At 43.8% G+C, this 48,462-nt stretch carries 42 protein-coding genes (1 of these 42 cut by a window edge); 17 read left to right on the top strand and 25 right to left on the bottom strand.

The annotated features are described in order from the left end of the window. From AB5Z01_RS05070 to guaA, 3 genes are all read right to left on the bottom strand, one after another. The coding region (locus AB5Z01_RS05070) for an IspD/TarI family cytidylyltransferase (protein WP_368365362.1) at nt 1–696 on the bottom strand (696 nt) is incomplete at its 3' end. Nucleotides 697–807: 111 nt separating this feature from the next. Further along, nucleotides 808–1,986 carry a CDP-glycerol glycerophosphotransferase family protein gene (locus AB5Z01_RS05065; protein ID WP_195387973.1) on the bottom strand — a complete coding sequence of 393 codons (1,179 nt, stop codon included), beginning with the start codon at nt 1,984–1,986 and terminating at the stop codon, nt 808–810. Between the two features lie 282 nt (nt 1,987–2,268). Then, nucleotides 2,269–3,804, bottom strand: coding sequence for a glutamine-hydrolyzing GMP synthase (gene guaA, locus AB5Z01_RS05060; RefSeq protein ID WP_117905269.1), 1,536 nt, complete (start codon nt 3,802–3,804; stop codon nt 2,269–2,271). Between the two features lie 237 nt (nt 3,805–4,041). On the opposite strand from guaA, the gene AB5Z01_RS05055 reads away from it, so the two are divergent. Continuing rightward, the gene (locus tag AB5Z01_RS05055) at nt 4,042–6,105 is read left to right on the top strand and encodes an LTA synthase family protein (protein ID WP_368365361.1); all 2,064 of its coding nucleotides are present in this window, start codon (nt 4,042–4,044) and stop codon (nt 6,103–6,105) included. A gap of 194 nt (nt 6,106–6,299) precedes the next feature. Here the strand turns inward: AB5Z01_RS05055 and AB5Z01_RS05050 are convergent, their stop codons facing one another. The 3 genes from AB5Z01_RS05050 to murC all read right to left on the bottom strand — a co-directional run bounded on the left by AB5Z01_RS05050 (nt 6,300) and on the right by murC (nt 9,186). Continuing rightward, nucleotides 6,300–7,007, bottom strand: a complete 708-nt coding sequence (locus AB5Z01_RS05050; protein WP_332009301.1) for a zinc-ribbon domain-containing protein — start codon at nt 7,005–7,007, stop codon at nt 6,300–6,302. A 136-nt stretch (nt 7,008–7,143) separates the two neighbouring features. Then, nucleotides 7,144–7,731, bottom strand: coding sequence for a transcriptional repressor LexA (gene lexA / locus AB5Z01_RS05045; RefSeq protein WP_022287046.1), 588 nt, complete (start codon nt 7,729–7,731; stop codon nt 7,144–7,146). A 45-nt stretch (nt 7,732–7,776) separates the two neighbouring features. Beyond that, nucleotides 7,777–9,186, bottom strand: coding sequence for a UDP-N-acetylmuramate--L-alanine ligase (murC, locus tag AB5Z01_RS05040; protein ID WP_368365360.1), 1,410 nt, complete (start codon nt 9,184–9,186; stop codon nt 7,777–7,779). Nucleotides 9,187–9,344: 158 nt separating this feature from the next. On the opposite strand from murC, the gene spoVG reads away from it, so the two are divergent. Continuing rightward, nucleotides 9,345–9,632, top strand: coding sequence for a septation regulator SpoVG (spoVG, locus tag AB5Z01_RS05035; RefSeq protein ID WP_117857066.1), 288 nt, complete (start codon nt 9,345–9,347; stop codon nt 9,630–9,632). Between the two features lie 146 nt (nt 9,633–9,778). Here the strand turns inward: spoVG and AB5Z01_RS05030 are convergent, their stop codons facing one another. After that, the gene (locus AB5Z01_RS05030) at nt 9,779–10,849 is read right to left on the bottom strand and encodes a GDSL-type esterase/lipase family protein (RefSeq protein WP_287214291.1); all 1,071 of its coding nucleotides are present in this window, start codon (nt 10,847–10,849) and stop codon (nt 9,779–9,781) included. Nucleotides 10,850–10,999: 150 nt separating this feature from the next. On the opposite strand from AB5Z01_RS05030, the gene yabP reads away from it, so the two are divergent. From yabP to AB5Z01_RS05000, 6 genes are all read left to right on the top strand, one after another. Further along, nucleotides 11,000–11,272 (top strand): sporulation protein YabP, encoded by a 273-nt coding sequence (gene yabP / locus AB5Z01_RS05025; RefSeq protein WP_022287142.1) that lies wholly within the window; start codon nt 11,000–11,002, stop codon nt 11,270–11,272. A 222-nt stretch (nt 11,273–11,494) separates the two neighbouring features. Beyond that, nucleotides 11,495–11,944: a spore cortex biosynthesis protein YabQ gene (gene yabQ, locus AB5Z01_RS05020; protein WP_287214289.1), complete on the top strand. Its 450-nt coding sequence runs from the start codon at nt 11,495–11,497 to the stop codon at nt 11,942–11,944. Between the two features lie 113 nt (nt 11,945–12,057). Further along, nucleotides 12,058–12,417: a septum formation initiator family protein gene (locus AB5Z01_RS05015; RefSeq protein ID WP_022287144.1), complete on the top strand. Its 360-nt coding sequence runs from the start codon at nt 12,058–12,060 to the stop codon at nt 12,415–12,417. A gap of 66 nt (nt 12,418–12,483) precedes the next feature. Continuing rightward, nucleotides 12,484–13,038, top strand: coding sequence for a S1 RNA-binding domain-containing protein (locus tag AB5Z01_RS05010; protein ID WP_022287145.1), 555 nt, complete (start codon nt 12,484–12,486; stop codon nt 13,036–13,038). 32 nt (nt 13,039–13,070) lie between these two features. Next, nucleotides 13,071–13,334 carry a DUF4321 domain-containing protein gene (locus tag AB5Z01_RS05005; RefSeq protein ID WP_022287146.1) on the top strand — a complete coding sequence of 88 codons (264 nt, stop codon included), beginning with the start codon at nt 13,071–13,073 and terminating at the stop codon, nt 13,332–13,334. 17 nt (nt 13,335–13,351) lie between these two features. Next, nucleotides 13,352–14,023 carry a hypothetical protein gene (locus AB5Z01_RS05000; RefSeq protein ID WP_287214287.1) on the top strand — a complete coding sequence of 224 codons (672 nt, stop codon included), beginning with the start codon at nt 13,352–13,354 and terminating at the stop codon, nt 14,021–14,023. Nucleotides 14,024–14,189: 166 nt separating this feature from the next. On the opposite strand, the gene AB5Z01_RS04995 is transcribed toward AB5Z01_RS05000, so the two are convergent. The 6 genes from AB5Z01_RS04995 to AB5Z01_RS04970 form a co-directional block, all read right to left on the bottom strand. Next, nucleotides 14,190–15,956, bottom strand: coding sequence for a dynamin family protein (locus AB5Z01_RS04995; protein ID WP_242989576.1), 1,767 nt, complete (start codon nt 15,954–15,956; stop codon nt 14,190–14,192). Beyond that, nucleotides 15,949–16,938, bottom strand: a complete 990-nt coding sequence (locus AB5Z01_RS04990) for a M48 family metalloprotease (protein ID WP_022287149.1) — start codon at nt 16,936–16,938, stop codon at nt 15,949–15,951. The genes AB5Z01_RS04995 and AB5Z01_RS04990 overlap by 8 nt, the downstream gene beginning before the upstream one ends. A 44-nt stretch (nt 16,939–16,982) precedes the next feature. Next, on the bottom strand, nt 16,983–19,034 hold the full coding sequence (locus AB5Z01_RS04985; RefSeq protein WP_368365359.1) for a dynamin family protein: 2,052 nt from the start codon (nt 19,032–19,034) through the stop codon (nt 16,983–16,985). A gap of 386 nt (nt 19,035–19,420) precedes the next feature. After that, nucleotides 19,421–20,110, bottom strand: a complete 690-nt coding sequence (gene araD, locus AB5Z01_RS04980; RefSeq protein WP_022287150.1) for an L-ribulose-5-phosphate 4-epimerase — start codon at nt 20,108–20,110, stop codon at nt 19,421–19,423. A gap of 151 nt (nt 20,111–20,261) precedes the next feature. After that, nucleotides 20,262–21,836, bottom strand: a complete 1,575-nt coding sequence (locus AB5Z01_RS04975) for a xylulokinase (protein WP_195220591.1) — start codon at nt 21,834–21,836, stop codon at nt 20,262–20,264. Nucleotides 21,837–21,857: 21 nt separating this feature from the next. After that, a complete protein-coding gene (locus AB5Z01_RS04970; protein WP_368365358.1) occupies nt 21,858–23,327 on the bottom strand; it encodes an alpha-N-arabinofuranosidase in 1,470 nt (489 codons plus the stop codon). 122 nt (nt 23,328–23,449) lie between these two features. Here AB5Z01_RS04970 and AB5Z01_RS04965 point away from each other — a divergent pair, with 122 nt between their 5' ends. Continuing rightward, nucleotides 23,450–24,235, top strand: coding sequence for a helix-turn-helix domain-containing protein (locus AB5Z01_RS04965; RefSeq protein ID WP_368365357.1), 786 nt, complete (start codon nt 23,450–23,452; stop codon nt 24,233–24,235). 103 nt (nt 24,236–24,338) lie between these two features. Here the strand turns inward: AB5Z01_RS04965 and AB5Z01_RS04960 are convergent, their stop codons facing one another. From AB5Z01_RS04960 to dusB, 9 genes are all read right to left on the bottom strand, one after another. Beyond that, nucleotides 24,339–25,334, bottom strand: a complete 996-nt coding sequence (locus AB5Z01_RS04960) for a YegS/Rv2252/BmrU family lipid kinase (RefSeq protein ID WP_332009291.1) — start codon at nt 25,332–25,334, stop codon at nt 24,339–24,341. Nucleotides 25,335–25,646: 312 nt separating this feature from the next. Continuing rightward, on the bottom strand, nt 25,647–28,202 hold the full coding sequence (gene polA / locus AB5Z01_RS04955; protein WP_038672745.1) for a DNA polymerase I: 2,556 nt from the start codon (nt 28,200–28,202) through the stop codon (nt 25,647–25,649). Continuing rightward, entirely contained in the window at nt 28,199–28,759 is a 561-nt protein-coding gene (locus tag AB5Z01_RS04950) for a transposase (protein ID WP_287214279.1), read from the bottom strand. Before AB5Z01_RS04950 ends, polA begins: the two co-directional genes overlap by 4 nt. A gap of 4 nt (nt 28,760–28,763) precedes the next feature. Next, nucleotides 28,764–29,780 carry a tRNA (adenosine(37)-N6)-threonylcarbamoyltransferase complex transferase subunit TsaD gene (gene tsaD / locus AB5Z01_RS04945; RefSeq protein WP_368365356.1) on the bottom strand — a complete coding sequence of 339 codons (1,017 nt, stop codon included), beginning with the start codon at nt 29,778–29,780 and terminating at the stop codon, nt 28,764–28,766. 155 nt (nt 29,781–29,935) lie between these two features. Continuing rightward, nucleotides 29,936–30,649: a tRNA1(Val) (adenine(37)-N6)-methyltransferase gene (locus AB5Z01_RS04940; protein ID WP_256319751.1), complete on the bottom strand. Its 714-nt coding sequence runs from the start codon at nt 30,647–30,649 to the stop codon at nt 29,936–29,938. Continuing rightward, nucleotides 30,639–31,100: a ribosomal protein S18-alanine N-acetyltransferase gene (rimI, locus tag AB5Z01_RS04935; RefSeq protein ID WP_368365355.1), complete on the bottom strand. Its 462-nt coding sequence runs from the start codon at nt 31,098–31,100 to the stop codon at nt 30,639–30,641. Before rimI ends, AB5Z01_RS04940 begins: the two co-directional genes overlap by 11 nt. Before the next feature lies 1 nt (nt 31,101). Next, nucleotides 31,102–31,725: a class I SAM-dependent methyltransferase gene (locus AB5Z01_RS04930; protein ID WP_332009188.1), complete on the bottom strand. Its 624-nt coding sequence runs from the start codon at nt 31,723–31,725 to the stop codon at nt 31,102–31,104. A 110-nt stretch (nt 31,726–31,835) separates the two neighbouring features. Further along, nucleotides 31,836–32,660, bottom strand: a complete 825-nt coding sequence (gene rsmI, locus AB5Z01_RS04925; protein WP_117905286.1) for a 16S rRNA (cytidine(1402)-2'-O)-methyltransferase — start codon at nt 32,658–32,660, stop codon at nt 31,836–31,838. 3 nt (nt 32,661–32,663) lie between these two features. Then, on the bottom strand, nt 32,664–33,644 hold the full coding sequence (dusB, locus tag AB5Z01_RS04920; protein WP_332009185.1) for a tRNA dihydrouridine synthase DusB: 981 nt from the start codon (nt 33,642–33,644) through the stop codon (nt 32,664–32,666). Between the two features lie 202 nt (nt 33,645–33,846). Between dusB and AB5Z01_RS04915 the strand changes: the two genes are divergently transcribed. From AB5Z01_RS04915 to AB5Z01_RS04880, 8 genes are all read left to right on the top strand, one after another. After that, a complete protein-coding gene (locus AB5Z01_RS04915) occupies nt 33,847–35,232 on the top strand; it encodes a glycine--tRNA ligase (RefSeq protein ID WP_038672759.1) in 1,386 nt (461 codons plus the stop codon). A 107-nt stretch (nt 35,233–35,339) separates the two neighbouring features. Next, on the top strand, nt 35,340–36,164 hold the full coding sequence (locus AB5Z01_RS04910) for a TatD family hydrolase (protein ID WP_337643810.1): 825 nt from the start codon (nt 35,340–35,342) through the stop codon (nt 36,162–36,164). 9 nt (nt 36,165–36,173) lie between these two features. Further along, entirely contained in the window at nt 36,174–37,133 is a 960-nt protein-coding gene (locus tag AB5Z01_RS04905) for a glycosyltransferase family 2 protein (RefSeq protein ID WP_038672763.1), read from the top strand. 6 nt (nt 37,134–37,139) lie between these two features. Then, nucleotides 37,140–37,697: an SseB family protein gene (locus AB5Z01_RS04900; protein ID WP_278459795.1), complete on the top strand. Its 558-nt coding sequence runs from the start codon at nt 37,140–37,142 to the stop codon at nt 37,695–37,697. 262 nt (nt 37,698–37,959) lie between these two features. After that, a complete protein-coding gene (locus AB5Z01_RS04895; protein WP_046439567.1) occupies nt 37,960–38,682 on the top strand; it encodes a hypothetical protein in 723 nt (240 codons plus the stop codon). 77 nt (nt 38,683–38,759) lie between these two features. After that, complete coding sequence (locus tag AB5Z01_RS04890) at nt 38,760–39,686, top strand: DMT family transporter (RefSeq protein WP_195550994.1); 927 nt, start codon at nt 38,760–38,762, stop codon at nt 39,684–39,686. Between the two features lie 247 nt (nt 39,687–39,933). Next, nucleotides 39,934–42,375, top strand: coding sequence for a YfhO family protein (locus tag AB5Z01_RS04885; RefSeq protein WP_195220582.1), 2,442 nt, complete (start codon nt 39,934–39,936; stop codon nt 42,373–42,375). Nucleotides 42,376–42,396: 21 nt separating this feature from the next. After that, on the top strand, nt 42,397–42,936 hold the full coding sequence (locus AB5Z01_RS04880; protein ID WP_038672772.1) for an NUDIX domain-containing protein: 540 nt from the start codon (nt 42,397–42,399) through the stop codon (nt 42,934–42,936). Nucleotides 42,937–43,097: 161 nt separating this feature from the next. Here the strand turns inward: AB5Z01_RS04880 and nifJ are convergent, their stop codons facing one another. The 3 genes from nifJ to AB5Z01_RS04865 all read right to left on the bottom strand — a co-directional run. After that, nucleotides 43,098–46,667 carry a pyruvate:ferredoxin (flavodoxin) oxidoreductase gene (gene nifJ / locus AB5Z01_RS04875; protein ID WP_287214267.1) on the bottom strand — a complete coding sequence of 1,190 codons (3,570 nt, stop codon included), beginning with the start codon at nt 46,665–46,667 and terminating at the stop codon, nt 43,098–43,100. A gap of 340 nt (nt 46,668–47,007) precedes the next feature. Further along, the gene (locus AB5Z01_RS04870; protein ID WP_278945967.1) at nt 47,008–47,922 is read right to left on the bottom strand and encodes a ParB/RepB/Spo0J family partition protein; all 915 of its coding nucleotides are present in this window, start codon (nt 47,920–47,922) and stop codon (nt 47,008–47,010) included. A gap of 57 nt (nt 47,923–47,979) precedes the next feature. Continuing rightward, a protein-coding gene (locus AB5Z01_RS04865) for a ParA family protein (RefSeq protein WP_287214265.1) crosses the window boundary here: on the bottom strand, nt 47,980–48,462 show its 3' portion. The gene runs 309 nt beyond the window's last position; only the last 483 of its 792 coding nucleotides appear in the window; its start codon lies beyond the right edge, outside the window — the gene reads right to left on this strand; it ends in the stop codon at nt 47,980–47,982.

Genomic DNA, 48,462 nt, shown 5'->3' with positions numbered 1-48,462 from the left:
GCCAAGCAGCGTTCTGACAATAAGCAGGTCGCTGTCTGTTGTTATCTTGAAATTAATAGCGTCGCCCTCTATAAGGTGGATAGGCTGGTTATTCATTGTGCATATCTGCGAAGTGCCTGTGATGACTTTTTTCTGCTCCTCAGTGAGGTTATCCTGCATTTGGATAAAGTGGGCAAGGCGGAAGCTGTCAGGAGCTTGTCCGCTGTAAAGCTCGCTTCTGGCAGGGATATCTTCAACATACTCTCCTCCCTTTGAATGGAGGATAGTATCTGCACATGGAAGTCCGCAGACGCAAGCACCGTATTCTGCGGCACAATCTATGGAATCGTTGAGTATCTTCTCTGTAACAAAAGGTCTTACGGCATCGTGGATAACGATAACATCGTCATCATGAAGTCCGTTATCATTTGTGATAGCGGTGGTGACATTATTTATAGTATCCATTCTTTCCTTGCCACCGAGGATCACCCTTACCTTTTCGCTTTCAGGAATATTCTTTTTCACCTGCTCGTTCATATAGTCCTCATAGTCCTTATGGACGGCGATATAGATATAATCGAATCTCTTTACCTTGAGCATATTTTCAAGGGTATAGATTATGATCGGCTTACCTCCGATCTCGATAAACTGCTTTGGTATTTTTGAGCTTTTAACTCTTGTACCTGATCCCCCTGCGAGCATTGCACCGTAAATCATAAACAAACTCCTTACTGATATTTATATAATAATAATGTATCTGACAAATAAATCATTGTGATACGCCGATAAAGTTTCGGCAGTCAACGGGCGAACGCTGTTCACCCCTACTTAGTATTCGCTGTTTTGTGACATAATATAATCGGCTATCCTTTCGGTAGAACGGCCATCGCAAGCGCCCATAAATCTTTCTCTGAAATCAGAAATGACAGTAGGGTCGGCTTTTCCCTGCTTTATGGCGTTTATAAGCTCCTCATTGGTCTTAACTATTGGTCCCGGGAGAAAGCTATAGTCATAGGGATAATAAAAGCCTCTATAGTCATAGAACTGGTCAAGGTCAAAAGCGTAGAATATCATAGGTCTTTCAAAGAGCGAATATTCAAAAATAAGCGAAGAATAATCGGTTATGCACATATCGGCAGTAAAAAGAAGATCCTCGATAGGCATATGTTCTGTTATGTCAAAGGCGAAGTCCTGACAATCCTCGGGGATATCCCACTCTTTTTTAACAAAGCCGTGTCTTTTTACAAGAAGCACCCACTCGCTGCCGAAATTCTCTTTAAGGGCTTTTATATCCAGCTTTTCGGGGATATAAGCCTTATCAGCGTCCCCACGATAGGTCGGGGCATAGAGCAGGACTTTTTTATACTGTGCGTTCGGGCAATTTTTATAAAGATTTTCAAAGGCTTTCACACGATTTTCCTCTTTAAAGAAAAAGTCGGTACGAGATACGCCTATTGCCTGCACGCTATTATTATCAAGGTCAAAGCCGAAAGCTTCCTTGAAAGCCCATATGCACTCTTTACTGCTGACGGTACAAAGTGTATAGCTTGTATGGGCAGGGAACTTTCTCAATTCTTCCAGCGACTCGCCGAAAGAGAGGTCGGTGATACTTTCTCCCCACTTTTTGAAAGCTCCGCAGGAATGCCATGTTTGAATGACCTTTGTGCCTTTTCTGAACTTAAAAGCGCCGAACAGATTACAGGTATCGTTAAGCAAAACGCAACCCACGTTTCCCATTAGCCAAGTAAGCTTCAGATATCTCAGCAGATAGCCCATTCCGCCCTTATTATTATGGACGTAATAGACCTGCGGATCAAGTCCTCTGGTCTTTATCTCCTCATAGATATAACGGAAGCTATCCGTCAGCGTACCGCTTCTTATCTCGGCAAAGATGACCTTGTTTTTTCTCAAAGGTCTAAGGCTTGACACTTTATAGCAAAGGGGATATACTCCTTTGAACATTATGATCTTGGCAGTGTTTCTGACCGCCTGTTTTAAACCGCTCATTTCTCACCCTACATTATATCATATTATGCGCCGTTTGTCTACACTTTAACAAATAACAGGACACTTTTGCGGCACATCTCACAAAAAAGCTTATTTTCTTAGCTTTATTATGCTCATTTTAACGTATGCACAACGCTAAAAAAGTTCTCTTGTGTAGTATTATAGTGCAGAACGGCAGAAGTGTCAAGGGGGTATTTGTAATTATGTAAAATATTTTGAATAATGAAAGTGAGTGTGAAAAAGGCTGTGAACGAGTTGCGTTCACAGCCTTGGGGTATCGTATTATTCCCACTCCACCGTTCCCGGTGGCTTTGAGGTTATATCGTAAACTACTCTGTTTACATGGTCTACTTCGTTTGTTATCCTGTTGGATATTCTTGCAAGAACATCGTATGGTATCTTTGCCCAATCGGCTGTCATGAAGTCGTCTGTTGTTACGGCTCTGATAGCTATAAGGTGGTCATAAGTTCTGTGGTCGCCCATTACGCCTACTGTCTGGACGTTCGGGAGAACTGCAAAGAACTGGCTCAGGCTGCTTTCAATTCCGCTTTTCTTGATCTCGTCACGGAAAACGGCGTCTGCTTCCTGCAACACTTTTATCTTATCCTCTGTTATCTCACCGATTATTCTTACGCCAAGTCCTGGACCTGGGAACGGCTGACGCCATACAAGCTCCTTTGGTATGCCGAGCTTTTCGCCGACTTTTCTTACCTCGTCTTTGAAAAGGTCGCCCAATGGCTCTATAACGCCGTCAAAGTTGATGTCCTCAGGCATTTTCACCTGATTGTGGTGAGTTTTTATTGTGGCAGCGTCGCCCTTTCCGCTTTCGATTCGGTCAGGGTAGATAGTACCCTGTGCGAAAAATCCGCCGTCTGCCTCTTCTCTGATCTTATCCCAGAACACTTTATAGAACTCTGTTCCGATAGTCTTTCTCTTTTCCTCTGGATCTGTTATGCCCTTGAGTTTTTCAAGGAACTGCTTCTGACAGTTTACTCTTACAAATCTCATATCGAAAAGTCTTGTGAAAGTTTCCTCAACAAAGTCGCCCTCGTCTTTTCTCATAAGGCCCTGATCTACGAACACGCAGGTGAGCTGCTTGCCCACTGCACGGCTGATAAGTCCTGCGGCAACTGATGAGTCAACTCCGCCTGAAAGTCCCAAAACTACTTTCTTATCGCCTATCTGCTCTTTAAGCTTTGCAACTGTGTTCTCGATAAAGTTATCCATTACCCAATCGCCTTTACAGCCGCAGACCTCGTAAAGGAAGTTTTTCAAAATGACGTTACCATACTCACTGTGAGTTACCTCAGGGTGGAACTGAACGGCATATATCTTCTTCTCTGCATTCTCCATTGACGCACATGGGCAATCATCTGAATGGGAAGTGATAACAAAGCCCTCAGGTGCTTCGCTGACATAGTCGGTATGGCTCATCCATACGATATTCTTATCAGGAACGTCCTTGAAAAGCTTGCTCTCTGCGGAGGCTGTTATCTCTATCTTGCCGTACTCGCTCTTTTTACAGCTTTCTACCTTTCCGCCGCTCATCCATGAAATAAGCTGACAGCCGTAGCAGATGCCGAGAACTGGTATGCCAAGGTCAAGTATAGCCTTGTCATAATGCGGGGAAGTCATATCATAAACGGAGTTTGGTCCGCCTGTGAAGATTATGCCCTTATAGCCTGCTGCTTTTATTTCTTCAAGTGGAGTTTCAAAGCTTTTTATCTCTGCATAAACGTGGTGATCTCTCACACGTCTTGCGATAAGCTGATTGTACTGTCCGCCGAAGTCAAGCACCAGTATCTTCTCATGTGACATATATTTACCTCTTTTCCTTATGTTTTTTTGAAATACATAAATATTATAACACGTTGCCGTCCCTTTTTCAAGAGCAATTTACACACTCTTTGAAGCATGGGGTAAATTAATTGTGAACACCTGACATCAAGCAGGAAAATATTCGTTGATTTTAGCTGTTGTAATTTGCTAATAGCTATGTTATAATAAATAGGTATTGTAAAATGCGTGTAAATCAACAGAAAAGAGTATATTGTAATGAAAGAACAACAAAACATTCAAACACAGCAGGCAAAGGATAAAAAAGGCTTGCTGAAAAAAATAGGAACATGGTTTGCGTCGCCTGACGGAATGCAAACATTACGATTTATAAGTGCCATAGTGGCAGTTATAATGGTAGGAGTCATCTGTGCTTTGTTGGGCATATACATGGACAAAGACAACTTCCTGCCGAAAGAACGAAATTATGCGCTTATAGGGGCTTGCGCTGTTGAGCTGGCACTGGTATTTATTATTGCGGAATTTTTCTCAATGCAAAAGAAGCTGAAAAAGAGCGAAACAAAAGGCTGCATCGACCCTTTCACGGCGGCTTTTATGCTTGGACTAAATTCTTATTTTCTTCCGGACTTTGTAATGGGGTCATATTTTCCAAAGAGCAATGTGCTTTACATTCTCCTTGGAATATTGCTCTGCTGGCTTTTATATCTTATAGGTGCGGTGATATTCCCGAAGCCACACGCCTGGTTTTGCGGAGTGAACGTCATATTTGCCATATATGCTTTGGCACAGTATTATGTCACCGAGTTCAGGGGAAATCCTGTTCAGTTTGCCGACCTTGCCAACATAAAGTCAGTCAGTGAGATAAACGGAATGTACTCACTGTTTTTAGACGGCAACGTGATGTTTGTGCTTTGTGATCTTATTCTTATTTTCGCTGTAACGGTGACGACAAAAGTAAGGAAGATAAAAATACGCAGCAGGATAATATCGGGTGTAGCTGTTATCACAGGGTGTTTCGTATTCGTATATGGTGGCAGGTTTGCCTATGACCTTGGTATAAAGAACAGATACATCAGGCTGAACTTTTCAGGTGCGGAAAATGCAGACACATACAGGTGCGTAGGCTATGACCTTATGTTCTGCTTCGACGGAATGTTTGATCGTGTGACGAAGCCTGATGGCTACTCCACTCAAAAGGCAGAGGATATCATAACTCAGTATGAGGCACAAAAGGCTGACAAAAAGCCTGCTATCATTGCTATCATGAACGAATCCTTTGCAGACTTTGAGCATATCGCTCAGTTCAAGACTAACAAAGACTATCTGCCCAACTATCACAAATTGCAGGAGGAAAGCATAAGCGGATATGTTTCCGTTTCGGCATATGGCGGTTATTCCTGCAACTCTGAGTATGAATTTCTCACCGGCAACACTCTTGGCTTTTTGCCGTCGGGAAGTGCGGTATTCACCCAATATCTCAACGACAAACAAAACGGTCTTGTAAGCTGGCTAAACGAGCTTGGCTACACAACGCAGGCTATCTCGCCTTGCTCCGAGGGACTATGGGATATAGGCAACGCCTATGAACAGCTTCAATTCAAAGACAGGATATACAATTGTCAGGACAGAATGAGCGATATCCAATATTTCAACGGAAATATCACAGATGAAACCATTTTCAGATATATTGAAGAGCAATATGAAAGACACGCAGGCTCGCCTTATTTTGTATGGACAGCGACCATGCAGAACCATGCGCCGTATGATGACCTCAGTTCTGTTCCGTCTGAGATAACCTTTGAGGACTACAACGACCCTGCGGCACAGGAATATCTAAATCTTATCTATCAGTCTGACAAGGCGCTTGGAGAGCTTATAGATTATTTCAGGAACAAGGACGAAGAGGTCATAATCGTAATGTTCGGTGACCATTATCCGCATATCATAAACTTCACGGAATATCTCTATGGCAAGGACGTGGCTTTACTTTCGACGGAGGATTACTCAAGACTTCGACAGACTCCTTTCCTTATTTGGAGCAACAAGGGAGTTGAAGCGGAGAAGATAGACGATATAAGCCTTAACTATCTTTCAAACGAGGTCATGGAAGCGGCTGGACTCCCAAAGTCGAGATATCAGCAGGAGCTTGACAAGATACGCTGTGACATTCCGATAATAAGCTCTTACGGCTACAAAATGGCTGACGGAGAATGGTATTCTATAAATGATGTGGCTGACAAATACAAGGACACGCTGAACGAATATGAAACTGTGCAGTATTACAGAATGTTTGATAAAAAGCGTGACAATAGTATAAATTAGGCTGTAAAAAAACACAAACAACAAAAAAAGTGGGACGTCGCATTTCTGCAATGCAGAAATTGCGCCGATCCCCTACAAAGCAATAAACGGACGAAGCTTTTTTACTTCGTCCGTTTCGTTTTATAATGCGTGTCAAAATGCGGGCGAACACTGTTCGCCACTACAAATAACTACATAATTATGCGCTTATTTTTTTATCCTGTGACCTTTTTCTCGAACATGAACATTCCCATGACATCGTTCATTATGCTGTCAGAAGCGACCTTCTTGCTGTTCTTTGTCATTTGCCTTACGACAGTCTGACCGTCATTCTTGCCGAATATCATAACATAATCGTCGCCACTTTCGGAAGTTCCCTCATAGGACACCTGATTTTTAAAGATGTTATATTTCCACTTGCCGTCTTTGAAATATGCGTCAACGGCTTCACCGTAATTTTCGCTTGCCAATTTCATTTCGGTATCGAAATCGTATGTGGAATGTCTTACGCTGAATATTCTCACAAAGGCGATCACAAAATATATCACCAGTATTACCACTATGATCTTAAACAGAGTCTTTAGTATCTTTTTGCCCTTACCATAATTCTCTTTGCCGCTGCTTGAATGTTCAGTTGGAGTGCGCCTATAGTCTGCCGCACTCATTTCTCTGTTTCGGTCTGTCTCTCTTACACGCTTTACCCTGCGAGCTTCCTGCTCTCGTCGCATTCTTTCCTCTGCTTCGGCTCTTTTCGGGTGTTCGTAAACACGCTTCGGTATGCCCTGTATCCTTGAACGGTCTATAAACTCCTGCTCGCCACGTCTTTGGGCCGATGGGGCGATAGGTACCATTTTTCCGCAGTTGGTGCATATCTTAGCTCCGTCCTCCAGCTTAGAACCGCAGAATGTACAATGTCTGCTCATTATTACCAATCCTTTACACACTTAGAACTGTTTTGTTTGTCGAAGTTTTTTCTATCTCTATGTTGGACTATCCGCCCGTTTTCTTTAATGACACGGGCGAACGCTGTTCGCCCCTACAAATCTTCTTTATCTATATTTACAGATATCTTACAACGCCCACAACCTTGCCAAGTATGCTTACTTCGTCTACTATGATAGGGTCCATGGTGTCATTTTCAGGCTGCAGTCTGTAATGGCCGTCCTCTTTATAGAAAGTCTTTATGGTAGCTGACTCGTTGTCAACAAGTGCGCAGACTATATCGCCGTTTTCTGCATATGGGGTCTGCTCTATAACTACCATATCTCCGTCAAGGATAGCGGCGTTTATCATGGACTCTCCCCTTACCTTTAGGGCAAAAAGCGGATTGCTGTAATGCCTTGCAGGCTGGAAGCTTATATAGTCTGTTATCTCCTCAATGGCAGTGATAGGGATACCTGCGGTGACAGTTCCCACAAGGGGGATCTTCATGCCGTTGCCGCCTGTGAGCCTTATGGCTCTGTTCTGGTTATTTCCCTTTTCAAGAAGACCTTTTGCGGTGAGATTATTTATATATCTATGGGCTGTTGAGGTAGACTTAAAGCCAAATTCCGCACAAATCTCCCTAACTGTCGGCGGATATCCCTCTTCTATGCGATCCTTTATGAACTCGAATACCATTTTCTCGTTCTCGGTTACTTTTCTCATAGCTCCGTCCTTTCTGTTATATCAATAAATCTTTATCTTCTAAACCTAAAGCTCTTTTGCAAGCCTTTTTGCAAGCTTATAGACATCTCCGCAGCCAAGAGTTATAACAAGGTCGCCCTCCTTGCAGTTTTTCTTTATATAGTCGATACACTGTGAGAAGTTATATTCCTTCTGCTGTGCAGTCTGCTTGTCAACAAGCTCGTGGTCGGTCTTGAACCAAACTGCATTCGGTATCTTCTCTGCAAGCTGTTCAGCATAAACACCGTCGGTATTTTTCTCACGGCTTCCCATGATATCCGTTACAACGGCAATATCTGCAATAGAAAGCGCTTTCACAAAATCGTTCATGAGTATCTTTGTTCTTGAATAGGTGAAAGGCTGGAAAACTGCCCACACTCTGTTGAAATCAAGACCCTTTGCGGCTTTCAGTGTACACTCGATCTCCTTTGGGTGGTGAGCGTAATCGTCAACGATAGTAACGCCCTTGACCTCGGCTATCTTCTCGAAACGTCTTATTGCGCCAAAGAAAGTATCAAGTCCCTTTTCGATACCCTCCCATGAAACGCCTGAATATCTTGCGGAGGCGATAGCTGCAAGGGCGTTCATGACGTTATGGTCGCCAGGAACATGGATAGTAAGCTCTCTGACAAACTCGCCCTTATAATAAAGTTCAAAGCGTGTCTGCAAGCCTTTTTTGGACTTTATAACGGCAGAATAATCGTTTTTCTTATCCCAGCCGAAGGATATCATTTCCTTGTCGACACCCTCAACGGCTTTCAGAGTATTTGCGTCGTCGCCATTATAGATAACGGCTTTTGAAGCCATGGTTGCGAACTTATGGAAAGACTTTATGATATTTTCAATATTCTTGAAATACTCAAGGTGGTCTGCGTCAACGTTAAGGATAATTGAAACGTCAGGGAAAAGTCTGAGAAAATGATCCTCGAACTCACAGGATTCACAGACCATAGTCTGTGATGAGCCTGCCTTGCCTGAGCCGCCTATGCTTGGGAGCTTTCCGCCTATAACGCAGGAAAGGTCAGTACCCTCCTGAACGAATATCTGTGTGAGCATGGAAGAAGTTGTGGTCTTTCCGTGAGTGCCTGAAACGCAAAGAGCGTTCGTATACCAGCTTGTGACAAGTCCAAGTATCTCGGCTCTTTCACAGCATATGGCACCGCTTGCTTTTGCGGCGATAAGCTCAGGGTTATCTGCCATTATTGCGGCGGTATAGATTATAAGGTCTGCACCCTTGATATTCTCGGCTTTCTGACCGAGGAAAACTTCGATGCCAAGCTTTCTTACGGCTTCAAGAGTTTCGGTTTCGTTATTGTCTGAGCCTGTGATGAAATATCCCTTTGAATGGAATATCTGCACCAGAGGGTACATACCAGAGCCGCCTATACCGATAAAATGAACGTGCTTTATATTTTTCAAGATCTCATTTGTTATCATCTTTATAATACTCCTTAGAATAATAGATAATTCAGAATGTATGTTTATTTTATTATATAACATTTCTAAAAAAAAATAAACCCCTTTTTGATTATTTTTCAAAAAAAGAGGCAAAAATATTACTACAGGCATTACATCACAAGAAAGGACGCATGAAAATGACTATAACAGAGGTAAAATTCAGAAGATTTATAAACGAGGGCAAGCTCAGAGCCGTTGTGAGCCTGACCTTTGACGGCAGTTTTGCGGTACATGATATCAAGATAGTGCAAGGGGAGGAGCGACTTTTTGTGGCTATGCCCAGCCGCCGTGATGACAACGGAGTTTTCCGTGATATCGTTCACCCCATCGACAGCGAGCTTCGCAATGAGATAGAGGGAGAGATACTTTCTGCTTACCGCATGGAGCTTGACAGGCAGGCGGCAGAACAGCAGGATTTAAGCTGACTATAGCAGGATAATAAGTGCAATAATGACGCACAGAAACGATAAGTTTGCGTAAAAAACGGGCGAACAGTGTTCGCCCCTACAGATGCTTTTAAAGCCTGTGTAGGGGGAGTGCTGTTCGCCCTATTATTTCTATCTTTTAGCTTTTAGCCCCAAATTTTATCGCCCATGTTTGAGAGATAAGCTGTAAGCTCCTCCGCCATTTCATACTGCTCAGGAAGTCTTGGGTGACCAGGTGTCGCCTTGCCTGTTCTTGTGAACATGAAATGTGTTATCTTCTCGTCATTAAGCTCGTTTGCTATCTCGTCAACGGCTTTATCCCACTCCTCACCGTGGCAGAGAACTGTCAGCAGAAGCACAAATGTTGCGTTTGGATACTTGCTTCTAAGGTCAAGGATAATGCTCTTGTAGGCATTTTTCCACTTTGCTCTGTAGTCAGGGTCGGCGATATCGAAATCCTCGTGACCCTCGTTATGAGGGTCGTTCTGACCCACTGCAAAAAGCACAACGTCAGGGGTATAATTCTCAAAATCCCAAGGCGTTACGCCCTTTGCGCCCTCTGGGAAATAGCAAAGCTTATTGTATACAGACTCCATGCCGATATAATTCGGGGCATGATAATAGCCGGTGTTGTCGAAAATTGCGATACCGCCCTGTGCGATATTATGGATCTGTGCGCCAAGGTTTCTTGCTGTTATCATTGCATAGCTATGCCATGCGTTATCGTATACTCCCTGATGATCCTCAGGGTCACAGCTTGCAACAAAGTCAACTGCCTCGCACACTGCGCCTGCAGAAACAGAGTCGCCATAGCATTCTATTTTTCTTGCAGGGAGAGGAGGATTTTCAAGAACTTCTCCGTCGCTGTCTATCTCAAAGCCAACGAACTCAAAGTAATGGGAAGCGTCCTGCCTTTTAAAAAGGGTGACGGTATGAGTGCCTTTTTCAAGGTCACAAGCGATATCAAGGGTGATATCCTCGTCATTTTTATCGAAAGTCACCTTGCCCTCTTTGCCGTCGATAACAAAGCCAAGCTCCTGAATGTTGAAATACTTATGGTTTTTTATCACGGCGGATACGCTTGTGCCTGTGAAAGTCATTTTTACATTTGAGCCTGCGTAATAAAACTCAGGGCGTGTTTTGTCGGAAAAGTCTATTCTGCCCATATAAGTAAGAAAGCTGTTATCTGCTGTTATAAGCTTTTTATTCTCTGCCATTTTTTCATATCCTTTCGATACTATGTTTTTTTGCATATGTTTATTTTAGCTTTTCAAGGCGTTTTTGTCAAGGATATAAAACGTTTTCAGAGAAATATTTTTACACGGAGCGAATATACATAGATAAGAAAAATATCAGGGGGTGCTTTTATGAATGATACTCAGGGCAGGCACAATGCCATTCTTGAAAACAGACAGCGTTTACAGCTTTCGGGCGTGACGGACGTTGACAGCTTTGACGAGGATGAGATAAGGCTTTTCACACAGCTTGGAGAGCTGACGATAAAAGGCAAAGACCTGCACATAAACGAAATAAGCGTTGAGTCGGGAGATGTTTCCGTGGAGGGAGATATCTGGGCTTTGGTTTATGGAGAAAAGGACAGAAAGAAAAAGCTCTCGGCGATAGGAAAGATATTCAGATAACATATGTAAGGGCGACCTTAGGTCACCCGTTGGCTGACCGCTAATTGTGGTCGGTATATCCGCATTTTTGTTGGATAGCTATTAACCGAAAAAACTGCGAACAGGCGGGCGAACGCTGTTCGCCCCTACAAGTGGGGGGGTGTGTATTCGGGCGGCTTTTAAGCCAAAAGTATATGCAATGTCATTGCATGGTGCAAAAGGTTGGAGAAAGGGGAAAGATAAATGGAAAAGATGCAGTTAAGCATAGAGCTTGAAAGGGAGCTTTTTTTGCTGTCTGTGGTTCTGGGCTGCGGGCTGGGGCTTTTATATGATATTTTCAGGGTATTCAGGGTGGCTTTGCCACATGGGAAGATACTCACCTTTTTTGAGGATATCATTTACACATTTCTTTACGGCTTTGCACTTTTCACATTTTGCACCGGGCTGACGGGGGCTATAAGAGGGTTTGTTTTAGTCGGTATGCTAACAGGCTCTGTAATAGAACATCTTACTGTAGGAAACGCTGTTATATCCGTGCTGAGGAGCCTTTTTTCGATCATCAGAAAACTATTTGCTAAAACGTTTTCGCCTGTGGTTAAATTTATTACCAAAAGAGCAGACGGTTTCAGGGACTGTTTTGTGAAAAAGTGCAAAATTTCCTCTCTGCAAAAAAAAACTTCTAAAAGCACTTGAAAACTCTCTTTTAATTAGTGTATAATAGAAAAGAGTATAGGTAACGCCTCATGACAGTTATTGGGGTATTGCTTATGGAAAGGTCGGTTTTGTAATCAAAAAAGGAGTACGCAATGCTAGGTTTTAAAAATAAAACGTCCGAAACGGCTGACGCTGAAAAGGACGCTGCTAAAAAAAATCCAAAGCCGAAAAGATCAAGATTTGTTAAGCTTCTGACTATTTTTGCTGTTGCCGCTCTTGTTGTTTATTCAGGGGTGATTATCATCTCACAGCAGGCGCAGATAGCACAGCTCAGAAAAGAGTCAGACGCTATAAATAAAAAGATAACCGCCGCCAAGCAGCTCAATGATGAATACACAAGGCTGCTCAGTTCTGACGACGAGGCGGAGTATATGGAGAAGATAGCTATTGAAAAGCTGGGCTATGCTTATCCTAATGAGCGCAGATTTTATATTGTAAACAACAGCGACTAAGGCAAACACGGTCTTTTGACCGTTCATATAGCAGAATTTTTATTGCAGAGAGGACACAAAGATCAAATGCAGCTTGAAGTAGGAAAAATTTATGAAGGAAAAGTAACAGGTATCACAAAATTCGGAGCATTTGTGGAGCTTGACAAGGATACGACAGGAATGGTCCACATCTCGGAGGTTGCGAACACATTCGTAAACGAGATAAAGGATCATCTTACCGAGGGTCAGACCGTCAAGGTAAAGGTGCTTAATTTAGGCGACGACGGAAAGATTTCGCTTTCCATCAAGAAGGCTCAGCCTGCGCCACAGAGAAAGCCAAGAGAGAACGGTCACCAAGGTGGCAGAGAGGGCAGACCTAACGGTGGTCAGAGAAATTTCAACCGTCAGGGAGGCAATTCTCAGGGCAGACCTAGAAACGACTATAACAGGGATCACAACAGAGACAGAGCACCACAGGATTTTGCTAAAAATCCGCCTCCGGTATACAATGCTGACAGCAATTCAGGAAACGCTGATTTTGAGGATATGCTCAGCAAGTTCAAGGCGTCAAGCGAGGAGAGATTTTCTGATCTGAAAAAAGTCATTGACAACAAGAGAAAATCTCCGTCAAGAAGAAAATAGATACCGATACATAAAACAGAGGATATTCAGTCATGAAAAATTTCAAAAAGACTTTTGCGTTTATATTTTTCATGCTGGCAGGAATAATACTTGGTGCGTTCATAGCTTACGTCTGTGAGGGCAAGGATTATGTGGGCTGGCTTGCATGGGGAAAAAATGTAGGCATTGAAAGCTTTGCTATAGACCTGTATGTGATAAAATTCAATATAGGTCTTATGGTCCATGCAACTATCTCGCAGATATTCACTATTGCTGCGGCGCTTATAGTGTTCTCAAAGACCTGCAAGGGGCTTTAAGGAGAGTAAATTTTAAAATGAGATTTCTAAAAACAGCAGCAGTAGCTTTGACAGTGGCTGTCTGCCTTTTATGCACTTCCTGCGGTACGCCTGAGCTAAAGCATGACACATTGGTATATCAGGCAAGGGAGGACTATGCGACGCTTGACTCCGCAAAAGTCGTTATAACCAACGAGGACACTGGTGATATCGAGCAGGAGTTCACTTTCAAGTATGACGAAAAGGATGTGCTGACCTATTCTTACTACGGCAAGAACGGTGGAAAGGAATACGCTCAGTATAACAACGGAATCGAGAGCTACACCTATGATAACGGAGAATACTCACATTTGGTAAAGGGCGACAAGGGCTTTTCAAAGTACACAAGAAAAGCAAAGCACCCACAAGCTGACGAGGGTATGCTGATGTTTGCACCGAAAGCTGTTGAGTCTGTTTCTGACATTATCGGTGATGACGGCTCTGTTACTGTGACGTATGTTTATGACGTTTCAAAACTTGGAAAGGACGCTGAGGAGATAGGCACAAAGGGCTTTTCCACAACCTATTTTTTCGATAAAGACGGTGAACTTGAATACTTCACTGAAAACACTGTCACAAAGGACGCTCAGTACAACTATCGTGTTGACATAACAGAAAGAAACTCTGTTGACAAGATAGAAAACAATGTTGAGCATTACAAAGACAAGTAATTTACTGCATACAAAATGTATTGGCGACCTGAGGTCGCCTGTTGATCTGATACTTTTTAGATATTCTTAACAGGCTGCAAAAACAGCCTGTTTTATTTTTGTCAAGAAGCATATTTACGCCATTATCAAAAAAACGCCCCAACTTAATGGGACGTTTTTATTTTTGTTATAATTTGCTCTCTGCCAGTATTCTCTGTGGCTCGGCAAGCATTTGCTTTGCTTCCACAAGGGTCTGCCTTATCTCGTCATTATCATAAACCATCATGAGCTGCTGAGCCTGATTGAGGGCTTCTCTGCCCATTTCCACCTGATACTGATAAAGGCTGTCGAGCCTTGCGGCTGCCTTTGTTTCAAGGTCCTGATAAACTGTCTTTATATCCTTGACGATATTATTTCTGATATCGTCATAGTTTTCAAGAGCTATATCAATTATATCGGTCTGCTTTTTCTTTTTAAGGATAAGGCTGAAAACTGACATTGTGGCAGGCGGGAAAGTTTCGCTTGTGCCGAAAAGCTGAACGCCCATAACAGAACGTGTTACGTTCTTGTTCAGGGAGGTCATTATCATTTCAACTGACGGAGCCTTTGCCGCCTTTGAAAGATCGTCTATGCCAAGGGCGGAGGCAAGTTCTCTGCCTGTACCTTCCACTATCTCGGCTATCCTATCTCTATGGCTCTCGATACAATTCCGATATGCTTCGCCCACCTTTTCCATAAGGAACGAATAGAAATGCTTTTCTATATCCTCAGAGCTGTAAAGGTCGTTTCCGTCTGCGTCTTTTCCACGGCAATCCAAAATGCTTGCTCTCAGCTTTGAGAAGAACTCATACATCCAAGCTTCGGCTTCCTGCTGCATTTCGATAATAGAAAGATGCAAAGCAGGCTTTTTCTCCTCCAGAGCCTTTGAAAGCTTTTCACACTGCTCGTCAAACTCTTTTGCTCTGTCGGCAAGCTTCTGCTTGTCAAGCTCTGCCATATCGCTTATAAGTCTAAGCTTTGCGGCTGTTTCGTCGCACATCTGCGAAAGCATTGTAAGAACACGCTTTGAACGTATAACGTCCTTCTGCATGATTATATCACGCTGCAAAGACAGTTCAAACTGGAAGAACTGCGTTTCATAAAACTCTCTTGTACCCTTGTCCAGCGGTCTTTCTCTGCCAAGCTTTCGGCTAAGCTCGTCTGCACCGCTTATGCCGTATACGATAGCGTTAGGCACTATCCTCTCGGATATGTTTCTCACACGCTTTAGTATTTTATCAGCGTCCTTCTGAGAGTTCATTGCGTCTATCATATTCACGAGGATATAGAGCATACCAAATCGCTGAGGCTGGACATGGCTTGCAAGAAACAACTGCTCGCTTTCAGAAAAAGGCAGCAGGCATGATGCCGCATACATGATAGCGTCGGCATTGACAATATAATCCATTACCTGCTTGTCAAGACTCTCCAAGTCAGAAAGGCCCGGGGTATCCACTATCCTTATCTCTTTGAGTATAGGGGCATTGTCCTTTATCTGAACATAGCTTATTTTTGCAGGGAAAAGCTTCATTCTCTGCTCAAGCTTTTCTCTTGTGATATCCTCCAGCGACAGCGGCACTCTCATGCCGTTTTCAAGGATAGCTTCCACATACTGTGTATGACCGAAAGATATCTCGTTTATAGTATAAGTTTCAGGTGTAACGTTTATAGGTGCAAGCTCCTTGCCCAGCAGGGCGTTTATAATGGTGCTTTTTCCCCTTTTGAACTCGCCAAGTATGACCAGTGTGAAAGGCTCTTCGCTTTTTTTCTCGATAAGAGCTTCCCAATCGTTCATTTCGCTGACAAAATCCTTGCCGAGCATTTTCGCTATCTTTTCATTTTCAACAAAGGCTTTAAGAGCGGTTTTTACCTGTGCAATATTCTGCTCCGCTGTATTGATATTAGCACTATCCACCTATCACGCCTCCGTTTCCGATTATAATACTGCTGCGCACATCACATATCTGACCTGAAACAAGGTGTCTGTCAGAATCCTCTGCATCGCCACGCCATTCATAAAGAACTGAGCAATACAGAAACTCAGTAGCTGCGACAACAAGCTTTTCAAGCTCGCTCATAGTATTATCTGTTTTCAGATTTCTTGAAGAAACTGCATGGACGCTCTCAGCCTTTTTGATAAGTCCGTCGGTATCCATATTCTTCTGCTGTCTGCCATAAAAGTCGATATAGCCCTTGTTATAAAGCCCTGTTATGACGCTTATGAACATTCCCGGCTTATCGAGGCAGATAATGCCTGCTCTATTTGCAGTTATATCAGCATACTTCACCCACTGAACAAGCGCTGTATAAAGCTGATTGTTCACAGTCTGCTTATATGACCTTTCAACTGGTCTGTAAGTATACTTATTGTAATTGAGATATGTAAATGCCATATTATAGGCACAATGATTGTTCTGTATTCTTCCACACTCGCAGCCTATAAGGAACATAAGCTCCTCCTTGCTGCACATTTCCACTACCTGCTTTGAAAGCACGATACAAGGCTCGATGATATCGCTTGCCACAGAGTAGACCTGTGCTTTATCCATATCCCCTCTGACGAAGACGATAGGCACAACAAGCTCTAACCGCTCGGCACACTTCTTCACAATGTCATAGATATCAGGATATTTCAGCGGGCCAACCTGCTCGCACTTAAGAAACAGGTGCTTTGCTTCGGCAGAAACGTCCTGCGAGCCTGCCGCCTTGACGAGCTTTCCCCAGCCCCCAAGTCCCATTATCTTCTGCCTTACGGCAAAGTCGGACTCAAAAGCATAGTCAAGCACGCCGTCAACTATATGGTTCTGATAGCTTCTTGTATAAGCGTTCAAATATGTGCGGAAGCTTGTGTCAATCTGTAGCAGCGGATTTTCCCTTTCCGTTGTATTTGTACTCATGACCTGTCCTCCCTTGATCCTAAAATAATATTTTTATATGACCGTCAGCTTTCCATAGCTTCGGTAAGCACACGTCTTACCTGATATGCTTCCTGAACTATAGCGCTTGCGCTCTCGGCAATATCATGGAGACGTTCCATTTCCTTCTGAGAAATGTTGCTCTTTTCTGTTTTAAGATCATTAAGATTATCAAGTGTTTCCTGAGTATCACGGAGGATTATCTCTGTTTCGCTCTCGATCTTGCCCTTCAGACCCTCAAACGCTGAGAATACCTGACGGCGGACAGTTTCAGTGAAGTCATTATTGAGCTTCATTTCGTGGAACTGCTTTCTCACCTGAGTTTTAAAGTTTGACTTATACTTATCTATTCTTTCCTTAACAAGTATCTTATCAACGGCAAAGTTTGAAGTAAAAGTACCTGCAATACCTGCAAGAGCCATAAGGCAGAGGGTCACTGGCAGGGTAGCGGTGATGCCAAAGAAGCCTGCAAAGAATATAGCAGTATAATAAGTAGCATAAAATCCTGCAAAGCCTGTTGCTCCGCCCAAAAGTGCGCCCTTTACGCCGGACTCTCTGAAGCCCAGGAACAATCCTCCGACGCCGTAATAGCCGATAGCAACGCCGATTATCTTATCCATTACGCCGCCGTTCTTTGAAACTCTGTCGGAGATAGTGAACATCTGCTGTATCTTTGTAACGGACTCGAAGAACTCGTCCTCAAATTCCTGAAGTCTTTCAGCCTCGCAGGAAACAGCGAAGTTGATGCTGTTCTGTATCTGCTCGCAGATTATCTGCGCTCTTGCCTCTATGCTCTCCTTTATTTTCTCGGTGAGCTTTGCGGTAACGAGCTTGAGCTGGTCTTTCTTGAAATCGTCAGAGGACATCTGGAAGTTGTCTATAACCTCCATAGCTGTCTGCTCGATGTTTGTCCAATAGCTGTCCAGAACTGGCTGCAGGTCATTGAACACCTGATTTGCGGCATCGTTGATCTTGACAAATTCCTGTCTTTTCTTATTTCTTATCTCGCCTATCTCTTTGATAGCCTCGTCATACTTTTCCATGAACTCATCGTTAGCCATCATGAGTGCGTTTTCCTGCATAACAACGCTTCTGAGTATCTCAGTACCCGAATTTGTTATCTTATTTGCAAGTATCTGCAATGCGATAACGCCACGCTCTTTTGTGAGCATGGTTTCAAGAGCCTTTTCAAACTCAGGGAAGTTACTCTTTTCAAGGGCTTCCTTATCCCCAGTTTCCTTGGCATTAAGAGCCTGCTTTGCATAAACGCCGATAACTCTCGGAGTTCCTATCTTTCTTTTATAGACCGCAAACTCACGGGAATCTTCGCCCATGACCTTTTTAGCCTTTTCCATAACGTATTTTCCGATACGTCCTCTTACAGTTTCGACTATCTTGTTCTCGTCTGCCTGTGAGAAAGTACCGAAGCAGTTTACAACAAAGATAATTCTTCCCACGTCAGAAGTAAGCATTTTCTTTTCAAGAAACTCTTTCTCAAACTGTGAGAAAGGGGAGTTTGCACTGATAACGAAAACGGCTGCGTCTATTTTCGGCAGGATAGACAGAGTAACGTTGGTCATCTGGTCATCGTCGTTAAGACCCGGAGTGTCTATGATATCCACGTTGTTCTTACAGAACTCGGTATCATAATAAACAGTGGCTTCCTTGACAGTTTCGGCTCTTTCCTCCGACTCTGCTGTAAGCTTTGTTACATAGTCCTCCAGCTTGTTTATATCCACCCTTTCACTTTTGCCGTTTTTGTATTCCACCTGCACATACGGCTCTTCGCTATAAGTAACTCTGTTAAGGGTAGCCGTTGCAGGCAGCACGTCAGCAGGAAGTACCTCCTGACCCAGCATTGCGTTGATAAGGGTACTCTTTCCTCTCTTGAACTCGCCCACTATAGCGACCTCAAAATGCTCCTCGGCAGTTTTCTCCAATGTTTCCCGAATAGATTCCGCAGTATTGACAAGAGCGATCTCCTCGCTCAATCCAAGCAGCGATTTCAGGTTCTCTGTAAGACCCTTTACCGTTTCCTTATAGGACGCATAGCTGCCGTAATCAATTTGCTTTTTCATTACAAGCCTCCGTTCCTCGTTTCTAAGGCAAACCTTGCATGGCATTGCCTTGAGGTAATATCTATACTATATTCCATTCATTTCCGCTGTGACACAATAAATATTACCGTGACATTATTTTAATTATAACATATTATTAAAACATAAGTCAAGAATTTACTTATAACAAGTACAAAAAACTACCCTTTTGTACAAATCAGCGTACACATAATATACATTTTGCACAATATAGGGACAAAGACACAAAAAAACGCCCAGAAAATCGGGGCGCTATTTTATCGAGGATGTGCTAAACAAATCTTTTATATGTAGGGGCGAACAGTGTTCGCCCGTTATTTGACTCATTTTTTCAACGGACTTATATCATGCTTTTTGAGGCATTGACATCAATTTTGTCCGTAATATGCGTTCTTTCCGTGCTTTCTAAGGAAGTGCTTGTCAAGAAGCTCCTGCTGCATATGACCTATCTCAGGGTTCAGCATCATTGCGTGGAAGTTCATAAATGCGGCTTCTTCGAGAACGACTGCATTATGAACGGCTTCTGCAGCGTCCTTTCCCCATGTGAACGGGCCATGGCTTTTTACCAGAACGGCAGGTATCTGAGTTGCGTCAAGACCTTTGAAAGCCTCGATTATAACAGTGCCTGTTTCCTTTTCATACTCACCTGTTATCTCCTCAGGGGTCATTGCTCTTGTGCATGGTATCTCGCCGTAAAAATAATCTGCGTGAGTTGTGCCCATTGGTATTATGCCCTTTCCTGCCTGAGCAAAAGATGTTGCCCAGCGGCTGTGGGTGTGGACTATTCCTCCGATATCAAAAGCTTTGTAAAGCTCCAAATGTGTTGGAGTATCGCTGGAAGGCTTATATTTTCCCTCTACAACCTTGCCGCTTTCAAGATCAACTACCACCATATCATCGGCTGTCATGCCCTCATAAGGCACTCCTGAGGGCTTTATGACTACAAGGCCCTTTTCTCTGTCGATAGCAGAAACGTTTCCCCATGTGAATGTGACAAGTCCATATTTCGGCAGAAGCAGATTTGCTTCGCACACCTGCTGTTTTAATTCTTCAAGCATAAAATTCTCCTTTCTCTGATTTGGTAAATGCACCTTTTGTCTGCCCATTTTCCGTCCAAGTGAATAGCTCACCGACGATTTGAGCAGACAGTTGGTTGGCGGGCGATCTCAGGTCGCCCCTACGATCTATCTATGAATTTCTATGATTTTTTCAGAACTGTGCGTTTTTTTCTGCCGCCAATCCCTTTTTATATCTTTCCAGGAATGTTTTATAGCCCTCTGAGCCTGTCTGCTCAGGCTGAGAAGTTGTCACTTCCATATCTGCGAACACCTTTTTGTCAAGGAAGTCTGCAAGCTTTTCGCCATTTGAAAGCTCCATATATGCCGCAAGGATAGCCATGCCCCATGCACCGCCCTCTCCTGCTGTTTTCATTACTGAAACAGGGGTAGAAAGTGCGTCTGCCATAAGCTGTGAAGCCACTCCGCTGACCTTGAAAAGTCCACCGTGACCTGTTATCTTTTCAGCTTTTACCTGCTCTTTGTCAAAGAGGATATCCATGCCTATTTTCAGTGCGGTGAAAGAAGAATAAAGCTGTGCTCTGAAAAAGCTGCCCAAGGTCAAAGTGCTGTCGGGAGTGCGGAAATACATCGGTCTGCCCTCGTCAAGCTTTATAACAGGTTCGCCCGAAAGACAGTTATAGGCTGTCACGCCACCGCATGAGCTGTCGGCTGTCATGGCGTTTTTATAGAGAGTTTCATAAAGCCTGCTCTTGTCTATCTCACTGCCTGTGAGCTTTGCGAACTCACCGAACATATTCACCCATGCGTCAAGCTCTGAACAGCAGTTATTGCAATGCACCATTGCCACAGGCGAGCCGTCAGGGGTCGTTACAACGTCTATCTCCTCGTAAACACCGTTAAGTGGCTTTTCAAGGACGAGCATTGCAAATATGGAAGTGCCTGCAGAGATGTTTCCGGTCTTTTTCAGAACGCTGTCCGTTGCCACCATGCCTGTGCCTGCGTCACCCTCAGGCGGGCAGACCGGCACGCCTGCTTTGAGGCGTCCCTCCGGGTCAAGGAATCTTGCTCCCTCTTCTGTAAGGACAGCACCCTTTTCCCCTGCATTTCTCACCGCAGGGAGAATATCTTTCAGCTTATGGACAAAGCCTTTTTCTGCAAGGCTTTTTTCTGTAGGCTCGCAATACTCTTTTTTGTATCCTATGCCCTCCACAGGGAAGATACCTGAAGCTTCGCCAACGCCAACTTCAAAGCGGTCTGTAAGCCTTTTATGCACATAGCCTGCAAGGGTATTGATATAAGCGATATAAGGAACATGGGCTTCTTTGTTAAGCACCGCCTGATAAAGATGTGCGATGCTCCAACGCTGTGGGATATTGAAGCCCAGTAGTTTTGTAAGCTCTCCTGCCGCCTGAGCTGTCATGGTATTGCGCCATGTTCTGAAAGGAACAAGAAGCTTGTCATTCTTATCAAAAGCCATATAGCCGTGCATCATAGCAGAAATACCCATTGCACCGTATGTTTCAGGATAAATGCCATACTGTGCCTTTACGTTTTCTGCAAGGTCTTTATAGCAGGCTTGTATGCCCCCGTGGATATCATCAAGAGAATATGTCCAACAGCCGTTCTCAAAGCGGTTTTCCCACTGCTTCGACCCTGATGCGATAACAGAAAAGCTATCGTCTATAAGAACAGCCTTTATTCTTGTTGAGCCAAGTTCTATGCCAAGATATGTTCTTCCCTGCAAAATTTTATCTTTTACTGTCATTTTTGACTCTCCTTATAGTCCTTATCTCATTGTCACAACTACAACGGAGCATTTTGGTAGGTCTATCTCAAAGCCCTTTTCTGTCATTTTCGCACTGTACTCTTTTGGTGCGACCTTATCACAATTATCAAAATCGTTATAGTCCCTTACATCATTGTCAAGTATCCTGCACTCAATGTTCTGATAGTTTGAACCTGCGATGTCGCAGCAGATATGTGCGTCATCGTCTATAGAGCAGTTTGCTATCGTGACAGTGAGGACGCCGTCCTTTACTGAGGCAGATTGTGATATCATCGGGATCTTTCCGCCTGCCTGACAATTATTGGCGTAGCTGTAGCAAAGCTCGCCTCCCTGATGAGTTTTGAAAAGATCAAAGACGTGATAGGTAGGCGTCTTTACCATTTTCTCGCCCTCTGTGAGGATAAGAGACTGCAAAACGTTCACAGCCTGCGCAAGATTTGCCATTACTACCTTGTCGCTGTGGTTATTGAAGATGTTCAAATTGCAAGCCGCCACGATAGCGTCACGCATTGTGTTCTGCTGATAGAGGAAACCTGGGTTTGTGCCCTCCTCAACGTCATACCAACAGCCCCACTCGTCTACTATAAGACCTATCTTACCCTCTGGATCACGGCGTGACATTATCTCGCTGTGACGTTTTATAAGCTCGTCCATATATAGAGTTTTTGATATAGTTTCGTAATACTCCTCGTCTGAAAACTCAGTTGCACTGCCCTTTTTGTTCCAATCCCCTGTAGGAACGGTGTAATAGTGCAAAGAGATAGCCTTTGTGTGCCACTCCCCAAGGTTTGACATTACAACGTCCGTCCAGTTATAATCGTTGGAATTTGGTCCGCAGGCAATTTTGTAAAGCTCATTGCCGCTGAAATTCTTGCAAAAGCTCTGATATCTTCTGTATTCATCGCAGTAATACTCAGGACGCATCGAGCCGCCGCAGCCCCAGTTTTCGTTGCCGATACCAAGATATTTAAGCTTCCAAGGCTTTTCTCTGCCGTTCTTTCTTCTCAGGTCAGCCATAGGCGAAACACCGTCAAAGGTGATATATTCTATCCACTCGGAAAGCTCCTGAACAGTGCCGCTTCCGAGATTTCCTGCAAGATACGGTTCGCAGCCTATCTCCTCGCACAGGTCAAAGAACTCATTTGTGCTGAAAGAGTTATCCTCTGTCACGCCGCCCCAGTTGGTGTTTATCATTTTCTTTCTCTGGGATTTTTCGCCGATACCGTCTTTCCAATGATACTCGTCAGCAAAACAGCCTCCCGGCCAGCGGAGAACAGGCATTTTTATCTCCTTGAAAGCTTCGATAACGTCTTTTCTTACGCCTTTTATGTTCGGTATCTCAGAATTTTCGCCAACGTACATTCCGTTATAGATACATCTGCCGAGATGTTCGGAGAAGTGTCCGTATATCTCCGGGTTGATGTGGGAACGTTTGTCTGCGGTATTGATAAGCATTGAAATATTCTTCATTGTGACCTCCTAAAAGTATATGATTTTAGTTTCAATTATATTTTATCACTTGACAAAAAAACAACAATGATATATCCTATTATTATACTGATACATCATACGAAATTAGAAAGGAAAAACCTATGGAACTTCACGCTTTGGGACTAAACTACAGCCATGACGGGTCTTTTGATATACGCCGTCCAAACGGTTCGGGGGATAATCTTCTGCTTATATTCAAATCCTCTGCGGTGGTGCGTTTGCACGGAAGGGAATACTCAGTTTCCCCTGACAGCGCAATACTATACAAAAAAGGCACTGAGCAGATATACCGTGCCTGCAAGGGTTTTTACATAAACCACTGGCTTCATTTCGATTGCGACGATACGCTCACCCGTGACTATTCACTCCCATATGATACGATTTTTATGTTATCAGACGCAGAGAAAACTGAGGATATCTTATCCACCATAAGCAGACTCAGCTTATCTGAAAGCGGCAGGCGTGAGGATTATATCGAGCTTATGCTCAGAATGCTGCTCATAAGACTTGGAGAGGAATATTCTCTCAGCAAGAGCGGTCAGCCGCCAAGAAAGCGCAGTCACTACGCTGATGCACTTGAACGGCTCAGGGCTGACATCTACAGCTCCCCCTCCGGGAGCAGGAACATTGCCGATATGGCGAAAACTCTCATCGTAAGCCCCTCCCACTTTCAGTATCTTTACACCTCACGCTTCGGTGTGAGCTGTTATGAGGATATACTCTGTGCAAGAATGAAAAACGCTGAATACTATCTTCTCAGCACTGACATGACAGTGAAAAACATTGCCGCCGTATGCGGATACGAAAATGACGTGCATTTCATGCGGCAGTTCAAACGCAGATACAACATGACCCCCTCACAGTTTCGGCAGAAAAACAAAAAATAGGCATATGCAAAAAGCGGACGAAAAGAACTCGTCCGCTTTTATTTTGTCAAATATCTATTGAAAGTGAAAGGCGGGCGACCAAAGTCCGCCCCTGCAAAACAGCTTAATCTTCTATCTCATACTGGTCTTCAATGACAACAGGGTGGCCGTCCTCGGTCATTACCATATCCCCTGCACTGCACTGAACAGCCGTTTGCTCTGCGGTTATGTCATTGGGTTTGAGTTTGAATCTTATTGCCTGCTTGCAGTTTTCTATCTCAACATATGTATGCTTTCCGCCCGACTCTCCGTCCAGCGTCCAAGGAACTTCATTCACGCTTGTGAATGTGACCTTTGAGGTCTTGAACGTCACAAAATGCTTATCGTTGAGCTTATTAAGCACCGCCTCGTTTATTGTGTTGCTCAGCTCGATAGCGTTCTTAGGGGTCTTTACCAGAACCACCTCGAAAAGTCCGTCGTCAAAACACACCCCGGAAGCAATAAGCTTTTTCATTCCGCCCACTGAGATAGTGTTTGAGATAAGACCGAGTATAAAGCTTCCTTCTATTACCTCGCCGTCATGCTCCACTCTCATTTGCTGACCTGTTATCTTTGAAAGCCTTTTTATCCCCTCTGCCACATATGCGGCATGACCAAACTTGTTTTTCATCGTTTGTGAGGTTTCATAAGAAACGTCAGTGAAGGCGCCAAAGCCTGCTACATACACAAAATACTGACCGTTGAACTTACCAACGTCATAATCAAAATACACGCCGTCAACTATCTCCCTTGCGGCGTCAAGCATTTTTTTCGGTATGCTCAAAGACTGCGCACAATCATTTGTTGAACCGGCAGGAATATATCCAAGCGGTATTTTCTTATCAAATGTCATCATTGCCTTGACAGCCTCAGACAATGTTCCGTCACCGCCTGATATGACTATCATATCATAATCCTGACCGCACTTGCAAAGCTTGTTATAGCCGTCAAGCTTAGCCTGCGTAGGGTAGGTGACTACCTCATAGCCGCCCTTTGTAAAAATATCCACAATGTCGCAAAGGTTATCTTTTATCTGTCCCTTGCCAGCATGGGGGTTGAACACAAAAAGCAATTTTTTCATTTTCCCAGCCCCTTTTCGTTTTTCAAATTTCTATTATTCTACTTTTTATCTATCTTTCTTACACACTTTTTACATAGAGAATTATACCACAAATTTCACAAAAGTCAAGTATTATTGCGACAGCCGTCAAAAAGTCGTCAACAATCACAAACAAATTGTCAGCCAAACCACGAAGGTGACAAAGATAATAAGGGCAAAACATATAAAATAAGCAATATGGATAAACAGGTGATCGCTGTTCGCCCCTACATATAGAAATCAAGATCATCGCCGCAGGCGATACCTTAATTCCTCATTCCTCACTAAAATAAATCAATCTTTCGCCTCATACCAACTTCTGCCGCTGTTTACGTCCACTGTCATTGGCACAGCAAGCTTTACAGCGTTTTCCATTTCATCTTTGAGTATCTTTTCGGCTCTGTCCTTGTCTTTTTCAGCCGCTTCTATAATAAGCTCGTCATGCACCTGCAAAATAAGTCTTGCGTCAAGATCTTCTTCTCTGAGCTTTTTGTATACTCTTACCATTGCTATCTTGATGATATCAGCCGCCGCACCTTGGATAGGTGCGTTCATTGCCGCCCTCTTTCCAAAAGCCTGCAAGACCTTGTTTGAAGCAGAAAGCTCAGGGATATATCTTCTTCTGCCGAAAAGGGTGGTGACATAGCCGTTTTTTATGCCGTCATCAACTGTCTTATCCATAAATTCAGATACTTTCGGGAAGTTGTCAAGATAATTCTTGATGTATCTTTTTGCTTCCGCAACGGTCACGCCGATATCTTTTGACAGAGAAAATGCACCTATTCCGTAAATGATGCCGAAGTTTACAGCCTTTGCCGCACTTCTCATTTCAGGGGTGACAAAATCCTCGGGGATATCAAAGACCTGTGCCGCCGTTGAGGTATGAATATCTCTGCCCTCTGAGAAAGCTTCCTGCATATTTTTGTCACCGCACACGGAAGCAAGCACTCTAAGCTCGATCTGGCTGTAGTCAGCGTCGAGAAGAGTATAGCCGTCCTCGGCAACAAAGAATTTACGCATATTCCTGCCTATCTCTTTTCTCACGGGGATATTTTGCATATTAGGCTCGGTGGAGGATATCCTTCCTGTTCTTGTTTCGGTCTGCTTGAAAACAGAATGGACTCTGCCGTCAGGGTGGATAAGCTTCAAAAGTCCGTCAACATAGGTGGAATTGAGCTTTGTGAGGGTGCGGTACTCAACGATAAGAGGCACGATAGGGTGCTTGTCCATAAGGCTTTCAAGAACGTCCGCATTAGTGGAATAACCCGACTTTGTTTTCTTCTTTGCAGGCAGACCTAAATCCTCGAAAAGCACCTCCCCAAGCTGTTTTGTGGAAGCTATATTGAACTCCTTGCCTGCATACATATATATCTGCGAGGTAAGCTCGTCTATCTTTATTTTCAAGTCCTCACCGAAAGCCTTTATGCCCTCTGCGTCAGCCTTTACACCGTAAAACTCCATTGAAGCAAGCACTTCGCAAAGTGGCATTTCGATATCGTCGAATAGCTTTGTCATTTCTGTCATTTCAAGCTGTTTTTTCAGATTTTCACTAAGAGCAGGCAGGCTTGAAAGGTCTGCATATTCCCCCATATCAGAGCGGTAAAGGCACTTATATGAAAGACAAAGATTTTCCGCTGTATACTCGCTTGACTGTGAATTGAGAAGATATCCTGCAAGGTCGCAGCAGAAAGTAAGGTTTTCAAGGTGAGTACCATTTGAGAACGCAAACTTATGGGCAGTTTTGCCCTCAAAGGTTATTTTTTCGCAGGCTGTTCCCATGAAAGCTGTGATAATTGCATTGTCCTCGGTGGTGTAGATAACATCGTTACAGAGGATAGAAAGCTTATTGTCGGCAAAGATAAAATACGCTGTTTTGTCCTTGCCGAGAACAGATATAACGCTCTCATCAAGTGGCTTGACCTCAAACTTAGGCAGGTCGGAAAGCTTTAGCTTGCTTTCCTGCACTGCGCTGTCAGCGCTTTCCACAGCTTTTCCGCTAAGACCCAATCTGTCTATAAGGCGCATCATTTCAAGGTCGGCAAGGAGAGCCTTTGTTTTCTCGGTATCAACCTCGCCCAGCTTATAAAACTCTGTAGCTTTATCAACAGGGGCTTCAAGACATATTTCCGCAAGGAAGCGGCTGTCTATAGCGTCCTGATGACCATTTTCAAGCTTTGTGCGCACAGACGGGGTAAGCTTAATATCTGCGAGGTGTTCATAAAGGGTCTTGACATCGCCCTCCTGCTTGATAAGGGAAAGTGCGGTCTTTTCGCCTATGCCCTTTACGCCTGAGATATTGTCTGAGGTATCGCCCATAAGAGCCTTTACCTCAATCATCTGACGAGGGGTAACGCCGTATTCTTCCATTATCCTGTCAGGGGTATATATCTTTGTTTCCTTTGTGGTGGCAAGGCGCACTGTCACACGGTCGGAAACGAGCTGAAAGCTGTCCCTGTCACCAGTGAGGATATAGCACTCGTTGCCTGAATCTGCGGCGGCTTTTGAGAGCGTACCGAGGATATCGTCTGCTTCATAGCCCTCGCACTGTACTATCTTTATACCAAGGTCGCCCAAAAGCTCTTTTATGACAGGCATTTGCTGAGCAAGCTCCTCAGGCATACCCTTTCGGTTGGCTTTGTAGGCGGCATTCGCCTTGTGTCTGAAAGTAGGAGCTTTAAGGTCGAAAGCCACTGCCACGCAGTCAGGCTTTACCTCTCCTATCTCCTTGAGGTAAATATTCATGAACCCCGTAAGGGCATTCGTGAACTGTCCCTTTGAATTTGACAGCAGCTTTATTCCGTAAAAAGCCCTGTTCATTATGCTGTTTCCGTCTATGGCTAGTAGTTTCATTCTAGTCCAAGCACCTCCGCTTTATTGTTCTCATTTCTTGGATTATACTCGTCAACGTCCCACTTGATAGGGTTATTGTGTATGTATTTTGAAATTGCTATATATTCTTTTTGGTTTCTGATGATATGGTCATAATATGAACGCTGAAAAATATTAAAACCAATATCCTTATTTATAAATCTTTTCAACATTGACACATACTGTGGAACTATCTCGTTTGTAGGGGACGGCGCCCTCGACGTCCCGCTGACTCCCGCACCGATTTTCAGTATAAAATGGATATGATTTGGCATTATGACATATTGCAATATCTTTTTGTCATCATAGACACTGTTTGCTCTGTGGATATTATCTCTGATAATTTTACCAAAGCTTGAAAGATAGACCTTTCCGACAGCGTGTGCGCAACATAACGGGACGTCGGGGGCGCCGTCCCCTACATCTGTTGCCCACAACAACTCGTTTTTGTGGACAGTACATATGGTAATAAAATAAAGTCCATTTTTTGAATAATCATAATTTTCAAGTCTTATGATTTTCCTTACAGGTTTATCCATAAGATTATTCCGAAATCCTATCCAGCGACAGCGTTGCAATGCCGTTAAGGCTTTCATCTGCTCGTCTGCCTGCAAGATAGTCAAAATATCCCTGACAGGCTATCATTGCTCCGTTGTCGCCGCAGTATTTGAACTCAGGCATATAAAGCTTATAGCCACGCTTGTCACAGGCTTTTTGAAGCTTCTCTCTTACCCCTGAGTTTGCCGAAACGCCGCCTGCAAGCCCTATGGTAATGTACCCAAGATCTTTTGCGGCAAGCATTGCTTTGTCTACAAGAATGTCGGATATTGTGTTCTGGAACGAAGCCGCCATATCGTTCACATTGACAGTTTCGCCCTTTTGTGCGGCATTATGCACAAGGTTTATAACGGCAGTTTTTAGTCCGCTGAAAGAGAAGTCATATTCACTGCCCTGCACCTTTGGGTGAGGGAGCTTATAGGCATTAGGATCACCTGACTTTGCGGCATTGTCGATAAACTTTCCACCCGGGTATTCAAAGCCCAATGTTCTTGCTACCTTGTCAAAACACTCGCCTGCGGCATCATCTCTTGTTCTGCCTATAACATGATATCTTGAATAATCAAGCACCTCTACAATATGTGAATGTCCTCCCGACACGACCAAGCAAAGATAAGGCGGTTTAAGCTCAGGGTGGGAGATATAATTTGCGGCAATGTGACCTGCAATATGGTGAACAGGCACAAGAGGCTTATTTGCACTCATTGCAAGTCCCTTTGCAAAGCTCACTCCCACGAGAAGTGCTCCGATAAGTCCCGGAGCGTAGGTCACTGCAACAGCGTCGATATCCTCCATTGTGCAGTTTGCTTCTTCAAGAGCGGCTTTTGTCACCCATGTTATGTTCTCCGCATGGCGGCGTGAGGCTATCTCAGGCACAACTCCACCATAAAGCCTGTGTTCGTCTATCTGACTTGCAACTATATTTGAAAGCACCGTTTTTCCGTCTTCAACAACAGAGCAGGCTGTTTCATCGCAGGAGCTTTCTATTCCTAAAATCTTCATTTTATTACCCTCTTTTATTTCGTAAATATAAGCATATCATATACATTTAATAAGCAGACAAATTGGAGCAAGCAGGCGACCAAAGGTCGCCCCTACGAAAAAATAATCATCGCCGCAGGCGATACCTTAATTCCTCACTCCTCATTCCTCACTTTTCAAGGAAGTCCGTATATCCGCTTCATTTCAGCCGAGTTTCCGCCGTCTGCGGAACGCACATATAAAGGCTTTTCTATCTGTACAAAAGGCTTTCCGCCCTTTTTGCCCTCAACGAGAATAAGCCATGGTGGACACTCTGGGTTTTTGTGAACTGTCCGTAAACGCTTCGGCTCGATGCCACTGGCTCTCATTGCCGTCATTATATCGCATAGGCGCTCGGGGCGGTTGCATATGCAAAGTCTGCCACCGAATTTCAGATTTTTCTTTGCACATCTGCACACGTCATCAATAGTGCAGAGCATTTCATGCCGTGCGATAGAAACCGCTTCGCTGTCATTTTTCGCACCTGTGTTGTTTATCTTGTAGGGCGGATTGCAGGTGATAAGATCAAGCTCTTTTTCGCTTCTCCAATCATTCAAGTCGCCCAAAACAGGCTGGATAGTGTCTATTTTCGACCTCTCAAGAGATACTTTAAGCTGTTCGTGAGCCTTTTTCTGTATCTCAACAGCATATATCTTCTGCGGCTTGTAAAATTTGTGCAGAAGAAGCGCTACTATGCCGCTCCCTGTGCAAAGGTCTGCGCAGATATCCTTGTGCCGTCCTGATGAAAAATCCGCAAGCAGAAAGGCGTCAGTACCAAAGCGGTGTTCGTCAGATATACATATCTCAATGCCCTCGCCCAAGGACTCAAATGTAAAATCGTTATATGTCATTTATTTCTCCATTTTCAGTGGGTTGAAGTGCCATTAAAACAGCATTTTCAGTGGGGGCGGTGTAGAAATTTTTTCTCATGCCTACCCTCTCAAAGCCCAATTTTTCGTAAAAGCCTATAGCCCCAAGGTTTGACTCCCGCACTTCAAGATACCATTTTTCAGCCTTTGCGGCATTGTATGCGCTGTCAAAAAGGGCTTTTGCAATGCCCATTCTGCGGAACTTCTCCAAAACGCCTATATTGTTTATCTCAGCTTCTCCGCAGACGCACCACACGCTTATAAAGCCTGCGGCTTTGCCATTACAAAGGGCAAGAAACGATATATCGTCAGGGTTTGAAAGCTGTTTTTGGTAGGTTTCAAAACTCCAGGCTTCGGGCAGAATTTTCGCCGCAGTTTGTGAAAAAAGCTGTACGTTTTCCTCTGAAAGAGGCACAATGGTCACATCTGCCACCTTATTCGCCCTCTATTTTCGTGCCAACAAGGCAATACGCTTTGCAGTCGCTCAGAATTTTGACTTTTACATCATGGAAACCACGCTCTCTAGCCATTGAACGCACCTGCTGAGGAGTGAACTTGTCAAAACCTGTGTCGCAGTACGGGAGTTTATCAAGGTAGCCCTTTGTATAGAATGTGCAGATAAAATTGCCGCCGTCTTTGAGAACTCGCCTTACCTCGTCAAGAACTTTTGCGGTGTCCTCCCAGAAATAAATGGTGTTCACAGTGTAAACAGTGTCAAAAAAATCGTCATTATAAGGAATCTCCTCAGCTTTTCCCTGCTGTAAGATCACCTTGTTGGTATTCACTCCGTCACGGTTTTTTCGCTTGGCTTTTTCCACCATATCCGCAGAAATGTCAACGCCATAGAACTTAGCGTTTATATTCTTGCTGAGCTTTTTGATAGTCACGCCGTTTCCAAAGCCTATATCCAATATCCTTGCACCGTCAAGCTTGCAGACAAATTTTTTCACCGCTCTGTAGTGCTCTGCATTGAAAAAATTCATGAATTTTGCACAGGCTATACCGCCCAATCCCTCTGGATTAGCACACTGTCCGCCTATGTATTCTTTTATGCTCATAAAATCACCTCAAAAAATCTAAAATAATATATAATACAAATGCGAAAAAAACAAGAAATAAACATCGCCGCAGGCGATACCTTAATTCCTCATTCCTCACTCCTCATTCCTCATTTAAACAAGAGTCCGTAAAGCTCCCCCTTAGAAAAACCCGTTGCCTTTGCTATCTCACGGCAAGCGTCAGCTCCACGCATACCCTTTTCCACAAGGGCTTTTACTTGTTCAAGCGCTTCCTCTATATTCTCCGCAGGGCAAAGCTCGTCCTCTTTTGCACCCTCGATAACAAGCACAAATTCGCCCTTTGGCTTGTTGGCTTCATAATACTCCACAGCCTGCGCAAGAGTGGTGCGGAAAACTTCTTCGTGTATCTTTGTAAGCTCCCTGCAAAGAGATATTCTTCTGTCACCGAAATATTCCAGCATATCCTTCAAAGTGTAGATGAGCTTGTGGGGCGCTTCATAGAAAATGAGGGTATTGGTGCAGTTTTTCACCGATGCAAGATGATTTAATCTTTGCTTCTTGGTGGTTGACAAAAAGCCCTCGAACTGAAATCTTGCAGTGTCAAGTCCGCTTATGGCAAGTGCTGATACCACCGCTGACGGACCTGGTACTACCTCCACTTTCACACCGTTTTCAGCGCACAGCTTCACAAGAAGCTCCCCAGGGTCTGAAATGCAGGGCATACCGGCGTCTGTAACGATAGCGGCGTTCTCGCCTGCCATTATCCTGTTCAAAATGCTCTCGCCCACCTGTTTTGCATTGTGTTCGTGATAGCTCACAAGTGGCGTTTTTATGTCAAAATAATTGAGAAGCTTTGCGGTAACTCTTGTGTCCTCTGCACAGATAAAATCAGCCTTTTCCAGGGTCTCAACTGCACGGTATGTCATATCTCCAAGGTTGCCTATAGGCGTTCCTACTACGGATAAAATTCCCATTGTTTATTCTCCTAACTCGTTTGCAAGTATGTGGTCTATCATCTCATAAAGATCAGAAATGGTATTAAGCCCACCGCACTGCGCTCTTAGCCTTGCAGAGCCTTTCAGCCCTTTAACATACCATGCGCAGTTTTTTCTGGCTTCTTTCATGCCCTGACGTTCGCCCTTGTATTTGCATATAAGCTCGCAGTGCTTTTTCATCACTGCCATTTTTTCTTCTATGCTCACCTCAGGAAGCTTTTCCCCTGTTTCAAGATAATGCTTCACGTCACGGAAAACCCATGGTCTGCCGTAGCTTCCTCTGCCTATCATAACAAGGTCACAGCCTGTCTGCTCATACATTGCCTTTGCGCTTTCTCCGTCAACAACGTCGCCGTTGCCTATAACGGGTATCTTCACCGCCTCTTTTACCTGCCTTATTATATCCCAATCGGCTTTGCCTGAATAAAACTGCGTTCTCGTCCTGCCGTGACAGGTGACGGCGCTTGCCCCTGCCTGCTCGATGAGCTTTGCAAACTCCACTGCATTTATGCTGTTTTCGTCCCAACCTGCACGAAATTTCACTGTAACGGGGCAGTTTGCGTTTTTTACCACCTCTCTGCATATCTCTGCCGCAGTGTCAGGAAGCTTCATAAGTGCAGAGCCACTGCCGTTGCCTACTATCTTAGGCACAGGACAGCCCATGTTTATATCAATGATATCAGGGGAATATTCGTTGAGCTTATAAGCCGCTTTTCCCATATAATAAGGGTCTTCCCCAAAAAGCTGCAAAGCATAGGGGCGTTCCTCTTTCTCAATCTCGCAAAGACGTGCAGTCTTTTTGTCACCAAAGCACAGACCCTTCGAGGATATCATCTCGCTTACAAGATATGACGCACCATACTCTTTGCACATAAGGCGATATGATTTATCTGCCACCGACGCCATGGGTGCTAATGCGGCGGTCTTTTCTATTTCAACGTTTCCGATAAAAAAACTGTTCATCAAGTCAAATTCTCCTAATATGTTCCAATACATGAATAGTCATAGCGATACTATTTTATTATAGCACAATGCGTGATTTTTTGCAACGATAAAAAGCCATATAACTACACAAAGTAATAAATCGCTGAAACGCCTTGACATTTGCGGAATTTTGCTATAAAATATAATGGTAGTATTATATTTTGTATAAGGAGAATGTTTCATGAATAATTCTGAAAAAACCATGGATAAGATCGTGGCTCTCTGTAAAAACAGAGGCTTTGTATACCCTGGAAGCGAGATCTACGGCGGTCTTGCAAACACTTGGGACTACGGTCCGCTTGGCGTTGAGCTGAAAACTAACATCAAGAACGCTTGGAGAAAGAAGTTCATTCAGGAGAACAAGTACAACGTTGGTCTTGACTCCGCTATCCTTATGAATCCGCAGACTTGGGTGGCTTCAGGTCACATTGGCGGTTTCTCTGACCCTCTTATGGACTGCAAGGACTGTAAGACACGTCACAGAGCGGACAACCTTATCGAAGATTTCGACGGCACTAACGTTGCAGGCTGGACAAACGAGCAGATGATGGACTACATCAAGGAAAAGCAGATCCCATGCCCAGATTGCGGCAGCCACAACTTCACTGATATCCGTCAGTTCAACCTTATGTTCAAGACATTTCAGGGTGTAACTGAGGACTCAAAGTCTGAGCTTTATCTGCGTCCTGAAACTGCACAGGGCATCTTTGTAAACTTTGCAAATATCCAGAGAACAACAAGAAAGAAAGTACCTTTCGGTGTTGCACAGGTAGGTAAGTCATTCAGAAACGAGATCACTCCGGGTAACTTCATTTTCCGTGTTCGTGAGTTTGAGCAGATGGAGCTTGAGTTCTTCTGCAAGCCCGGCACAGACCTTGAGTGGTTCAACTACTGGAGAGGCTTCTGCAAGGATTGGCTCCTTAGCCTTAACATCAAGGAAGAAAACCTTCGTCTGAGAGATCATTCACCTGAGGAGCTTTGCTTCTATTCAAAGGCTACAACTGACTTTGAGTATCTCTTCCCATTTGGCTGGGGCGAGCTTTGGGGCGTTGCCGACAGAACTGATTATGACCTTAATCAGCACATCAAGACAAGCGGCAAGAGTCTTGATTATTTTGACCCTGAAACAAACGAGAGATATGTTCCATACGTTATTGAGCCTTCCCTTGGCGTTGAGAGATTGTTCCTGACAGTTGTCTGCGAAGCATATGACGAGGAAAACATCGGCACAGAGGAGAAGCCTGACGTTAGAACTGTTATGCGTTTCCACCCTGCACTTGCTCCTTTCAAGGCTTGCATTCTTCCGCTTTCCAAGAAGCTCAGCGAGCAGGCAGGCGAGCTTTATGCAGAGCTTTCAAAGCACTTCCTTGTTGACTATGACGAGGCAGGTTCTATCGGTAAGAGATATCGCCGTCAGGACGAGATCGGTACACCATTCTGCATCACATATGACTTTGATTCTGTTGAGGACGGCTGTGTAACAGTAAGAGACAGAGATACAATGGAGCAGGAGCGTATCAAGATCGACGAGCTGGTAGCTTATATCGAAAAGAAGATAGCTTTCTAGTAAATTAAAAATCTTTGCGGGCGAACGGTTTGTTCGCCCGTTTTTTATGCCCGTTTTTACAATAAAAAGCTTTACAAAATTGGCGAGTTGTGATATAATATGTTTGTATATTTTTACGAAAGGACGTCCTTGCCATAAAAAATATATTTGACTCACATTGTCACTATGACGATCACGCTTTCGATGAGGACAGATACGAAGTCCTTGACAGGCTTCTTTGCGACCCTGACTCTCCTGTAGACAAGGTCTGCCATGCCGCAACGGACGAAAGATCGTCTTTGTTCGGAATCGAAACTGCGAAAAAATATGAGAATTTCTATACCTCTGTGGGCTTTCACCCTGAGTGTATGGATACTCTTCCTGAAAATTATATGCAGGTGCTTGACGAGCTTTATTTGAAAGCCTGCTCTACTCACAAGCTTGTTGCGGTCGGTGAGATAGGGCTTGACTATCATTATGAGGGATATGACAAAGAAAGACAGATAAAGCTTTTTGACAAGCAGGTGGAATATGCTGTGAAGAAAAGTCTGCCTGTTATAGTTCACTGCCGTGAAGCCACTCAGGACTGCCTTGACGTGCTGAACAAATATGCGCCGTCAGGTGTAGTTCACTGCTTTTCAGGCTCGGCGGAGACCGCAGAGATAGTGCTTGGGCTTGGTATGTACATCGGGTTTACAGGTGCGCTTGCTTTTAAAAATGCTAAAAAAGCCAGACGTGCTCTTGAAGTTGTCCCAATGGACAGGCTTCTTCTTGAAACGGACTGCCCTTACATGGCGCCCCCTCCTTACAGAGGACAGAGGTGCGAAAGCCCTATGATAGAAGAAGTGGCAAAGGTCGTGGCTGAGATAAAAAAACTTGATCCGCAGGAAGTGCTTGACATTACAAATAGAAACGCTTGCCGCCTGTTCGGGATCGAATATGAGAAAGGATAAGAGAACAAAATGACAGAAACTATGTATGTAGTAATACCATGCTACAATGAGGAACAAATGTTGCCTATCACAGCGGAAGCGCTTATAAAAAAGTTCGATAAGCTGAAGGCAGAAGGTCGTATCGCACAGAACAGCAAGGTCATGTTCGTTGACGACGGCTCAAAAGACAAAACGTGGGAGATAATACAGAAGCTCCACGAAGCAAGCCCTGTTTTCACAGGTCTTAAACTCTCAAGAAACAAAGGTCATCAGAACGCACTGCTGGCTGGTCTTATGACGGCGAGAAACTATGCTGATATCGTTGTTTCCATGGACGCTGACTTGCAGGACGATATAAACGCTATTGACGGCTTCCTTGATAAGAGGGCAGAGGGCTGTGATATTGTTTACGGCGTTCGTTCATCGAGAGAAAAGGATACCGCTTTCAAGCGTGGAACTGCTCAGGCATATTACAAGCTTTTGGAGCATATGGGCGTTGAGATAACATATAATCACGCTGATTACAGACTTATGAGTAAAAGGGCTATAGACGCTCTGGCAGAGTTTAAGGAAGTAAATCTGTTTCTGAGAGGTCTTGTGCCTATGGTCGGCTTCAAGAGCGACATCGTTAAGTATGTAAGAAACGAGCGTGTGGCGGGCGAATCTAAATATCCGCTGAAAAAAATGCTTTCCTTTGCAGTTGAGGGAATAACCTCACTTTCTGTAAAGCCTATAAGATTTATCACCACTATCGGTATAATAGTATTTTTAGTATCACTTATAATGCTTATATATTTCCTTATAACATGGGCAGTGGGACACACTGTTCAGGGCTGGGCTTCAACTATCACGTCTATATGGGCGATAGGCGGACTTCAGCTTTTGGCTATAGGCATTATCGGAGAATATATAGGCAAGATCTATTTGGAAACAAAGGCTAGACCTAAATTTATAATCGAAACAAATCTTGAAGAAACAGACAAGGAGTAATTAAAAATGGCAGAACTCAAGGCTAACAATCAGAAACCAAATTTCGACAACAACCCTAAGCTTATAGAAGCTATCGCAGAAATGAGAAAGAATTTCTGTGCCGAAACTCAAAACAAGGTAATAAACACAGCACTTGCCTGCACATTTCTCGTGCCTGCAATGGTAGAAAAGACAACAGAGCTTGTTGCCGACGCTGAAAACCATGTTAATTTTGAGGACAAGAGCAAGGCTAAGTTCATTCTTCTCAACAACAACAAAACAAACGGCACATTTTTCCCTGTTTTCACTTCCCCGGAGGAAGCTAAGAAGCTCCAGTATGACAAGCCATTCCAGAGCTTTGCAATGAGATTTCAGGATATAGCTGCTCTCACTGAGCAGACGCCAAAGGTACAGGGCTTTGTTGTAAACCCATTTGGCGAGAACCTTCCTTTCACTCAGGAAATGCTGGAGTCTATCAAGCAGACACTTATAAAGGTAGCAAAGGAGCGCAAGGCGGCTAAAGAAGCTGCTGAAAATGGCGAAGCTCCTAACATTGCTGTTACAAACAACGAAACAGCAGAGTAAGATACTTAAGCATATCTGGAGGACGGACTGTGTTCGTCCTCTTTTTTACCTGTCTATAAACACCTAATTATAGAAGTCTGTGTCTTATTTTTACGAAAACTATGCTTAATATGGTTGACAAAGATCATGCCGTGTGTTATAATTGTAGTAATATGGTGGGAAATAAAGCGTGTTATTTGTGCAGTGTTCACTATCACGCACCACGCAAAAGACTAAAAGGTTCTGCTTTTAGAAATTTTTTTCGTGATCTGAGGGAGTATATATGGCTAACGAAACTGAGCTTGAAAAAATTGACCGTGCTGCCGAATACTTTGAAAGATATTTTGAGTTTGAGGACGCTGTAACGGTCAGCAAGGAAAACAAGGAATACCTCAAAACTTATATCCATGACAACGATTATGTTGTTAAAAACTTCAATATAAAAAATAAGATCGTTAAGGCTGTGGGCATAAGTGCGGCTATCGGCGTGGCGGCTTTCCTGCTGCTGTGGCTGCTCCTTGGCACAAAGCTTATTATAGTGGGCATTATTGCAGGTGCACTTATTTTTATCGGTGTAGGCGTTTTCGGTATCGCACTGAACAAATACAGACTTACTGCTGCTGAACAGAAGCAGGTTGAAGTGAACGAGGGCATAAACGAACAGATAATAATGCTTGATGACAGAATAAAGCAAGTAGAACGTCAGAGAGATGATTACTACAAGGCTCTTGAAAAGAGAGTGCCTTTCATGTCACTTGACTATATGAAGAACGTTCAGCAGATAAAACAGTTTCTTGTGGACGGCAAGGCTGACACCTGCGAGGAAGCTGTGGATATGTTCGAGGAGTCGATGCTTTTACAGCAAATGACGGACATCATGACAAAGAGCGAAACTATCGAGCCTGTCAAGGACGATAAGGAACGTTTCGGCGACCCTTTGAAGATAATAAAGGAAAACAAGAAGAAACGCAAAAAGGAAAAGAAAGCAAAAAAAGACAAAAAGTAACTTTCGACCGCAGCAGCATTTTACGCCGCTGCGGTCTTTCTGTGAAGATCCACAATTTGCTATAGATAGGATAATGTATGAACGAGAAAAAAGATATTCTAACAAAAACATGGGTAGTGGCTGTCCTTGCATCCATATGCTGTATGCTGTGGGGAAGTGCATTTTCCTGCGTGAAAATAGGCTACAGCCTTATGAACATAACCACCAATGACAGCGGCTCTCAGCTTGTGTTTGGGGGCATAAGATTTTTTGTGGCAGGGCTAATGGCTCTTGCCATGGGAAGCGGAGCGGAGAGAAAAATTCTCCTGCCAACAAAGACTTCCATACCAAAGATCATGATAATAAGCCTTTTTCAGACCATTTTGCAGTATTTTTTCTACTACATAGGTCTAGCCCACACAACGGGGGTAAAGGCAGCGATAATAGTTGGGGCGAACGTTTTTATTGCGATACTTGTGTCATCGCTTTTATACAAGCTTGAAAAGCTCACCGCTGTGAAAATAGCAGGCTGTATACTTGGTTTTTCAGGGATAATCATTATAAATCTCGGTGGACTTTCGGGAGTAAGCATCAATCTTCTCGGGGACGGATTTATTTTTCTTTGCACCTGTGCATACGCTTTTTCATCGGTGTATATGAAGCGCTATTCCGAAACAGAAGACCCTGTTATGCTTAGCGGCTGGCAGTTTGTTTTCGGTGGAGCAGTTCTCACTGTCATAGGCTTTTTAATGGGCGGAAGGCTTGGTCACATGAGCGCAAAGGCTTTTTTGATGCTTTTGTATCTTGCCTTTGTATCAGCGGCGGCATATTCTCTGTGGGCAGTGCTTTTGAAGCACAACCCTGTTTCAAAGGTGGCGATTTTCGGCTTTATGAACCCTGTGTGCGGAGTGCTGCTTTCAACTATCCTGCTTGATGAAAAAGGCATTTTTGGTGTTCAGGGGATAGCCGCACTTATCCTTGTATGCTCGGGTATCTTTATTGTTCAGAGAAAAGGGAATAAATAATATTGTAACTATGCTCATATGCTTTTGCATATTCACGTTGTTTGTATGTAGGGGCGAACAGTGTTCGCCCGTTGATTTGACATTTTTGCAACGGACTGGCTCATATGCTTTTTGCGTATGAGCTTTTTTATTCAAAATCGTTCTAAAGACTGTTTAAAATGTTGATTTTTATATGTAGCTGTGTTATAATGAATTGTGTATGGTTTTTTACCAATATATTATCAGTAAAGAAAAAGAGGACAAGACAATGTTTAAGAAAAACGGACTTCTAAAAAGCCCTGACAGCAAGCCAAAAGAAAAGTATCTGCTGCTGTTTGCGGTGGCTTTTATCGGCATGATGATCTCGTTCATTCCGTCAATGATAGTGAACAAGGGCATCTTTCTCTACTATGGCGACTTCAACTCACAGCAGATGATGTTCTATCAGCACTGTCATGACGCTGTTCGCAGCGGAAACATGGGCTGGGATTGGGGAACGGACTTAGGCTCGAGCTTTGTTGGCTCATATGCTTTCTATCTCCTTGGCTCGCCATTTTTCTGGCTCACTACACTTTTCCCGTCAGGTGCAGTGCCTTATCTGATACCATGGCTCCTTGCACTGAAAACGGCTATCGCCGCAATAACAGCCTACGCTTACATCAGATTTTTTGTTGACAACACAAGCGCCTGCTTTATAGGCGGTCTGCTTTACGCTTTCTCAGGCTTCCAGACCTACAACATTTTCTTCAACCACTTCCACGACGCAACTGCGTTCTTCCCTCTCATGCTTTTAGGATTTGAGCTGTTGGTTCAAAAGAACAAGAAGGGTCCGTTTGCGGTAGCGGTAGCTATATGCGCCACCATAAGCTATTTCTTCTTTGCCTGCGAGGTCGTATTCGTTATTATCTACTTCTTCCTGAGATGCCTTGACAAGGACTTTGAAATTGACATGAAGAAGTTCGGTCTGCTTATTCTTGAGGCTGTTATCGGTGTGATGATATCCGCTGTTATCTTCCTGCCGTCAGCGCTGAGCGTAATGGGCAACTACCGTGTAAACGAAAGACTTTATGGACTTGACCTTGTTATATACGGTGAAAATGTAAGAATACCAAGAATTATCCAATCGTTCTTTATGCTTTCCGATATGCCTGCAAGAATAAATATCCTTAACTCAGACAAGGCAAGATGGGCTTCAATGGCAGGCTATCTGCCTATGTTCTCAATGGCAGGCGTTATAGCGTTTATGAGAACGAGAAAGAAAGGCAAAGACAGTTGGCTTACAAAGGCTATTATCGTGTTCGGCATAATGGCTTGCGTGCCTATATTGAACTCCTCTTTCGTCCTTTTCAATGCGTCATATTATGCAAGATGGTATTATATGCCTATACTGCTTATGTGCCTTATGACAGCAAAGGTCATCGCAGAAAACAAGGACGATCTGAAAAAGGGATTTGTGCCTGTTTGTGTAGTATGTGCGATATTTATTGGCATCGGTCTGCTTCCGACAAGCGAAAACGGCGTTGTATCCTATGGCAAAGTCCCTGAATATATTGAACTCTACTACATTCAGGCTATCGTTACCATAGTAATGATAATAATGCTTGGCACGCTTATATATGTGGTCGCAGAGAAGAAGCTCGACTACATGAAGATCGCTTCTGCAATGACAGCGGTTGCGGTGGTCATCTGCATGACTTCTTCTATCGTATATGGTGTAAGCCAGGGTACTGACAACACCGACTACATCAACAGAGCAATAAACGGTGGCGACAGCATCAACATGGATAAGCTGGAGTCTGGATCAGAGAACTACAATGCTGACAACAATTTCTACAGAATAGATACCTCAGAAAATGTTGACAACTGGTGTATGTTCTGGAAGCTTTCATCAATGAGATGCTTCCACAGCGTTGTTTCAACATCTATCATGGATTTCTACAGCTCTATCGGACAAACGAGAGATGTTGCATCAAGAATGGAAACTAAGGTCTATCCGCTAAGAAGCCTGTTTTCCGTAAAATACTATTTCAATGAACTTACTGAAAGTGAGAGAAAAGGTATCACAGAGGTATCGAAGCCTGAAACTCTTGCAAATCTCTACGGCTTTGAATATGTTGATACTCAGAACGGTTTCAACATTTACGAAAACAAATATTATGTACCAATGGGCTTCACATATGATTACTACTGCCTTGACAGCGACATTCAGAAGGCTTCAGAGGTAGACAAGACATCAATGCTCATGAAAGCCCTTGTGCTTACCCCTGAGCAGGCTGCAAAATACAATAATATTCTCAGCTACTACAGCTTTAAGGGTACTGACTACTCAACAGATCAGTATTATCAGAACTGCCTTGACAGACGTGCAAACAGTTGTTCATCATTCAGTTATGACTCTTACGGTTTCAACGCCAAGATCGACCTTGACAAGGATAACCTTGTGTTCTTCTCAGTTCCATATGATGACGGCTGGAGCGCAAAGGTGAATGGTCAGGACGTGGAGATAGAAAAGGTGGATTACGGCTTTATGGCTGTGCTTTGTCCTGCGGGTTCAAATGACATCCAGTTCACCTACGAAACAAAGGGACTTTTCTGGGGCAAGGTAATAACAGCCGTTGGCTTCGGCTCGCTTATCGTTTACCTTGGCGCAGTGAGATTTACAGGCAGAAAGAAAAAAGAAGAAGCTCAGCCTGTTGAAAAGAACGCATAAACCTGAAAGGGAGGATATAAAATGTATCAGAACGAAAAAACTATCAGTGAAAAAGAGATATACAAGGGCAGGGTCGTTCACCTGACTTGTGATGAAGTGGAGCTTGAAAACGGCTACAAGACGCTTAGAGAGGTCATTCATCACCCTGGCGGAGTTTGCATCGTTGCTCTTGACGAGGACGAGAATGTTTATTTTGTAAAGCAGTTCCGCTATCCTTTCAAGACCGCACTTATGGAGATACCTGCAGGAAAGCTTGAATACGGTGAAGATCATTTGGAGTGCGGAAAGCGTGAGCTTAAAGAGGAGATAGGTGCAACGGCAGAAAAAATGACTTATCTTGGCTGTATTTATCCTACAGTGGCTTATGATACCGAGATAATCCATATGTATATGGCAGAGGGACTTGATTTCGGTGAGCAGCACCTTGACGAGGGCGAGTTCCTTGACGTAACAAAAATGCCTCTTGAAGAAGCTTACAAAATGGTCATGGAAAACAAGCTCCCTGACGCAAAGACAACTGCGGCTATACTGAAAACTTATCTTATCAAAAAGGATATGTAGTCCATAATATTATAACCATGCGATAAAAGAAACGGTCGAACGTTATTCGCCACTGCATATATAAAGGGTACTGTCAACGTGGCAGTACCCTTTTTTTTGTGGTGAAAAAAAGAGCGCCCACGCACCGAAGTGCATGAGCGTCTTTTTTATAGTAACTTAGATTACTTTTCCTCAGTATTGTAAAGCTTAGCGTATCTGAGCAGATAATCATATCTGTCCTTAGCGTTCTGAACAGCCTTACCAAAGAGCTTCTCAGCTCTCTCAGGATTCTGTCTAGCAAGTGCGTTGTAACGTACCTCGCCCATGATGAAGTCCTTATAGTCAGCTGTTGGAGCCTTAGAATCAAGGATAAATGGATTCTTGCCCTCTGCCTTAAGACGTGGGTCGAATCTGTACAGATGCCAGTAACCAGCCTGAACAGCCTTCTTCTCCTCTGTCTGAGCAATTGACATACCACCCTTGATACCATGGTTGATACATGGAGCATAACCGATGATGATTGAAGGACCGTGATAAGACTCTGCCTCGTGGATAGCCTTGATGCACTGATTGTAATCAGCACCCATTGCAACGTGAGCTACATATACATAGCCGTAAGACATTGCGATACCTGCGAGATCCTTCTTCTTAACTTCCTTACCAGCTGCTGCGAACTGAGCGATAGCACCTGTTGGAGTTGACTTAGATGACTGTCCGCCTGTATTTGAGTAAACCTCAGTATCGAATACGAAGATGTTTACGTCCTCGCCCTGAGCGATAACGTGGTCAACGCCTGAGAATCCGATATCGTAAGCCCAGCCGTCACCGCCGAAGATCCACATTGACTTCTTTCTCAGATAGTCAGCGTCCTTAAGGATCTCCTCAGTAGCCTTATTCTTTGTCTTCTTAAGAGCAGCGATAAGGTTATCTGTAGCTGGTGAGTTCTTCTCGCCGTCGTCTACTGTTTCAAGATACTCTTCGCAAGCCTTCTTGAGAGCTGTTGCCTTAGTTGTCTTAGACAGCTCAAGAACCTTAGCGATAGTTCTGTTTCTGATAGTTGACTGTGCAAGGAACATACCGTAACCATACTCAGCGTTATCCTCGAACAGTGAGTTAGCCCAAGCTGGACCCTTGCCGTCCTTGTTTACTGTGTATGGAGTTGAAGGAGCTGAACCACCCCAAATTGATGAGCAGCCTGTTGCGTTAGCAATGTACATTCTGTCACCAAAGAGCTGTGTGATGAGCTTAGCATAAGGTGTTTCACCGCAGCCTGCGCAAGCGCCTGAGAATTCAAGCAGTGGCTGCTTGAACTGTGAGCCCTTAACTGATGTTGCCTTGAACTTCTCGAATACTTCTGGCTTTTCAGCAAGTGTAAGACCATAGTTGAATACTTCCTGCTCAGCGAGCTGAGTTTCAAGTGGCATCATACTGAGAGCCTTGTTGCCCTTCTTACCAGGACAAACATTTACGCAAGAACCGCAGCCTGTGCAGTCCAGAGCAGACATTGTCATTACGAAGTTGTAACCAGGCATACCTGTCATAGCTACTGCCTTCTCCTGAGCAAGCTTAGGAGCCTTCTTCAGCTCAGCGTCTGTCATTACAACAGGTCTGATAACTGCGTGTGGACATACATATGAACAGAAGTTACACTGGATACAGTTGTCACCATTCCATGCAGGAACGTCAACAGCGATACCTCTCTTCTCAAATGCAGCAGAACCCTGTGGGAATGTGCCGTCTGCCATACCTGTGAATGTTGAAACAGGGAGCTTGTCGCCTTCCTGAGCGTTGCAAGGGATCTGAATGTTGTTTACGAAGTCCTGAAGTGTCTTATCTGCGCACTTAGCGGCAGGCATACCCATTGGAGTATCCTTGCACTTCTTCCAAGATGCAGGAACCTTAACTTCGTGAACCTGCTGACATCCAGCGTCGATAGCGTCATGGTTCATCTTAACGATAGCGTCGCCCTTCTTAGAATAAGAAGCTGTAGCAGCGTCCTTCATGTACTTGATAGCGTCATCGATAGGAATGATGTTAGCAAGCTTGAAGAATGCAGACTGAAGAACAGTGTTTATTCTGTTGCCCAGACCGATCTCCTTACCGATCTTAACGCCGTTGATCGTATAGAACTTGATATTGTTCTCAGCGATATATCTCTTTACCTGACCTGGGAGGTGCTTATCCAGCTCTTCATGCTCCCACTGGCAGTTCAGAAGGAATGTTCCGCCTGGCTTGATATCCTGTACCATGTTGTACTTAGTGATATAAGACTCGTTATGGCAAGCAACAAAGTCAGCCTGATTGATAAGGTATGTTGACTTGATAGGTGTCTTACCGAATCTCAGGTGAGAAACTGTTACACCGCCTGACTTCTTAGAGTCATATGCAAAGTATGCCTGAGCATACAGATCTGTATGGTCACCAATGATCTTGATAGAGTTCTTGTTTGCACCAACAGTACCGTCAGCGCCAAGACCCCAGAACTTACAAGCAGTTGTGCCTGCTGGAGCAGAGTCAAGCTTGCCCTCAGTTTCGAGAGAGAGGTTTGTAACATCGTCTTCGATACCGATAGTAAATCTTGGCTTATATGTATCCTTCCAGCTTGCATTCCAGTAAACAGCCTTGATCTGTGCAGGAGTTGTATCCTTAGAACCAAGACCATATCTGCCTGAAGCGATAGCTACATCATGGAACTGTGTACCCTTAAGAGCAGCAACAACGTCAAGATAAAGAGGCTCGCCCTCAGAACCTGGTTCCTTAGTTCTGTCAAGAACTGAGATCTGCTCACAAGTTGAAGGGATAGCTTCAACGAGCTTGTCAGCACGGAAAGGTCTGTAAAGTCTAACCTTAACAAGACCGAGCTTTGTGCCTTCCTTCTCGTTGAGGTAATCAATTGTTTCTTCGATAGTGTCACAAACAGAACCCATAGCTACGATAACGTGTGTAGCGTCTGGTGCGCCGTAGTAGTTGAACAGCTTGTAGTTTGTGCCGATCTTTTCGTTTACCTTGTTCATGTAATCCTCTACGATGCCAGGGATAGCGTCATAGTATGGGTTACAAGCTTCTCTTGCCTGGAAGAAGATATCAGGGTTCTGAGCTGTACCTCTAAGTACAGGATGCTCAGGGTTAAGAGCTCTCTTTCTGAACTCCTCTACCTTCTCGAAGTCAACCATATCTCTTACGTCTTCCATATCCCATGTCTCGATCTTCTGGATCTCGTGAGATGTTCTGAATCCGTCAAAGAAGTGGATGAATGGTACTCTGCCCTCGATAGTTGAGAGGTGAGCAACTGTACCCAGGTCCATTACCTCCTGTACATTTGAAGAACAAAGCATAGCAAAACCTGTCTGACGGCAAGCATAGATGTCAGAATGGTCGCCGAAAATATTAAGTGCGTGTGAAGCTACACATCTTGCAGATACATGGATAACGCAAGGGAGAAGCTCACCTGCGATCTTATACAGGTTAGGGATCATAAGAAGAAGTCCCTGTGATGCTGTATATGTTGTTGTGAGCGCACCGGCTGCAAGTGAGCCGTGTACTGTACCTGAAGCACCTGCCTCAGACTGCATTTCTGCAAGCTTTACAGGAGTGCCAAACAGGTTTACCTTACCCTTGGCAGCCCACTGGTCTGTTACTTCTGCCATAACAGATGATGGTGTGATTGGATAGATAGCAGCAACTTCTGTAAATGGGTATGACGCCCAAGCAGCAGCGTTGTTTCCGTCCATGGTTTTCATTTTTCTTGCCATTTTAGAATCATTCCTTTCTCGATATTTCAAGCAAAAGCTCAAAACTCAAATTTCCTTTTTTAGCGTACTTTTTCAAGCACGTCTGTTTAAGGACAGCAGATATTTTCTTCAAAAGTAAGCTGTAACAAACTTTCTCAGGATACATCTGTTTTAACTCTTATAGTATACCACTTATTTTTCAATTTGTAAAGACCTTTTACCACATTTTTTCTTGATTTATACGCTGTAAACCCCCTATTTTCGGTTAGTTATGACTTCCTCATATTTCAGACGTGCTGTATTACGGAGATAAAAAAATGCCTGCCGAAACAGACATTTTTCATATATTTAAATTATAAAACTAGCAGTTCATAAGAAGTTCAGCGAGGGCATTGAGTATCTTATCCACATCAACATCAGAGCTGAATTTTACATCAAGCTTTGAGCCGCCTTTTTTATCCTCGCTTAAACTTACACGAAGCTTATCAGTGGCCTGATTTACTCTTATCTCAAACTCAGTATACATAGGATTTGTGATAGTACGCTTTATTTTCTTTTCAGCTTTTTTGTTTGTTTCCAAAGCGGCGATAGCTTTTTCAAGCTCTCTTACCGTCCAGCCCTTTTCTATACACTCTGTGGCAAGCTTCTCCTGAGTATCCTTATCCGCAACGCCTGCAAGCACCTTTGCGTGACCCTCGGTGAGCTTTTTGTTACGGAGCATTTCCTGCACATTTTCACTAAGGGAAAGAAGTCTGATAGAGTTTGCCACAGCGGAACGTGAACGTCCAACAGCTTCTGCCACCTGTTGCTGAGTAAGACCATAGGTTTCCATAAGAGTCTGATAAGCTGCGGCCTCCTCAAGAGGTGTAAGGTCTTTACGCTGGATATTTTCAATAAGGGATATCTCAGCGGCTTCAAGATCTGTAAGCTCCTTTATATAAACAGGTATCTCATCAAGTCCAGCCAGACGTGCCGCACGCCACCTGCGCTCGCCTGCAACTATCTTATATCCTCCATTGTCAAGAGGTCTTACAAGTATAGGCTGCAAAACACCATGCTGTCTGATATTTTCCGCAAGCTCATTAAGAGCGTCCTCATCAAACTCAGAACGCGGCTGATTTTTGTCAGGCTCAATAAGAGATATCCTTACTGTGGAAATGCCATTTTCACCATCATCATTTTTTACCGATTCACTATCAGATCGTGCTATCTCATCTATAGAATTATCAAAGAACAGGCTATCCAAGCCTCTGTCCATTTTGCTTTTTTTAGCCATTGTATTTTCCTTTCACATTATAAGATACAATGTTCCATGTGGAACATTATTTTTTCTTTATTTTTCTTTATTCTTTGCCGCTTTTTTCTTTTCTCTTTTAGTTATTTCTTTTGCAAGATTTTCATATGCCTTTGAGCCTTTTGCCTTCTTATCATAATAAATAGCCGGCTCACCAAAGCTTGGGGCTTCCGACAAGGCAACGTTTCTCGGTATGGTAGTTTCAAAGACTTCCTTTGCAAAGTGCTTTTTGACCTCGCTAATTATCTGACCTGTTATCTTGTATCTTTCAACGCACATTGTAAACAAAATGCCCTCGATATCAAGGTCAGGATTGAAAGAAACTTTTACTCTGTTGATAGTATTGTGAAGCTCAACAAGACCCTCCAAAGAAAGAAACTCGCATTGGAGAGGGATAAGTACAGAATCAGCCGCCGCAAGTGCATTTATTGTGAGCATATCGAGAGTTGGCGGACAATCTATAAATATATAGTCATAAAATTCTTTTGCAGGCATGAGAGCGTTGCGAAGCTTCATTGCTCT

Origin of the sequence: Ruminococcus sp. RTP21359st1_H3_RTP21359_211015, from assembly GCF_040909065.1 — a bacterium.
GTDB classification, from domain to species: Bacteria; Bacillota; Clostridia; order Oscillospirales; family Ruminococcaceae; genus Hominimerdicola; species Hominimerdicola aceti.
Note: the sequence above shows the minus strand (reverse complement) of the source record. Positions and strands in the feature narration are given on the sequence as shown.

Coding starts and splice junctions, on each gene's coding strand:
- AB5Z01_RS04990 (WP_022287149.1), bottom strand. CDS start 16,938: ATGAGTACAAATACAACGGAAAGGGAAAATCCGCTGCTACAGATTGAC.
- AB5Z01_RS04970 (WP_368365358.1), bottom strand. CDS start 23,327: ATGAAGAATATTTCAATGCTTATCAATACCGCAGACAAACGTTCCCAC.
- AB5Z01_RS05065 (WP_195387973.1), bottom strand. CDS start 1,986: ATGAGCGGTTTAAAACAGGCGGTCAGAAACACTGCCAAGATCATAATG.
- guaA (WP_117905269.1), bottom strand. CDS start 3,804: ATGTCACATGAGAAGATACTGGTGCTTGACTTCGGCGGACAGTACAAT.
- AB5Z01_RS04985 (WP_368365359.1), bottom strand. CDS start 19,034: ATGAAAAAGCAAATTGATTACGGCAGCTATGCGTCCTATAAGGAAACG.
- AB5Z01_RS05015 (WP_022287144.1), top strand. CDS start 12,058: ATGCTAGGTTTTAAAAATAAAACGTCCGAAACGGCTGACGCTGAAAAG.
- AB5Z01_RS05010 (WP_022287145.1), top strand. CDS start 12,484: ATGCAGCTTGAAGTAGGAAAAATTTATGAAGGAAAAGTAACAGGTATC.
- AB5Z01_RS04940 (WP_256319751.1), bottom strand. CDS start 30,649: ATGACATATAACGATTTTACATTTGAGTCCTTGGGCGAGGGCATTGAG.
- murC (WP_368365360.1), bottom strand. CDS start 9,186: ATGATAACAAATGAGATCTTGAAAAATATAAAGCACGTTCATTTTATC.
- araD (WP_022287150.1), bottom strand. CDS start 20,110: ATGCTTGAAGAATTAAAACAGCAGGTGTGCGAAGCAAATCTGCTTCTG.
- AB5Z01_RS04880 (WP_038672772.1), top strand. CDS start 42,397: ATGTATCAGAACGAAAAAACTATCAGTGAAAAAGAGATATACAAGGGC.
- AB5Z01_RS04930 (WP_332009188.1), bottom strand. CDS start 31,725: ATGAGCATAAAAGAATACATAGGCGGACAGTGTGCTAATCCAGAGGGA.
- AB5Z01_RS04885 (WP_195220582.1), top strand. CDS start 39,934: ATGTTTAAGAAAAACGGACTTCTAAAAAGCCCTGACAGCAAGCCAAAA.
- AB5Z01_RS05005 (WP_022287146.1), top strand. CDS start 13,071: ATGAAAAATTTCAAAAAGACTTTTGCGTTTATATTTTTCATGCTGGCA.
- dusB (WP_332009185.1), bottom strand. CDS start 33,644: ATGAACAGTTTTTTTATCGGAAACGTTGAAATAGAAAAGACCGCCGCA.
- AB5Z01_RS04950 (WP_287214279.1), bottom strand. CDS start 28,759: ATGGATAAACCTGTAAGGAAAATCATAAGACTTGAAAATTATGATTAT.
- yabQ (WP_287214289.1), top strand. CDS start 11,495: ATGGAAAAGATGCAGTTAAGCATAGAGCTTGAAAGGGAGCTTTTTTTG.
- AB5Z01_RS04960 (WP_332009291.1), bottom strand. CDS start 25,334: ATGAAAAAATTGCTTTTTGTGTTCAACCCCCATGCTGGCAAGGGACAG.
- yabP (WP_022287142.1), top strand. CDS start 11,000: ATGAATGATACTCAGGGCAGGCACAATGCCATTCTTGAAAACAGACAG.
- AB5Z01_RS05050 (WP_332009301.1), bottom strand. CDS start 7,007: ATGAGCAGACATTGTACATTCTGCGGTTCTAAGCTGGAGGACGGAGCT.
- AB5Z01_RS04890 (WP_195550994.1), top strand. CDS start 38,760: ATGAACGAGAAAAAAGATATTCTAACAAAAACATGGGTAGTGGCTGTC.
- AB5Z01_RS05000 (WP_287214287.1), top strand. CDS start 13,352: ATGAGATTTCTAAAAACAGCAGCAGTAGCTTTGACAGTGGCTGTCTGC.
- lexA (WP_022287046.1), bottom strand. CDS start 7,731: ATGAGAAAAGTAACCGAGAACGAGAAAATGGTATTCGAGTTCATAAAG.
- rsmI (WP_117905286.1), bottom strand. CDS start 32,660: ATGGGAATTTTATCCGTAGTAGGAACGCCTATAGGCAACCTTGGAGAT.
- AB5Z01_RS05055 (WP_368365361.1), top strand. CDS start 4,042: ATGAAAGAACAACAAAACATTCAAACACAGCAGGCAAAGGATAAAAAA.
- AB5Z01_RS04975 (WP_195220591.1), bottom strand. CDS start 21,836: ATGACAGTAAAAGATAAAATTTTGCAGGGAAGAACATATCTTGGCATA.
- AB5Z01_RS05030 (WP_287214291.1), bottom strand. CDS start 10,849: ATGGCAGAGAATAAAAAGCTTATAACAGCAGATAACAGCTTTCTTACT.
- tsaD (WP_368365356.1), bottom strand. CDS start 29,780: ATGAAGATTTTAGGAATAGAAAGCTCCTGCGATGAAACAGCCTGCTCT.
- AB5Z01_RS04965 (WP_368365357.1), top strand. CDS start 23,450: ATGGAACTTCACGCTTTGGGACTAAACTACAGCCATGACGGGTCTTTT.
- AB5Z01_RS04915 (WP_038672759.1), top strand. CDS start 33,847: ATGAATAATTCTGAAAAAACCATGGATAAGATCGTGGCTCTCTGTAAA.
- nifJ (WP_287214267.1), bottom strand. CDS start 46,667: ATGGCAAGAAAAATGAAAACCATGGACGGAAACAACGCTGCTGCTTGG.
- AB5Z01_RS04905 (WP_038672763.1), top strand. CDS start 36,174: ATGACAGAAACTATGTATGTAGTAATACCATGCTACAATGAGGAACAA.
- AB5Z01_RS04900 (WP_278459795.1), top strand. CDS start 37,140: ATGGCAGAACTCAAGGCTAACAATCAGAAACCAAATTTCGACAACAAC.
- polA (WP_038672745.1), bottom strand. CDS start 28,202: ATGAAACTACTAGCCATAGACGGAAACAGCATAATGAACAGGGCTTTT.
- AB5Z01_RS04895 (WP_046439567.1), top strand. CDS start 37,960: ATGGCTAACGAAACTGAGCTTGAAAAAATTGACCGTGCTGCCGAATAC.
- AB5Z01_RS04870 (WP_278945967.1), bottom strand. CDS start 47,922: ATGGCTAAAAAAAGCAAAATGGACAGAGGCTTGGATAGCCTGTTCTTT.
- spoVG (WP_117857066.1), top strand. CDS start 9,345: ATGACTATAACAGAGGTAAAATTCAGAAGATTTATAAACGAGGGCAAG.